The following is a 53042-nucleotide window of genomic DNA, read 5'->3' as shown; positions in this document are numbered from 1 at the left end:
TGGTGGCTCCTTGCGATTTGGGGGGCGGGTTCACAGCTGGCCCCACCTGCGGATCACGGGCGCGACGCGCTGCACGCCCTGGCGGTACGCGGCGCGCGCGGAGTTGCGCGCGATGTCGCGCACGGCCCGGCGCAGCGGGCTGGGCTCGGTGGGCTCGGTCGCGGCGCCGGGCAGCGGCTCGCCCTTGGGGTCGAGGCCGTGGCGGGCGAGCACGCCGGGCAGGTAACCGGGCGCGGTGGTGGTCGTGTAGTACGGCGCCAGCGGCGGGAGCACAGGGGCGGCGGTCAGTTCCGTGACGCGCTCGCGCACGGCACGGAAGGGGTCGCCGTCGGAGGCGATGCCCTGGCTGCGGGCCCACTCGGGGTGCACCCTCGGCACCTCGCCGGAGTCGATCTGGTCCCAGGAGGCGTAGGCGCCGGAACCGAGGAAGTGGTGGTTGCCGAGCGCCTCGCGGATCCCGAGGTCGGTGAGGACGGCCGTGGGGATGCCGCGGTGCATGGACTCCAGCGCCGCCGTCGAACTCACCGTGACCAGCAGGTCGGTGCGGTCCAGGACTTCGCCCATGTGCCCGTAGACGAGCTTGAGGTTCTTCGGCGGGTCCAGCTTGGCCACCAGCTTCTGGTACGGCTGTTCCTCGATGTGCGTGGTGTGCTCGCCGGGCTTGCTGCGCAGCTTGACCAGCACCTCGCGCTCCGGGTGGAAGCGCGCGTGGTCCACCGCGCGGCCCAGCAGGTACGTGCGGTCCCTGCGGCTGTCCGGCACGGAGGGCTGGACGGCGAAGACCACGGTGAACGGCCGGTCCGCGGAGGGCTCGTAGGGCTTGCCCTCCAGGAAGGGCAGGGCGGTCTCCACGACCGTCCCGGCGTCGGTGCCGACGCCCTCGTAGACGTCGCGGAAGCGCTGCGCGTCGTGGGCGCTGTTGGCGAGCACGGCGTCGGCGCCGGCCCGCAGCAGGAGCCCGTCGGCGAGCTTCTCGTAGACGACCCCGACGTAGCCGGTGACGACGACCGGACGGCGGGGGGTGCCCTGCCAGGCGCGGGCGAGTCCGTGCAGCATGGCCTGGACGGTGCCGCCGACGCAGGAGAGCACGACGACGTCCGCGGTGTCACGGGAGGTCCCGGCCAGGAACTGCGCCGCCGTGACCTCGCGCATCGAGTCCGCGGGGATGCCGACCTCGGCGAGCTGGCGCTCGGTCGGGGTCGCCCGGCCGCGGAGCAGGCGGGCGTCGAGCCGCGCCTCCGGGGCGATGCGGCGCGCCGTCAGCGCACCCCATTTCCATCGGGTGTCCGAGTCGGCGAGGACGGTGACCCTGATCGGGTCGGCGGTACTTGCTGGCACGCCGCAGACGCTAGGAATGCATTCCGAGCGGGTCTCCAACGCAACGCCAACGGACGGTTAACAACGCGCCGCCGAATGGGGAATCGGCCGCCCCCGACGGCGGATTCATGATTCCGCCATCTCCCGTTCACCTTGGGGTGGGGAAGGCGTCAGGGTGGGGGACGAGCCGCCCCATAGGGTGCGCGACGTGGTTAAGCTCTCCGTCATCGTCCCGTTCTACAACGTGCAGGATTTCGCTCCTGACATGTTGAGGAGCCTCCGCGCGAATACGCGCGCGGATTTCGAGTTCATTCTCGTGAACGACTGCGCAACGGATGACACCCCGGGAATCCTCGAGCGCGCGCTGCCCGACCTGCCCGGGGCGATACTCGTCTCCCATGAGAGGAACGGCGGGCTCGCCACCGCCCGCAACACGGGCATCGACGCCGCCCGGGGCGAGTACCTGACCTTCCTCGACGGCGACGACTGGCTGGCCGAGGGCTACCTGCCGCGGCTGCTGGAGGCCATCGAGACCCTCGGCACCGACTTCGTGCGCACCGACCACGTCGTCTCCCACGGGCGCAGGCGCACCCTCGCCCGGGTGCCGCACGGCCGCCGCGGGGTCGCCCTCGACCCGCGCGAGGCGATCCTCCCCGCCGACCGCACGACCTCGGTGGACTACCCGTACGCCTGGGCCGGGATCTACCACCGGCGGCTGGTCGACGCGGGCTTGCTGCACTTCCCCGACGGGCTGCGCACCGCCGAGGACCGGCCGTGGATCTGGCGGCTGCACCGCGAGGCGAAGTCCTTCGCGGTCGTCGGCCTGCTGGGCGTCTTCTACCGGCGCGGGGTGGCCACCTCGCTCACCCAGATCGGCGACATCCGCCAGCTGGACTTCATCCGCTCCTTCGACCAGGTCCTCGCCGAGACCGCGGCGGACCCCGACGCGGACCGCTTCCTGCCCAAGGCGGTGCGCACCTACTGCGCGGTGATCGCGCACCACCTGGGCGCCATGGGCCGCTACGAGCCCCGGGTCGCACGGAAGCTGAAGGCGATGAGCGCGGCCGCCCTGAAGCAGATGCCGCAGGAGATCCTGAACGAGGCGCTGGACTCGATGGACATGAAGCGCAGCCTGCTGCTGCGCCGGACACGCAGGCGCCGCGGCCTCGCCGGGGCGGTGGCCGCGTGATGCCCCGTACCCAGGTGTTCCTGGCGTCGACGCTGTTCGGCGCCGCCACGGTGGCCGCCGCGATGGACGCCGGGCTGTTCGCCCCGGCCGACCGCAGGCTGCTGCTGGTCAGCAACAACGCCGCCGTGCCCGAGATCGCGCCGGCGCTGGACACGGCACCGGGCTTCGGGGCGCTGCGCGGCCGCTTCGACCGGGTGCTCTCGTGGAACGACACGATCGCCCCGCTGCACCCCTCCGGGTGGTCCCCGCGCCCCGAGGACGTGCCCCTGTGGGAGCGCCACCTGCGGCGGCTGTGGGACCTCGGCGGGGACGAGGTCGAGCTGGTCGTCGAGTCCCTGCACGTCGACCCGGCCCTGGCGCTGGTGAACGTCTTCCCGGGCGCGCCCGTCGAGGTGTACGCCGACGGCCTCATGGTCTACGGCCCGACCCGGGACAAGCTGGACCCGCTCGTCACGACCCGGGTGGGCCGGCTGCTGCACCTGGACCTGGTCCCCGGGCTGCGGCCGCTGCTGCTGTCGGAGCACGACGTCCCGGCCCGGCTCGTCCCCGCGGAGGCCTTCACCGGCGTCCTGGCGGGGATCGCGGAGCACGCCGCGGCCCCGGCTCCCCTCCCCGAGGGCGGCGCGCTGCTGCTCGGGCAGTACCTGTCGGCGCTGGGCGTCCTCACCGCCGCCGAGGAGGAGGAGCTGCACGTCCGCATGGTGCGCGGCGCCGTCGCGGCGGGGCACCGCACGGTGGTCTTCAAGCCGCACCCGACGGCGCCCGCGCACTGGTCGCAGCGGCTGGAGCGGGAGGCGGAGGCCCTGGGGGCGGAACTGACCGTGGCCGGGGCGTCCGAGCTCGCCGAGGTGCTCTTCCTGCGGACCCGCCCCCGGCTCGTCGTCGGCTGCTTCTCCACCGCGCTGTTCACCGCGTCCGCCCTGCACGGGCTGCCGGTCGCCCGGGTCGGCACGGAGCTGGTGCTGGACCGGCTGACGCCGTACCAGAACAGCAACCGCGTGCCCGTCACGATCGCCGACCGCCTCCTGCCGGACCTGGAGGACCGGACGTACCGCGAGGCGGCGGAAGCCTGGCGGCCGCCGACGGCGGAGCGGGTCGAGCGGGACCTGACACCGCTGGTGCGCGCCGTGGGCTACTGCATGCAGCACCAGACGTACGCGCATCTGCGGGACGAGGCGGTCCGCTACCTGACGGACGGCCTGGACACCGGCACCTGGCGCTACTTCAAGCGGCGCCGGCTGGCGTCCCTGGCGCTCCCGGGGGCGGTGCCGTCCCAGCTGGCGTTCCTGCCGGCCAATCCGGCCGTGCGCAGGGTCGCACGGCGGATCAGGCATGTGACGTCCCGCGGCTGACCTCGGGACGTCAGGGCCACGGGGGCCGGCGCGGAGGTCGCGCCGGCCCTCCGCGCGCTGATGGCCGCGCGGTGACTACCGCGCGCCGTCCGGGGCGAGGGTCCGCTCGATCCCCGCGACGAGGACCCGCAGACCGGTCTCGAAGCGCGCGTCGTAGTGGTCGAACATCTCCCGGCCGGCCTCGCCCACCAGCGGGAACTCCCCGCCGAGACGGGCCTGCCGCTCGTCGGTGTCGTAGCGCGGGTCGCGTCGGCCGGGCAGCGGCTGCACGGCCTGCTCCTCGATCACGAAGCCGATGGTGAAGGTGTACGCGGTGAACCACGCGTTGAGGGCGTCCTCGACGCGGAACCCCTGCTCGACGAAGGCACCCAGGTAGCGCTCCAGGGCGCCCGCGTGGCTGTCGTCGGTGAGGTGCGTGCCGCTGAAGACCTTGGCGCCGTCCCGGTAGGCCAGCAGGGCCGCACGGGTGCCGCGGCAGGCGGTGGCGATCCAGTCCCGCCAGTCGGAGCCGGGGACCTCCTGGCCCATGCCGCGCTCCAGCATCTGCCGCAGCATGCGGGTGGCCATGGCGTCGAGCAGGGCCTGCTTGTTGGCGAAGTGCCAGTACAGGGCCGGTGCCTGCACCTGGAGCTCCTTGGCGAGCCGACGCAGGGTCAGCCCTTCCAGCCCCTCCTCGTTCAGCAGGCCGAGGGCGGTCTCCACCACCTTGTCGCGGTCCAGTCGCGTCGCTGCCACGTGCCCATCCTGTCCGTCCGTCGGTACCCCTTGACAATTTAACACCGTTAAGGGAACCCTCGGGACATGGAACTTAACAGTGTTAAGGAAACCGGCGTCCTGATCGTCGGGGCCGGCCCCACCGGACTCGCCCTCGGCGTCGACCTCGCCCGCCGCGGCGTGCCCGCGCTCGTCGTGGAGCGCTCCGACCGGCTGTTCCCCGGCTCACGGGGCAAGGGCCTGCAGCCCCGCTCGCTGGAGGTGCTCGACGACCTCGGTGTGGTCGGCTTCGTCCTCGCGTCGGGCGGCCCCTACCCGCAGGGCCGCGTCTGGCAGGACGGCCGTCCGGTCCACGAGTGGGAGATGTTCGAGCGGGTGCCCGCCACCTCCGCCGCCCCGTACGGCGCGACGTGGATGGTCCCCCAGTGGCGCACGCAGGAGATCCTGCACGCGCGGCTGCGCGAACTGGGCGGCTCGGTCCGCTTCGGCGCCGGGCTCACCGGTCTCACCCAGGACGCGGACGGCGTGACCGCGGAACTGGCCGACGGCACGACCGTACGGGCGGCGTACCTGGTCGCCTCCGACGGCGGGCGCAGCGCCGTGCGCAGGGCCCTGGGCATCGCCATGCACGGCGAGACCGTCGACCCCGCCCCGATGCTCGTCGCCGACGTGACGCTGACCGGCCTGGACCGCGAGCACACCCACGTGTGGCGGGGCCCGGACGGCACCGGCGCCGTCGCCTTCCCGATGGGCGGCACCGACCGGGACTTCCAGTTCGTCGCGACGTACCCGGCCGGCGCGGAACGCCCCGACACCTCACCGGACGGGGTGCGCAAGACCGTCGAACAGCGCACCCACCTGTCGGCCGACGACGTGCTCGAGGTCATGTGGAGCTCCGACTTCCGGCCGCGCGCCGCCCTGGCAGAACGCTTCCGGGAGGGCCGGGTCCTGCTCGCCGGGGACGCCGCCCACATCCACTCCCCCGCGGGCGGCCAGGGCCTCAACACCGGCATCCAGGACGCCTACAACCTCGGCTGGAAGCTCGGCCAGGTGCTGCGGCACGGCGCCGCGGCCGAGCTGCTGGACAGCTACGAGCAGGAGCGGCTGCCGGTCGCCGCCGACGTCCTCGGCATGAGCACGCACCTGCACCGCAGCACCATCAGCCGGGGCCGGCCGATGAACCAGCGGGGCGCCGAGGTCCACCAGCTCGGTCTCGGCTACCGCGACGGCCCGCTCACCGCCGAGACCCGCGAGGGCCTCGCCGAGGACGCCCTGCGGGCCGGGGACCGCGCGCCCGACGCACCCCTGTCCGGCGACGGGCGGCTCTTCGACGTCCTGCGCGGCCCCCACTTCACGGTGCTGGCCGTCGGCACCGAACCGCCCGCGGCGCTGCCCGGCTTCGCCCGCGCGCACCGCGCGGGGGCCGGCAGCGCGGTCCACCGCGGCTACGGCGAGGGCCTGTTCGTGGTCCGCCCGGACGGCTACGTCGGCCTCGCCACGCGCGACCCGGAGCGCGTCACCGCCTGGCTCGCCCGCTTCGCCGGGTGATTCAGAAGACGTCCGAGGGGACGTACGTCCCCCAGACCTCGCGGAGCGCCTCACAGACCTCGCCCACCGTGGCCCGGGCACGGAGCGCGTCCCTCATCGGGTACAGGACGTCCTCCGTGCCCTCGGCGGCCTTCCGCAGCGCGGACAAGGCCGAGTCCACGGCCCGCCTGTCGCGTCCGGCACGCAATGCGGCCAGCCGCGCCACCTGCGCCTCCTCGATCGCGGGGTCGACGCGCAACGGCTCGTAGGGCTCCTCCTCCCCCAGCTGGAAGCGGTTGACGCCGACGACCACCCGCTCCGCGGAGTCGGTCTCCAGGGCGATCCGGTAGGCATTGCGCTCGATCTCGGCCTTCTGGAATCCGCGTTCGATCGCGCTCACCGCCCCGCCGAGCTCCTCCACCTTGGCCATCAGCTCCAGCGCGGCCGCCTCCAGGTCGTCGGTCATCGACTCCACGACGTAGGACCCGGCGAAGGGGTCCACGGTCGCCGTCACGTCGGTCTCGTACGCCAGGACCTGCTGGGTGCGCAGCGCGAGCCGGGCGGACTTCTCGGTGGGGAGCGCGATCGCCTCGTCGAAGGAGTTGGTGTGCAGCGACTGCGTGCCGCCCAGCACCGCCGCCAGCCCCTGGACGGCCACCCGCACCAGGTTCACCTCCGGCTGCTGGGCGGTCAGCTGGACGCCCGCGGTCTGGGTGTGGAAGCGCAGCATCCACGACCTGGGGTTCCTCGCCCCGAACTCCTCGCGCATGACGCGGGCCCAGATGCGGCGGGCGGCACGGAACTTGGCGACCTCCTCCAGCAGCGTCGTGCGCGAGACGAAGAAGAAGGACAGCCGGGGCGCGAAGTCGTCCACGTCCATGCCCGCGGCGAGGGCGGTGCGGACGTACGCGATGCCGTCGGCGAGGGTGAAGGCGATCTCCTGCGCGGGCGAGGCGCCGGCCTCGGCCATGTGGTAGCCGGAGATGGAGATGGTGTTCCAGCGCGGGATCTCGGCGCGGCAGTAGCGGAAGAGGTCCGCGACCAGCCGCAGCGAGGGCTTGGGCGGGAAGATGTACGTGCCGCGGGCGATGTACTCCTTGAGCACGTCGTTCTGGATGGTTCCGGTGAGCCGGTCCGCGGGCACTCCCTGCTCCTCGCCGACCAGCTGGTACATCAGGAGCAGCAGGGCGGCGGGCGCGTTGATCGTCATCGAGGTGGAGACCCGGTCCAGCGGGATGCCGTCGAAGAGCACCCGCATGTCCTCGACCGAGTCGACGGCCACGCCGACCTTGCCGACCTCGCCGTGGGCGAGGGGGGCGTCGCTGTCGTGGCCCATCTGGGTCGGCAGGTCGAAGGCGACGGACAGGCCCGTGGTGCCGTGGGCGATCAGCTGCCGGTAGCGCGCGTTGGACTCGGCGGCGGTGCCGAAGCCCGCGTACTGGCGCATCGTCCAGGGCCGGGTGGTGTACATCGTCGGATGGACACCGCGGGTGTAGGGGTAGCCGCCCGGCTCACCGAGCCGTTCGCCCGGGTCCCAGCCGTCCAGGGCGTCGGGGCCGTAGACGGGCTCGATCGGCAGACCGGATTCGGACTCGCGTGCCATGCGTCATGCCTCCAGCGACTCGGCCCCCTTTCCTCAGTGTGCGGCGAACCGTGACCGGGCCGGTGCAACTACATGCCGGGGAAATCAGTCAAAGGGTGTACCGACTCATCTCCAGGGGGACGAAGTGGCACTCATATCCGTCACAAGAACACGCGCGGCGGCCGCGGCCGCCGCGCTGCTCACCGGGGCCCTCCTCGCCGGCTGTACGGCCCAGGCGAGCGAGCCCACCGCCAGGGCCTCCGTGGCACCGGACGCCGCGGGCCCCACGGCGAGCCCCTCCGGGAGCCCGAGCACTGCGCCGGGCAGCGGCTCCCCCTCGCCGACGGCATCGCCGTCCGCCACGAAGAAGCCGGAGGCCGACCGCACCCCCCGCCCGGTCGTCGTGATCGCGCGGGGCAGCAGCAGCGCGAAGGTGCGCGAACTGCAGGCGCGGCTGAAGCAGCTCGGCCTCTTCGGCCGCAACCCCACCGGCTACTACGGCGACGTCACCGCCTCCGCGGTGCGCACCTTCCAGTCCCGCCACAAGCTGCCCGCCTCGGGCACCGTCACGGACAGGACCTGGGCGAAGCTGCGCTCGGTCACCCGGCAGCCCACGCGCGGCGCCATGTACCCGCCGACCAGCAACCCGGTGGCGAAGCTCGACCCGCGCTGCATGACCGGCCGCGTGCTGTGCGTCAGCAAGACCAGCCGCACCCTGGCCTGGGTGGTGAACGGCAAGGTCGTCTCCGCGATGGACGTCCGCTTCGGTTCCCAGTACACGCCGACCCGCGAGGGCACCTTCAGCGTCTTCGCCAAGAGCCGGAACCACGTGTCGACGATCTACCACACGCCCATGCCGTACGCGATGTTCTTCAGCGGCGGCCAGGCGGTGCACTACTCGGCCGACTTCGCGGCCCGCGGCTACACGGGGGCCTCGCACGGCTGCGTCAACGTGCGCGACCGCGCGAAGATCTCGGCGCTCTTCGACCAGGTGCGGATCGGCGACAAGGTCGTCGTCTACTGGTGACCCCGGGCCAGGAGCCCGTCCAGCGCCCGCCCGAACAGCAGCCGGCCGGCCCACGCGGTGGGCCGGTCGAACGCCCCCGGCAGCGGGCGCACCCTCAGGTCCTCGCGCCACACCACGCGTGAGCCCCCCTCCTCCCGCGGCCACACCTCGATCTCGGCCCAGCCGAGCACGGTCCGGCCGCGCTTCTCCAGCCGGCACCGCCCGGGACGGCCCGCGTCCGGCGGCTCCCAGCGCACGATCTCCATGGGGTCGTCGACGGCCATCCGCCCGAGTCCGGTGCGTGCCGTGAACGACCGCTCCCCCGTGACGACGGCGGTGGTGAACGGCACCAGTTCCGCGTGGCGTTCCCAGTCGGTGACCCGGCGCCAGGCCTCGGCGGCGGGGAGCGGGCAGTGCCGCTCGATCCGGAAGATCACGTCGTCGAGCCTACGCCGCCGCCCCTGCGGCACCACGTGAGGACGCGGGCGGAGCGGGGGGAAAGCGCTCCGCCCGCGTCCCTCGTTGGGGGCCCGATACGGGGGGACCGGGCGACCCCTCGACCGATGACCAGTCGGTCTACTGGTTAAAGCGCCCGGCAGGCCGAAAGTGTCACACCCCGCACCCGCCGCGCCCGGGAGCGCGGCCGGGAGGGAGAGCTGCCCGGCCGCGCTCGGGTGCGGACCCATGGGCACGGGAAGTGCCCGGATCCGCGGGGCCGATGACCAGTCGGCCCGTCCATGGGAGCGCGCGGCGGCCGGAAAGTGTCACTCGCCGCCGTGGCCGCCGTGCGGTCCCGGCCGCCCGTCGGACGGTACGACCGGGGCGGACGGTGGCGACGGTGCGGCCTTGGAGGTCGGTACGGACGGTGCGACCGGGGCGGGCCGTGAGGTGCCGCGCGGGCCGTGGCCGCCCTGGCGGTGGTGTCCGCCGGAACGGTTCTTCCAACGGCCGGGGTCCTCCCGGGAGTCGTCGTCGCCCCGCTCGCCCCCCTTCTCGGCCTTGCCCCCGTTCCCCCCGTGCCCGGCGTTCCAGCCGAGCAGATCGGTGCAGTAGCGGCGGACCTCGCGCTGGCCGCCGCCCGCCGCCTTGCGCAGTTGCTTGTAGGCCTGCTCGTCCACGCCCTTGCGGTGCCGGCCGGCCGCGGCGTAGGCCCGGCACAACGCCCTGTGGTCCAGGGCCGGCGTGGAGGACGGCGAGGAGGACAGCGTCCCGGCCGGCCGGCCGGGGAGGACGGTGCCGTGGGTGCCGCCGGTGCCGCCCGCCGGGCGGCCGTGGCCGGGGCCGGGGCGGGAGGTCGGCGGGGCGGTGCGGCCGGGTGACGGCGAACCGCTGTCCGAGGCCGCCGTCGCCCCGCTCTGGGTGTGCACCGGGGCGGGGTCCGGGACGCCGCTGCCGAGCAGGGCCGGCAGCGCGCCGGCGGCGGCCGCCATGCCGACCCCGGCCATCGCGGCGGTCGCGATCAACGTGCCCGTCACCGATCTGGAGTGACGGGCCGTACGGCTCCGCCCGCTCCGGGACACCGCACCAGCGCCCGCGCCGGGCGACCAGTCGTCGGCCGTGCCGAGGCGGACGCCCGCGGTGGCCCCGGTGAGCGCGTCGTCGCCGCGCGCGGCACGGAACGCGGCGAGGGCGGCCTCCTCGCGTTCCGGGTCGAGGGGTGCGGGAGCCGCGGCGGCGGCCAGCAACCCGGCCAGGGCGGCGGCGCGCTCGTCGCGCCAGGCCCGCTCCGCGGGGTCGTCACCGTGAGCACCCCGCAGCAACCGCTCGGCGGTGGCGTCGTCCAGCCAGTCCTGTCCTCGGTTATCGCTCATCTCATGTCCTCAAGCGTTCGGGACGCCGAAAACGTCACACTTGACGACCCGCCGTCGGAATCCAGCAGCTCAGCCAGACGGCGCAGGCCGCGGCTGGTGGCCATGCGCATCGCACCGGGCCTCTTGCCGACGACCTCGGCCGCCGACCGGGAGTCCAGGCCCATCACGACGCGCAGCAGCACCGCCTCGGCCTGGTCCTGGGGAAGGGCGGCGATGGCCGCCAGCGCGGCGCCGGTGCCCACCGCGGCGACCGCCTCCTCGGCGGTGTCCGAGACGGCGGGCCGGTCGAGCAGTTCCTCCACCCCGGCGGCGGCCAGCGGCCGGCGGCCCACCGCCCGCAGGTGGTCCAGCGCCCGGTTGCGGGCGATCCGGGCCGCCCAGCCGCGTACCGCGTCCCCGTCGCCGTGGAAGCCCGGCAGGTCGCGCGCTATCTGCAACCACGCCTCCGACGCCACGTCCTCGGCGTCCCCCGCGCCGACCAGCGAGCGTACGTACTGCAGCAGTTGTGGCTGCACCGCTCGGTACACGAACCGGAAGCCGTCCTCGTCCCCCTCTTGCGCCGCGCGTACCGCGGTCGCCAAATCCACGTGCGGGCCTCCCCCTCGGAATCGCGCACCATACTGCCCCATGATGGGCGCCGGCAGGGCGTCCGGGGGCGGCTACCCGCCGGTCACCAGGGGTCAGGACAGCAGCCGGGAGAGCCGCTTCAGGCCGCGGTGCGCCGCCGTACGGACCGCTCCCGCCCGCTTGCCCAGCACCCGGGCCGCGGACACCCCGTCCAGCCCGACGACGACGCGCAGCAGCACCGCCTCCGCCTGGTCGGGCGGGAGCGAGGCGATCAGGGCGAGGGCGCGCTCGGTGGCCAGCGCCTCCAGTGCACGGTCCGCGGTGTCCTCGGCCGCGGGGAGGTCCAGCAGTCCGGCGTCGAGGGGACGGGCACGGGGCCTGGCGTCCTGGCGCCGCAGGTGGTCCAGGGCCCGGTGCCGGGCTATGGTCGCCGCCCAGCCCCGGAAGCCCGCCCCGTCCCCGCGGAACCGGCCGAGGTCGCGGGCGATTTCGAGCCAGGCCTCGGAGGTGACGTCCTCCGCGTCGTCGCCGACGAGGCCGCGCACGTAGCCGAGCAGCAGCGGCTGGACCAGCCGGTAGACCACCGCGAAGGCGTGCTCGTCCCCACCCTGGGCGCGCCCGACCGCGGCCCCGAGCTCCATGTCGCGGTCGGTCCGCGGATCGTGGCGCCCCCCGTTGCTGGCCACCCTGTCCTCTCGAATCGCCGACATCCTGTACAGCGTGGATTCGCACTGAATCGTCACACCTGTCGGGCCGCCCTGGCGATGGGTGTGACATTTTCGGCCGCGTTGACGCTTTAACAATCAGAAGCGGCCGAAGACGCTCCTGTGGGGGGAGGCGGACTTCGGCCGCTTCACCTGGGGCGGCCGGGTACGGCGGCTCAGCCGGCCCGGTCGGCGAGGGTGCTGAAGTCCTGCCAGCTCAGGACCGGCGGGCCCGGGTCCCAGAGCTTCTGGGTGAGCGCGCGCAGGGGCATCCGGATGCCGGCCGCGACCTCGTCCTCGGTCTGGGCGTCCGCCCGGTCGCACCAGACGGCCAGCCGCGCGCCGAGGATGCGGTCCGGTCCTGCGAGCGCCGCGGGCACGGCGCCGTCCCGGTAGACGACGGCCGGGGTCCACTCCTCGTAGATGCGTCGCCCGCTGGGGTAGGGGAAGTTCTCCGGCGCGCCGAGGACGTAGTACAGGTACCAGGAGTTGAGGTTGAGCAGCTGCCGGCCCTCGCGCAGGAGGTCCTCGGGCAGCCGTCCGCGCAGTTTGTTGCTTGACCAGTAGGCGACCACCCGGTCCGGGTCCGCGGCGACCCGGGCGCCGCCGGAGAAGCCGTCGTTCCAGGCCTCGACCCGTTTGCCGAGCGATCGCAGGGTGGCGGCGCGGTCGTTGAGCCAGCCGGCCGCCGCGTCGGCCACCCCGGCGTCCGGGCCGTAGCGCTCACGCGCGTACGCGGCGAGCTGCGGGAAGGACGTCTCCGGATGGTCGGCCACGAGCGGTCCGTACTCGTCGCCGCCGACGTGCCAGTGGGCACCGGGGAAGAGCGGTGCGTACTCCTTGAGCAGGTCGTCGACGACGTCGGCGGCACCGGGCCGGGAGATGTCCAGCGCCCCGCGCACGGGGGTGCCGTCCACGGAACGCAGCTGGAGGTCCGGGTGGGCGTCGAGCACGGCACCCATGTGACCGGGGCTGTCGATCTCCGGGACGACGGTGATGTGCCGCTGCGCGGCCAGGTCGACGACCGCGCGGATGTCCTCCTTCGACAGGTGCCGTGACGAGACGATCTCGGGGTGGCTGTCGCTCTGGAGGCGGAAGCCCTGGTCGTCGCTGAGGTGGAGGTGGAGCTGGTTGTACTTCAGGTCGCCCAGCTCGCGGACCCTGGCCTCCAGCCATGCACGGCTGAAGTACTTGCGCCCGATGTCGATCATCAGTCCGCGCTCCGGCCGGTCCGGGCGGTCCTCGACGGTGCCGGCCGGCACCCGTCCGGTGGAACGGACCGCCTGGAGGAGGGTCCGCGTGCCGTAGAAGACCCCGGCGTCGGTGCCGGCGCGTACTGTCACCCCGTCGGCCGAACTTGTCATCTCGTACGACTCCGGGCCCGCATTACTCCGTTCGAGTGAAAGCGCAATGTCCCCCGGCTTGGCGGGCCCACTGACGTACGGCCGGCGGAGCTCCTCCGCGAGCAGCCGCGCCTCGTCCTCCACGGCGCTCCCGGCGGGCGCCACCACGCGCGAGCCGGGGCCCGGTACGAAGGCGGCGGTACCGGCGGCAGGGGTGAAGGAACGGACGGCGGGGATCGAGGGGAACCCGGCGGACGTGCTCGCCCGCTCCGTCGGCGGGGCGCCGGGGGCCGCGGTCCCCGCGGGTGCGGCGAGCGCGGGACCGGCCCCGAGCACGGCGCTCAGCACGGCGGTCAGCACGGCCGTCGCCGCGTACGCCGACGCACGTTTCGCCCGCATCTGCCACATGATCCGAATTTATGCCCGCTGTGTGGATCTCGCCGTGCGGACCAGGGGAAGCCGTGCACTTTCGTTCCCGTACGAGTGAAATTCGTGCATCCGTCGTACAGGGCCGAACATAGGCCGATACGGTGGTCGTCACTCGTCGTCCCCCTGTGGTTCACGCCGCGCAGCCGCCTCGCGGTTCCCCCACCTTCGTCACCGTTCCCTCCCAGGAGCCCACCGCTGTCCAGCGACACCCCCGCCCTCCCGCCGCGGGCCCCGGCGCACCTCCCGGCGCAGTCCCGCGGCCGGGCGCCCCGACCGGCGCCGACGGGCCGCACCGGCCTCCCCCACGGCCTGCGGCGGCTCAACGAGGCCTCCCCCGGGGCGGCCGAGGCCGTCCTGCTGACCTGCTGCGGCAGCCTGCACTGGGCCCGCAGGGTCGCCGCGCACCGCCCCTACCCCGACCTGGACGCCCTGCTGGCCGCCGCCGACGAGGCCGCCTACGACCTCACGCCCGCCGACCTCGCCGAGGCCCTCGCCGCCGAGGCGGCCGGCGCCCCGCCGGACGCCGCCCCCACCCGCGGCAGCCTCGCCGCGCACACGGCGCTGCGGGCCGCGCAGGCCGCGTACGAGGCTCGCTTCGGCCACGTCTTCGTGCTCTCCCTCGACGGGGTGCACCCCGGTGAGTCCCTCGACCGGATGCTGGCGTCACTCCGTCAGCGTCTCGGCAACGAACCGGACGAGGAGCGGGTCACGGCCGCCGAGGAACTGCGCCGCGTCACCCGTTCCCGCCTGGGACGACTGGCCCTCGCAGACGCACGGGGCGGGCCGGGGGTTCCCGGCCGATACACCCACCCGTGCGGGATCGATCACACCTGAAGGACCCGGCAGGACGTAGCCGACAAGCCGTCGCTACGATGGCCAGGGCCGGAGGACCGTACCCGGCCGGGCCGACCGACCAACGAAGCCGGCAGGCCCCACACCGCTCCCGGAGGGTTTTTTCCGTGCCGGCTGGAACGTTGTACCGCGGCCGGGAAGGCATGTGGTCATGGGTGGCTCATCGAGTCACCGGTGTCCTCATCTTCTTCTTCCTGTTCGTCCACGTCCTCGACACCGCACTGGTGCGTGTCTCCCCCGAGGACTACGACAAGGTCGTCAACACCTACAAGCAGCCCATCGTCAGCCTGCTCGAGTACGGGCTGGTCGCGGCTGTCCTCTTCCACGCTCTGAACGGCCTGCGCGTCATCGCCGTGGACTTCTGGTCCAAGGGCCCGAAGTACCAGAAGCAGATGCTGTGGACGGTCGTCGGAATCTGGGTCGTGCTGATGATCGGGGCCATCTACCCCGTCCTCGGTCACGCCGCACGAGTGCTGTTCGGGAGCTGAGCGAAGTCATGTCCGCAACGGACCACGTGGAGCTCAGCTCCTCCAGCGCCGCCTACGGCCCCGACAACCCGGCCCCGGTCATCGAGCCGCCGCGCGCCCGGACCAAGCGCACCCCGCGCAGCACCCGGACCAACTTCGAGATGTACGGCTGGCTCTTCATGCGCCTGTCCGGCATCGTCCTGGTCGTCCTGGTCATCGGTCACCTGCTGATCCAGCTCGTCCTCGACGGCGGCGTCACCAAGGTCGGCTTCGCCTTCGTCGCCGGCCGCTGGGCCTCGCCGTTCTGGCAGACCTGGGACCTGATCATGCTGTGGCTGGCGATGCTGCACGGCGGCAACGGCCTGCGCACCGTGATCAACGACTACGCGGAGCGGGACAACACCCGGTTCTGGCTGAAGATGCTGGTCTACACCGCGACCGCGTTCACCATCATCCTCGGCACGCTGGTGATCTTCACCTTCGACCCGAACATCCGCTAGCCAGGGCTGGACAGGGAAGCGACCCCTCATGCAGATCCACAAGTACGACACCGTCATCGTCGGCGCGGGCGGCGCCGGCATGCGCGCCGCCATCGAGGCGACGAAGCGCAGCCGCACCGCCGTTCTGACGAAGCTCTACCCCACCCGCTCCCACACCGGCGCCGCCCAGGGCGGCATGGCCGCCGCCCTCGCGAACGTCGAGGACGACAACTGGGAGTGGCACACCTTCGACACGATCAAGGGCGGTGACTACCTGGTCGACCAGGACGCCGCCGAGATCCTGGCGAAGGAGGCCATCGACGCGGTCCTCGACCTCGAGAAGATGGGCCTGCCCTTCAACCGCACCCCCGAGGGCCGGATCGACCAGCGCCGCTTCGGCGGCCACTCCCGCAACCACGGCGAGGCCCCGGTCCGCCGTGCCTGCTACGCGGCCGACCGCACCGGCCACATGATCCTCCAGACGCTGTACCAGAACTGCGTCAAGGAGGGCGTGGAGTTCTTCAACGAGTTCTACGTCCTCGACCAGCTCATCGTCGAGGAGGACGGCGTCAAGCGGTCCGCCGGCGTCATCGCGTACGAGCTGGCCACCGGCGAGATCCACGTCTTCCAGGCGAAGGCCGTGGTGTACGCCTCCGGCGGCACCGGCAAGTTCTTCAAGGTCACCTCCAACGCGCACACCCTCACCGGTGACGGCCAGGCCGCCGTCTACCGCCGCGGTCTGCCGCTGGAGGACATGGAGTTCTTCCAGTTCCACCCGACCGGCATCTGGCGCATGGGCATCCTGCTGACGGAGGGCGCCCGCGGTGAGGGCGGCATCCTCCGCAACAAGGACGGCGAGCGCTTCATGGAGAAGTACGCGCCGGTCATGAAGGACCTCGCCTCGCGTGACGTCGTCTCCCGCGCGATCTACACCGAGATCCGCGAGGGCCGCGGCTGCGGTCCCGAGGGCGACCACGTCTACCTCGACCTGACCCACCTGCCGCCGGAGCAGCTGGACGCCAAGCTCCCGGACATCACGGAGTTCGCGCGGACCTACCTCGGCATCGAGCCCTACACGGACCCGATCCCGATCCAGCCGACCGCGCACTACGCCATGGGCGGCATCCCCACCAACGTCCAGGGTGAGGTCCTGTCGGACAACACCACCGTCGTCCCGGGCCTGTACGCCGCCGGCGAGGTCGCCTGCGTCTCCGTGCACGGCGCCAACCGCCTCGGCACCAACTCGCTGCTGGACATCAACGTCTTCGGCCGCCGGGCCGGCATCGCTGCCGCCGAGTACTCCGCGGACCACGACTACGTCGAGCTCCCCGAGGCCCCGGCGCAGTTCGTGGTCGACCTGGTGGAGCGGCTGCGTTCCTCCACCGGCAACGAGCGGGTCGCGCAGCTGCGCAAGGAGCTGCAGGAGACCATGGACGCGAACGTCATGGTGTTCCGCACCGAGCAGACCATCAAGACCGCCGTCGAGAAGATCGGCGAGCTGCGCGCGCGGTACCGGAACGTGTCGATCCAGGACAAGGGCAAGCGGTTCAACACCGACCTGCTCGAGGCCATCGAGCTCGGCAACCTGCTCGACCTCGCCGAGGTCATGGCGGTCTCGGCCCTGGCCCGCAAGGAGTCCCGCGGCGGCCACTACCGCGAGGACTACCCGAACCGCGACGACGTCAACTTCATGCGGCACACGATGGCGTACCGCGAGGTGGGTGCCGACGGCACCGAGGCGATCCGTCTCGACTACAAGCCGGTCGTGCAGACCCGCTACCAGCCGATGGAGCGTAAGTACTGATGAGCACCGCGACCCTCGACAAGGTCGAGGCCGAGGCCCAGGCCTCGCCCTACATCACGGTCACCTTCCGGATCCGCCGGTTCAACCCGGAGATCTCGGAGGAGGCCACCTGGCAGGACTTCCAACTGGAGATCGACCCCAAGGAGCGGGTCCTCGACGGCCTCCACAAGATCAAGTGGGACATGGACGGAACGCTGACGTTCCGTCGCTCCTGCGCCCACGGCATCTGCGGCTCCGACGCCATGCGCATCAACGGCCGCAACCGGCTGGCCTGCAAGACCCTGATCAAGGACATCAACCCGGACAAGCCCATCACCGTCGAGCCCATCAAGGGCCTGACGGTGCTGAAGGACCTGGTCGTCGACATGGACCCGTTCTTCCAGGCCTACCGGGACGTGATGCCCTTCCTCATCACCAAGGGCAACGAGCCGACGCGCGAGCGCCTGCAGTCCGCCGAGGACCGCGCGCGCTTCGACGACACCACCAAGTGCATCCTGTGCGCCGCGTGCACGTCGTCCTGCCCGGTCTTCTGGAACGACGGCCAGTACTTCGGCCCGGCGGCCATCGTCAACGCCCACCGCTTCATCTTCGACTCGCGTGACGAGGGCGGCGAGCAGCGGCTCGAGGTGCTGAACGACAAGGACGGCGTGTGGCGCTGCCGCACCACGTTCAACTGCACCGACGCCTGCCCCCGTGGCATCGAGGTCACCAAGGCGATCCAGGAGGTCAAGCGCGCGCTCATCACGCGTCGCTTCTGATCCCCTCCGCCGAGGCTCCCCCGAGGGCCCCGCAGCCGGTCAGCCGGCTGCGGGGCCCTCGGGCGTTCACGGGGCCAGCGCGCGGCCGATCTGCCTGCGGGTCACCGTGTGGCCGACGCACCCTGCGAGCCTGCGCAGCTCGTCCCGGCCGGCGTCACCGCCCAGGCGGGCCAGGGCGCGTATGCCGGCGCCGGCGACGACGGTCTTGACCGGGGGACGTTCGACGAGGGCGCCCAGGACGCGGACGGTCTCCGGGTGGGAAGGCACGGACGGCGACGACAGCAGCCAGGCCATACCGCGGACGGCGGTGACGTTCCAGGGGTCGTGGGAGCCGTGGGTGGCCAGCGCGAGCCAGGGGGTGGCGGTACGGCGTACCGTCTCGGCGTCGACGCCGTCGAGGAGCGCGGCGGCCGCCCGGTCCCAGCGCGCGCTGGGCGCCGGCTTGGCGGCACGCAGATGCGGGATCAGGTGACGCCAGCGGGCGCCGAGTTCCGGCAGCTGCGCCAGGACGCGGTCGGACCAGAGCTCACCGGGGTTGAGGGGCGGCTCAGGGAGGCGGTCGAGCAGCAGCTGCGCCCAGCCGAGGCCCGCGTACGCGGATCTGCGGAGCAGGCCAACCGCCTCGCCGGACAGCGGACGCCCGGCGTCCAGCAGAGCCTCGGCGAGGATGGGCACGTCGTCGCTGATCTGCGTCCACCAGCAGGTCGCCGCCACGCGTTCCAGCATGCTGTTCCACCGCATGCACCAGGAGTCCTCGGCGAAGCCGCGGGAGACCGCGGCGAGCACGAGCCAGGGTCTTTCGGACTCGTCCGGCACCTTGTGCGGTGCCTCGCCGTGCTCGACGAGGAGACCGGCCAGGGCCATGCGCCGCTCCTGAGGCATCGCCCTCAGCCGGGACACGGCTCCGTGGCCCTCGCAGTCGGCCGCCGACAGCAGGTGCCCGGCCAGCTCGGTCACCTCCCCCTCCGCGGCGAGCCGGGCGATGAACTCGATCCGGCCCTCGTCCTCCCAGGGCGAGCATTCCGGGGTCGTCACACGTTTCACAGCCGGCTCACGATCGTCGGGTCGGTGATCTCCGTGTCGCGGGCGAGGAGCAGCGCCTTGCCGAGGACCACCGACAGCATGGCGTCGCCCTCGAAGGGCAGGGGGCCCGGGACCACGCAGGCGTGGGCGGGCGGGACGACGCACAGGTGGCGGTCGCCCGGGGACATCAGGACGTTGCCGGACCCTATGTGGATCCGGTACGTGTGACGGTCGCCGCGGACGTGCAGGAAACGGCCCTCGACGCCGCAGCGTCCGGCGATGGCCAGGCGCGGCACGAGGCGGCACAGCACCTCGCGGCGCGTCTTCGCGCACGGGGTCAGCTCGCCGAAGCCGTAGGACGCCCAGTAGGCCCGGAAGCGGCCGTCGGGGCCGCCGTCCTGCCAGGTGGGGTCGTTGCCGATGCCCGCGGTGCCCACGAAGAGGTCCACGTCGCGCAGGACTTCGCTGAGGACGAGCGGCGGAACGTCGGCGAGCGGGAGCGGATCGGCGGCCCGGTCCCCGGGGGCGTGCAGCGGGAGGAAGCGCACCTGGTCCGTGCCGACGTACAAATGGCTGCCGAAGTGGCCGAAGGCGTCCCCGTCGACGCCCTGGACCCGCAGCTCCGCCCGCAGCCCCCACCGCGGGAGCTCGCGCGTGGCGGGCGGGAAGGCCTCGTCGACCGGCAGGCGCAGGCGGTACCGCCAGCCGCGGGCGGCGGCCAGCGAGGCGAACGGGTGCTGTCTCAGGACGTGGTGCGTGGCGGTGACGCGTGCGGCGTCCGCGAGGCCGTACACCTCGCGGTGGGCCTGCCGGAAGGGCTGCGTGACGCCGTGCCGCTCCAGCCACTCCCGCCAGGCGGTGATCTCCGCGCGGTCGCGCCCCCAGGGATGCCACAGTCCGACGACGTCCTCCCCGCCACCCAGGACCCGCTCTCCCGCGAGGGTGCGCAGGCCGCCGTCGGCCCATCCGCAGGCGACCCCGTCGACCGTCCACAGCAGGCGCCGGACGAGGGTGCCGAGCAGTGGATGGCCCAGCATCCGCTCCCGCCACACGGAGTACGCCCACGTGCGCCGTTCCGGGAACTGCCGTTCCAGCCATGCGGCCTGCGCCGCCAGCGTCCGGTCGATGTCCCCGACGGTCGCCCTGAGCCGCGTCAGCTCCCCCGCGTGCTCGCGCCGCACGACGGCCGGGGCCCCCTTCAGGGCCTTTCCCGCCGCGTTACGCCACCCCAGCACGGCCCGCCCGTCCCGGATCCCCAGTTCCGCGGTGACGCCACCCAGCCGCTGCACCACCCCGATCCCGTACCCGGGCACGGCCGACTCCCCCACGTCCCCCCACGCGATCACACTCACCGTCCACCCCCTGTGCGGCGACCCCCGCAGTCCCCATGCCCGCCGAGCGTAGGACCGCCCTCTGACAACGCCCCGTTCGTCCCCCTTTCGGCGCAAGCACCCCCCATGCGCTGGGCCGACCGGTGTCCACAGCGGTGTCCCCGGTTCGGTTGTGGGGGGTCGCAGCTTGTACCGTCCCCCCATGGCCGCGACACCCCCCACACCGCCGCGACGTGCCGTCCTCGGACTCGGCGTGGCTGCCGCGCTGCTTCCCGCCGGGAAGGCGGTGGCGGCCGGCAGATCCGTGGTCGGGGGCGAGCGGCTGGGGCGGCACGGGGTGCAGGTGGCGGTGGGGGCGCCGAGGCTGCCCGAGACGAACTCGCTGTCGTGGATCGTCGCGGACGCCGACTCCGGTGCCGTGCTGGCGTCGTACAACGCGCACCGGAGGCTGCCGCCGGCGAGCACGCTGAAGATGCTGTTCGCGGACACGCTGCTGCCCCGCTTCGGCCGGCGGACCCGGCACGAGGTGACGCACGCGGACCTGGCGGACATAGGAGCCGGGAGCAGTCTGGTCGGGATCGAGGCGGGGATCACCTACACGGTCGAGCAGCTGTGGCTCGGGGTGTTCCTGCGGTCGGGGAACGACGCGGTGCACGTGCTGTGCTCGATGAACGGCGGGGTGGAGAAGACCGTCCGGGAGATGCGGGCGCAGGCCCGGGAGCTGCAGGCGAACGACACGTACGTGGTGAGTCCGGACGGCTACGACACGCCCGACCAGCTGTCGTCGGCGTACGATCTGACGCTCTTCGCGCGGGCGGGGCTGCGGAACCCGGACTTCAGGTACTACTGCCGGACGCAGGTCGCGCGGTTCCCCGCGGAGAAGGGCGCGACCTTCGAGATCCAGAACACCAACCGCCTGCTGGGCGACTACGACGGCATGATCGGGGTGAAGAACGGCTACACCACCAACGCCGGGAACACCTTCACGGGCGCGGCGGAGCGCGACGGACGGACGCTGTTGGTGACCGTGATGCACCCGGAGTCGGGGTACGACGAGGTGTACCGGGAGGCGGCCGACCTGCTGGACTGGGGGTTCGACGCGGTGGGCCGCGTGGAGCCGGTCGGGGAGCTGGTGCCGACGCTGAGCCAGGTGCGCGCGATGGCCGGGGGGCCTCCCGGTGAGAGCCGCGGCCCGCGGCCCGCGGCGGCGGGGGACGCGTCGAAGGGTTCCTCGTGGTTCGGACCGGCCGTGGAGACCGTCCTGGTGGCGGCGGTCGCGGCCTTCGTCCTGGCCATCAGGCGCCGCCCCCTGCCGCAGCGGGCGGCGGCCGGGGGGGACGCCGGGCGGCGCGGGCGCGGCTCGAGCCGCGCCCGCTGAGGTCGCCGTCCCGCGGCCGGGGTACGCCGCTCACCCGGCGAAGGTCCCGTAGGCGGCGACGACCAGCGCCATCAACCCGGTGAGCGCCGCCACGGCGGGCAGCGGCCAGCGGGAACGCTCCAGCGCCTCAATGCGCTCCTCGTGCTCGCCCAGCACCTTGTCGGTCTGGTCGGCGCGCTGCAGGAGCAGGGCGAGATCGCCCCGCGTGGTGGCGAAGCCGACGTCGACGGAGCGGCGCAGGCGTTCGAGTTCGAGGGCGACCCCGAGGGTGCCTTCCTGATGCGTGGTCATCTGCCTCACCGCCTCAGCCAGGAGGGCAGCAGCCGCTCCACGGCGTCGAGGGACATCACGCGGGTGACGGCGGCCGCGACGGCGAGCACGGTGCAGGCGCCCGGCCAGGCCGCGTCGACCAGCAGCGGCGCGGCGGCGGCGAGGGCGACGCCGGTCTGGACGAGGGTGCGGACGGTACGGCGGTCGGCGTCGGTCATGTGGTCTCCTTCCTCTTCGGGACGTGCAGTCCGTCCCAACTGATGCGGCCGGGGATGCCGTCGGCGTCCGCGCCGCCGTAGCCGAGCTTGCGCTGCCAGGCGGCGTAGGAGCGGCGGTCGGCTTCGGTCCACTCCGGCCCGGGCCCTTGCCGGTAGCGGCCGCAGCCGACGGCGACGAGGCGCCGGCCCATCGCCGTGACGACGTCGCTGCGACGGCCGGGCCGGAAGAAGGCGGCGCCCGGGAAGGGCTCGTACGTCCGCGTGGGCGGGGTTCCGAGCCGCTTGGCGACGCGCTCCCGCATGGCCGGCATCGGGAAGCTCGGATCGATCTTCCGTCTCGTCCATTCCTTGTGCCCGATGACGTGGCCGGCGCTCCAGCCGTGCACCCGGCACAGGGCGACGGCGGTCCTCTCCACGGCCGTCAACTGGGCGGCGGGGTAGGGGTCGCGGCCATCGCCCAGGTTCTCGATCTCGAACCCGTAGAAGTGGGCGTTGCCGTCGACGGCGTCGGCACCTGGCTTCGCGGGCAGCGGGCGGCCGGCGCGGACGGCGTCGTACACGGCGCTCGAACCGCTGCCGGCGTGGTTGGTGCGCCCGTACCCGACCAGGTGCACGGTGCCGTCCTTGGCGATGACGCCGATGCACAGCGGTCCTGGCAGGTCGGCGCGGCCGGTCCGGCACAGCGCCACGCTGTCCCGGCCGGCGGTGTGATGCAGCATCACCCCGTGCACCTGGCCCCAGGCGGCGACGGCGTTGCGGTTGTGGGTGCGCCAGTCGCCGTGTCCGGCGACGGTGACGCCTTCGGCATCGAGAGCGGCCAGGAATGCCGTCGCGGAGACGGGTGTGGCCATGGTTCCTCCTCTGTCGGTGGGACGGTGGGACGGTGGGACTGGCGACGGGAACGGGGAAGCCCCGGGCCGCCGTGTGACGGCGGCCCGGGGCTCGGGGGCGGACGGTCCTACAGCAGCGGGTCGATCCGGATGAAGCGGGTGTCGAAGCTGGCCGTGCTGGACGCGTTGCCGGAGCGGTAGGCGGGTGTGGCGGTGTAGCCGGTGCCCGCCGTGAGGCCGGTCACGAGGAACTGGCTGGACGACGAACCCCGGCCGGTGTTGGTGACCAGTGCCGCCCGGTCGTCGCTGGTGGCGAGGATCACCGCGTTGTCCGAGGCTCTGCGGACCGTGGCGGACATGTAGGAGCTGTACGCCCCCGAGCTCCACATGTAGGCGCCCACCGTCACGATGACCTGGCCGGAGGCGGGCGCCGTGAAGGCGGCCGCCATGGGGTCGCCGACCGCGTCGGTCAGGGTCTCCGCGTAGGTCGTCGAGTTCGTGGTGCCGCCGTCCACGTTCACCCGGAACACCGGGACGGCTCCCACCGGCGCCCAGACGGTACCGGTGTACTGCACCAGCCGGCCGGGGGTCGTCAGCCAGGCGACCATGCCGGCCACGGGTGCCGTGACCTTGGCGTCGCGCGACGCCGCGTCGGCGAAGCGCATCACGGTACGGCCGTCCACGCCCTCCGCGAGCGCCCTGAGGTTCGCGGGCAGGTCGGCGGCGTCGGTGGCCTGGGGGTAGGGGAGATTGCTGATCGGGGTGTACTGCGTGCTCACGCGGTGGCCTCCGCTGCGGGCTCGGGTACGCCGCCGCCTTCGGCGGTGTACGGGGACGGGGTGGCTTCCTCCTCCTCGCCGGGGCCGTGCGGGGACGGCGGGTCCGGCGGCTCCGGTTCCCCCTCCGGCGGCAGGCCGTCGCTGACCGTGACGGCGACCGGAAGGTCCGGTCCGAGGTCCGCGGCCGCGCCGACGCCGAGGTATCCGGCGAGTTCCGTCGTCACCGTGTCGGCCAGCTGCCGGAACTGAACGTCCGTCAGGGTGACGGGGCCGGATCCGGGGGTGTTCTCAGGCATGGGTGCCCTCCTTGATGTCGCGCCAGGTCCGGCCGCCGGCCTTCACCTCGGCGAGGGTCGGGTACGCGGCCGCCACCTGGGCGTACGTCTGCCACACCTCCGCCACCGGCGCTGCCGGGACGTCGGGGGTCAGCCCGGAGTCCGCGGGGACCCCGTTGGGCACGGTCCCGCGCAGGGTCAGGGTCTGCCGCACCCCGCCGGCCGCCGTCGCCGCGGTCTTGATCCCGGTGACCCAGGCCAGGGTGTCCAGTCGGGCGCCGCTGGTGTCGACCAGCCGCACGACGTCGCCGAGCTGGATCCGCGGGTCGGGGAGCACCTCGACGTCGCCGATGACGGGGACGGGGTACTCGCCGGCCCTGCGCATGGCGTCGGCGAGCGACTGCGCGCCCCGCAGGTCCTGCACCCAGTCCGTGGCCTCGGCGGAGTACTCCTGGCGGCCGTAGAACCGTTCGCCGGCACTGCCCGCCACCCAGGAGGTGGCGAAGCGTTCGGCCGGGTCGTCGGCCGGCTTGAGGGTCTCGAGGTGGACGGACGGCTCGCCGGTCTTCGTGACGGTGTACAGCGTCTGCGCACTGCGGTTGCTGAAGCGCACCACGAGGTAGCCGTCCTCGCGGCGGGTCAGGACGTCGACCGCGCCCTTGACCGCCGTCGCCCCGGCCGCGGGCGATGTCGCGAAGCGCACCGAGGACCCGGAGGTGCTGACGGAGTCGTCGTCGGTGAGCGGCGGTCCGATGTCGAACTCCTCCTCGGCCATCACGTAGCTGACCGTGACGGACCGGTTCGCGGGGATCTCCCGGATGGTGCTGTCGTCGTAGACGGTCCCGGTCGCCGCGCCGGTCTTGGACCAGTCCTTGGCGGGCTGGACGCAGTAGTTCCGGCAGGCGTCGATCTCCTCCGTGACGGTCAGCGCGGCGATGTCCCGCACGGTGGTCAGCGTGAGGTCGGCCGCCGTCGGGGGCTGGGCGAACCGGGTGTGGTTGCGCCAGCGGAAGACTCCGTGCTCGTCGAACTCGGCGGTCGCCATGGTCGCCCTGGCGATCTGCGTCAGCACGTCCCACTGCGAGCCCGAGACCCGGGGGACGCAGACCAGCGGGAAGACCGCGTCGTCGAGGACCGCGCCCTTGGTCCAGGTGCCGGACTGGCCGAAGACGCCCGCGGCCGGCATGGCGGCCAGCCCGGAGGTCACCTGCAGCGACTCCACGGCCACGGTGGTGACCAGCCGCACCTGGTCCAGCTCGGCGGACTTCTGGATGCCGGACGGCTGGACGTACGTGGCCGCCGTCCCCAGCAGTTGCGTTCCGTCGGGTGCGGTCAGCCTCGGCTGCACGGTGGGGTACACCGCGGTCCCGGTGCCCGCCGTGTCGAAGAACGCGCCGATGTGCCAGACGCCCCGCTGTGCCCTGATGGCCGGCCATGACCACTCGAAGTACCAGTAGCCCTGGTCCGAGCCCTCGGAGTGGAGGCGGACGGTGCCGGCGACGAAGTCGACGACCAGGCGCAGGGTGCCCGTCGCCGATCCCGTGCGGTTGAGCTGGAGGTGGATCTCCACCGTGTCGCCGATGCCGACGGCGTTGTTGACCCACGCCTCGGCGAACAGCCGGCTGCCCGGCACGGTGACGCGGCTGCGCGGGAACCAGGAGGCCGTCAGGCCCGTGGTCCCCGGCTCCAGCCCGGTGGGCACGAGCGCCATCTCGTGGGGCGCGTCCTGCCTGGTCCAGGTGTAGTTCCGCGGATCGGGCAGCACCTCCGGCTGGCCGTAGGGCGTGGTGAACCCGCCGTGCAGCGTGGCGTGGACGAGGGTGAGCGGCTGCCCCTCGACGAACTCGGGGTAGCGCGCGGGCGGGGAGCTGTGGAGTCCCGCCTGCCGGAGGAGCTCGTCCACGCACCAGGTCGCCGAGGACACCGGGCGCTTCCGGAAGAACCCGATGTACGGCTTCGGCAGGACGGCGGGGCCGCGCAGCCGCTCGGCCCCGTCCAGCGCGGTGACCTTGACGGTGTCGCTGCCGGAGGCCGCGCTGCGGGCCCGGACCGTGCCGCGGAAGGCGGCCAGGTCGTTCCCGCCGAGCCCCGCGGCGTGCACCACGGACTGGCCGGGACGGACGAGGTCTCCCGTGCTCCTGGGCGCCCACGGCGAGTACAGCTGGGGGCCGGACCGGTCGGCTCCGCCCTGCAGGTGTTCGTCCGGGGGGACGGCCGCACCCGAGATCTCGAACTCGGCCTGGGCCGAGGCGCTGCCGGAGAACGCCCGCATCGCCTCCGGCAGGTCGGTCGCGTACGACCGGTCCACGCTCCACGACTGCACCTGGGCGCCGAGGTCCTTGCCGCCGAAGCGGGTGGAGTGGGACGTGGTCCGCTCGCCCTGCGCGAGGGCCGCGCCGAGCGCGTCGTCAGCCCGCTGCACCTGCCACCTCCACCAGGTCGATGCTCACGCCGCGGTACGGCAGCGGCTGGGACGGCACGTCGCTGTACCCGGTGACCGCCATCGCGGGGCAGCCGTCGCCGGGGACGCCGTCGGCGGCGCCGTCGTCGTACGACAGGCAGGCCCCGGCGAGGGCGTACGTCCCGGCGGCCCCGGGCTTCGCGCAGGGCGTCACGAAGGCCGCGCCCGCCGGCACGGTCCCCGCCACGTAGGCGCCGTTCGCCGACACCGACGACAGGTAGGCACCGGCGGCGTTCTTGAAGTCGAGGTTCACCGCGCACGTCGGCAGGGCGGCGATCGCCGTGGAGGCCCGGAAGGAGATCCGGGTGCCGGGCGCGACGGGGTGGCTGCCCCAGTAGCGGTGGCGCCAGGCGACCTTCGCGGCGGTGTCCGCGGCGGTGAAGGCGAAGACCCCGGGGGAGGCCGGTTCCGTGACGCTCCCCGTTCCGGTGCCCACCACCGGGAGCCACTGGCCGAGCCCTGTGCTCCCCGGCTCCCCCCGGCCGGCCGCCTGCAGCGCGTCCAGCATGTTGGCCGCCGCCGGGTCGAGCAGTGCGACCGGCCCGGCGCCGTCGGTGCGGCGGGCCAGCCGGTCCAGCACCCTGGCCTGCGCGGGCTCCAGCGTGTCCCAGCTCAGCTTGGTCCGGCGGTTGGCGCGCGCGTTGCGCACGACGGTCACCCGGCCGCCGAGCGACGTGAACTCCGACACGCCGAGGTCGGCGCTCCGGTCGAAGCTCCGCGCCGCGCGGTCGATCTCGTACAGCGAACCGGGCGGTCCGATCCACAGGTTCCTGCCCATGTGTCACCTCGTCTCTTGCCGTGAGGGCATGAAAAAGGCCGGCGACACGGTCGCCGGCGTCGAATCCGTACGAAGGGCGGGAGGGGCGCGGCTCAGCGCCGCGCGAGTTGCCGGTTGCCCAGGGCCACGGCCCGCGCGATGGTCTGCGCGTCCACCTGGACGACGACGGGCCGGTCCGCGAGCTTCTCGACGGCCGCCGCCAGCCGCGCCAAGTGCGCCGGCGACCCGCCGCCCGTGCCGAGCATCCGCTCCAGCCTGCTGAGCGGGATGACCGCCTCGGCCTCGCCGCCCTCACCGACCACCGCCAGCGTGCCGCCGCTCCGGGCGGGGACGACACCGCCCTGGGCGAGGGCGGGGATGTTGGGGATCTGCGGGATGTGGATCGAGAAGGACTTGCCACCGATCACCGGCACCCAGCCCGGGATCGACACGTGGACCCGGTTCAGCGCGGAGATCATGTGGTTGATGCCGCTGACGTACGCGCGGGGCAGCGCGGTGAAGGCGTTGATGATGCCCTTCAGCACGGACTTGATCGGGCCCGCGTGGGACCTGATGGCGCCGAGGATGGCGTTCCAGGCCCACTTCACGCCCTTGGCCAGGGCGGCGGACACCTTGTCCATGTTGATGAACTGGGAAATGATCGGCGCGAGCAGTGCCATGACGAGCCCGAACGGGTTCGCCGCCATCGCGAGGTTGAGCCCCCGCTGCGCGAGCGAGGCCCCTTTGACCCCCTTGCCGAGGCTCCCCATGGACTTCCCGCCGCGGTCGGCGTTCTTGCCGGCCTTCCCGACGGACTTCTCGACGGCGTCGGACTGCCGCTTGACCTCACGCAAGGCCCCCTCGGCCTTGCCGGAGGCGCCCTTGAGCCTGTCGAGGGAGGCCCTGAACTTGTCGGTGCTCCCGCGGGACTTGCCGAGTGAGCTGTCGGCTCCCACCGCAGACGCTTTCACCTTGTCGAGGCCGGAGCCGCCGCCGGCCGCCGCCGACTTCATCCTGCCGAGCGAGGTGTTCAGCCGGTCCGAGCCGCCGCGGATCCTGTCCAGCGAGGGGCCGGCCCCGGCTGTCGAGGACTGGATCTGCCGTGCGGCCGTGGCCGCTTGGGAAGCCGCGCCCCGAAATCGGGCCAGCGATCCCGCGGCCGTGTTCGCGCTTCGCGAAAGAGACATGGGGACTCCAGGTTGTTTCAGGCCATCTGGCGTGCGGCGCCGTTCAATTCCTTGGTGAGATCACTGAGAGATCTGGACAGGGCGATCGACGCACTCCGCATGGAGTTCACCCGCTCCACATCGATGCTTTCCACCGGGGCTCGCACCGCCGGCTCCGCGTCCTTCTTCCGGCGCGGAATTCCGTTCTCGTCGTGCTCGATCCGGGCCTTCCCCAAAAGGGAAGCCTTCACTTTGTCCGCGTCGAAGAGTGTGCTGACGGCGAAGCCGCCCACGATCGCCGCGAGTGCCGACCAGGCCGCCACCGAGTCGGCCTTGAAGTCCTGGAGGCCCTTGACCACTTCATCCAATCCGAAGCCGATCGCCTTGGCCCAGTTCTCCGCCTGGGTAGGCTCTTCCTTCGCGTCCTTGAACTTCTGGTCGAGATATTCCTTGGTAAGCCCCCCGCCCTTCTGCTCCTTGAACTTTCCGTCGATGTAAGCCTGGGTGGCAACACCACCCCCCGTCTCGAGTTTGCCCTTTATGTCGGCTACTCGGCTGTACACCTCGTCGATCGAGTGATTCGCCATGACGGCACCTTCCTCGCGGTAATGATGGGCACCCAGGGGGCACTTGACACACGCAACCGGCAACCCCAGACTGGAGCGTCTTTCATTCGGCAAGCCTTTGAGATTCCCACAAGGGGGGAAATGTACGGCCCGGCGATTCCGGTGTCCGTTCTGTCAGCCTTTGCTCTCTGGCTGTCATTGCGGATCTTCCGAGGGGGGCGCGCGCTGAGGAAGCGCGGGATCCGGACCACGGCAACGTGCGTGAACACGGGAGGCGGCCCGAACGGCAGTGTTCAGCTCATGGTGCAGTTCACCACGGACACCGGTGAAGCCGTTCGGACCAGCATCGGCCCCTTCAATTTCCCACCCGTCCGCACAGGCGGACTTCTTGAAGTGGTCTACGACCCGCAGGAGCCGGTCAACGTCGAGACCCCGGACCGGCTGACGAACGGCAGGGTGGCACTGGCTTTCGTCGTCGGCTCCGCGACCGCGCTCCTCCTCTCGCTGGCGCTGATCGTCTTGGGCTAGTGCTCCGGAGCCCTACGCCGTCTCGTACGTGTCGGTGGACTGCGGACACGGGAGCGCGCCGAGCGCCGTGTGACGGGTCACGGATGGACCGGCCCCTCAGGCGAAGAAACGGATCAACTGCGCGGGCGTGGGGTTCCCGGGAACCGGCGACGGGCCCTGGTCCACGCCGGGGGCGGCCCCTGCGCCCGGGCGTGGGACGGGCTGGGGGTACTCCAGCGCCTCCGCGTCCTCGTCGCGGTTCACGGTGGCGAACATCCAGTTGGCCTCGGCGAGGTGGTCGACCACGTTGGCGAGCAGGTGGTCGCCCACCGACCAGTCGGCGGCCTCCCCGTGGACGCCGCGCAGGGTCGCGCTGTCGCGTGGCAGGTGCCGGACCAGCACCGCGAGCCGGCGGGAGGACAGCCGGCCGCGGTGCCAGTCCAGCAGGTCCACGCCGTAGTGGCGGAGCAGGTCCGCCTCGAGCGCCTCGGCGTGTTCGTCGACGAACCCGCCGAGGCTCAGCCTTCCCCCAGGCCGAGCCCCGTCTCCTTGCCGTAGGCCTCCAGGATGGCCGCGATGTCCTGCATCGTGACCTCGTGTCGGTCGAAGCGGCCGAACTGCCGCTCGCCCAGCAGCAGCTGGAGCAGCCCGTCCACGTCGTTGTCGTCCAGGGCCCGCAGCTCGCGGGCCGTGGAGCGGGTGAGCTCGGTGGGGAGCTCGAAGGTGTCACCGTCGACGGTGAAGGTCCAGGAACGGCCGAGCGCCTCCAGGCGCTGGGCGCGGGCGGCGCTGACGTCGAAACCGGCCATGCTGCATCCCCTCTGAGATGGGTGGGTGGTGTACCGGGACTGTGCGAAAGGGCCCGGGGCCGGTGGCGCGGCGCCACCGGCCCCGGCGGTCGGACGGGGCGTCTACGCGTAGGAGGCGTCCTTCATGAGGATGGTGGCCAGCGGCTTGACGTCGTCCACGGCGAGCGCGGTGAAGGTGACGCCGAGCTTGACCGACGAGGTGCGGTTGAGCGTGATCTCCTCGGTCTCGGTCACCTGGCCGCGCGGGATCACGAAGCGGTACGTGACGTTGGCGCCGTCGCTGAACTCGATGCCCATCGCCTTCTCGTTGAACTTCGGCGCGCCCGCCAGGTCGTACTTCCACTCCGTGCCGGAGGCGGCCACGGCGTCGCCGCCCATGAAGAAGGGCAGGGTGTCCTCGTTGAGCTGCAGCAGCTGGAACTTCACGCTCAGGTCGCGGTCGGAGTAGATGAACCGCGCCGGGCTGACGGACTGCCAGGTCTCGACCGGGTCGAGCTTGTCCTTCTTGTTGAACTTGATGCCGTCGGGCGAGGTGTAGCCGAGGTCCTTCCAGGCGGCCGCCCAGGCGACGACGGTGTCGGCCGGGGCGGCGGTGCCGACGGGGGCGACGAGGATGCGGCCGGTGCCGGCGACGCGGATCTCGGAAGAGTTGTTGCCTGCCATGCTGGACTCCTTGTCGGGGATGCGGACATGACGAAGGCCCCGCCGGACGGCAGGGCCTGATCAGGGGTGGGCGCCGGGGACGCTCAGGCGGGCCGGATGTACAGCCGCGTCGTGGAGTAGTAGCGGTTCGCGGCGGCCCGGTTCCAGTCGGGCAGCCAGCGCGGGCCGTCGGCCTCGACGACGTCGGTGACGACGGCCGTCCCGTAGGTCGTGGCCCGCAGAGCCTGCACGGCGGACCGGGCGGACAGGGCCAGGGTGTGGGCGGCCGTCTTGGTCGGGCCGTAGACCTCCAGGTCGACCAGCGGCTGGTCCAGGTGCGCGTCGTCGATCCAGGCCCCTCCCGCGCGGGAGACCAGCACGACCGGCTGGGTGCCGTCGAAGCCGGCGGGCGCGGCGTTGTCGACGGTCGCTCCGGTCAGTTCGGGGCGGGCCTTCAGGAAGTCGACGACCAGCTTCTCCACATCGGGGAAGACGGGCGGACTGGGCAAGGGTTTCTGCTCCCTTCGGACGGTGGCGGCGGCTTCGCGGTGCGAGCGGTGGGCCGCCGTCCAGCACGAAGCGGCGGTCCGTCACCCGGTCCCGGGCACAGCTCCGCCGCTGCATCCATCGTGACTGATTGCGCTCGCGCTCGCAACTTGAATCCTCTCCGCAATGGCTGGATCCGTGGCCCGAAGCGTGCCGCCCGAGGATTGGCGGCACCCGAAAGTGGTGAACACGTGTTTGAAGGACGTCTGGGTCCGGCGACGCTCGACTGCCGCTCGGCACCAGGGGGCAACGGGGAGGGAGTGCCGTGCCAGGCACGGAGGACATGCACGAACCGGTGGAGCACCGGGCGCGGGAGCGCACGCAGGAACACGCACAGGAACAGACCCGGCCGGCCGCTCCGCCAGCCGCCCGGACGCTGACGGAGGAGGAGGCCCGAGGGCTCATCGAGGAGATCGTCCAGGCCTGCCTGCCCGAGGGTCTCGTGGCGGTCACCCACTCCCACCTGGAGGAAATCACTCTGCGCGCCTACGCCCACGGCTGGCAGGACGCGATGGGCCAGTACGAGGAGGAAGCGGAGACGGAGCGGGAGAACGGCGTCGCCCGTCCCCGGCCCGGGGACTTTCCACGGCTCGTGAGCCCGGCGCCCGACACGGCGTCCGCCCCGCCGGGACCGGCGCCGGCTCCCCGGCCGCGGCGCCCGCGCCGTCCGCCCCGGGGTCTGCCGGGGGCGGGCATGACCTGAGGCCGGCCGGTCCCCGGACATGACGCCGCCCCGCGCACCTCCTCGGGTACGCGGGGCCATGCAGGGAGTTGTCGTGACGTCAGGCGCGCCGCGTGGGCGCTTTCCGGCCACGCGCCACCCGCTCGGCGGCGAACACGTCCTCCAGCCGGTACAGGCTCGCCCGGCCGCTGCGGCCGGCCGCGGCCAGGTGCCCGAGCTGCACCCACTTGCGGACCGTGGCCGGGACGACCCCCGTCTCCCGTGCGGCGGACTCGCCGTTGATCAGCGTCGGGCCGGGGTACCGCGCGCCGTTCACATGGCCTCCCGGTCCACCAGGCCGGCGATCGCCGCGGGATCCAGGGGAAGTTGCCCCCATGCGGTCTCGGCCCAGGTGTGACGGTGCGCGGAGTCGTCCGCGCAGCCGCAGTCCTCGTCGGTGCAGCGGCACCCGGGGTTCACGCAGAGCACGGCCCTGCGGGCGGGAAGGGCCCGCAACGAGACCGAGTCGCACCAGGGGCAGCGTCCGTCCACCCGGACCAGGACCTCGGTCTCCCCCAGCACCGCACCGCAGCGGCGGGCCATGCGCCGGCATTCGTCGAGGACGTGCGCGGCCAGGACGGGATGCTCGGCGACCCGGTCGAGCAGGCCCGCGATCCGGCCCAGCCGCTCGGGGACGGGGGCGCGGCGGGCACGGCCGAGGCCGAGCTTGTCCCGGACGGCCTCCTCCAGTTCGACGACGCCGTCGGTGATGTCCCGCAGGGCGTCGGACACATGGAGCCGCAGCGGTGCGGCGCCCCCGCCGAGCACCCACTCGCGGTCGGTCCGCTCCTCCCGGTCGCGTTCCGCGAGCGACCGCAGCGCCTGCGGTGTGAGGGGGTCCCTGGACGCGGCCGAGGAGCCGGGACTTCCGGGAACGAGTTCGCGGACGAGCTCGGGGAACTGGCGCCGGAGGATGTCGAGCCACCGGACGGCCCGGGCGGTGTGCTCGGTGGCGAGGTTGCAGGTCACTTGACGATTCCTTTCGTTGCGGACGGCGGTCCCGGGACTCACGCGGACAGGCCGGGCGCCGGCGCCGGCGCGATCACCCGGCCGTTGCGCCACAGGCGGCCCGCGCAGACGCCGTCGAACCAGTTGCGCTCGGGGTCGACGACCTCCTCGCACACCGCGCGGATCGGGCACCGGCCGCAGGCGAGCAGCGCCGGCAGCGCCTCCCGGGCGTGCCGGGCGAAGACCACGGAGGGCGGCAGACCGGCACAGGCGGGGGCTTGCGGGGGCTGAGGTTCACAGGGGGAACGTAAGGACACGACGGTCGGACCCTCCGACGGTTGACGTTGTAAATTCGAACATACTTTCGCATGTTGCGAACGCGCACGCAACAAATTTGTTCCCGGCGCAGGCCTGTGACACATACCTCCGGAATATGCCCGGCACCCCGTGGACCTGGGCGTCCTGAACACGGGATCTTCACCGATGCGATCGCGCAACGGTACATTTCGTGCGCGCACGCTGGTTATCGTGAAGAAGCGAGAGGGAGGAGCCCCACAGGTGCCGAGCGATGCCGACCACATCGAAGACTTCGCCGACTGGATCGAAGGCCTCATGCGCGGCCGGGGGTACGACATCGACAGCCCGCGCGGGGGCGGCAAGTCGAAGCTCGCGGACGACGCCGGGGTGCACCGCGCCGCCATCACACGGCTCCTGCAGCGGCAGAGCATGCCGGATCTGGAGACGATGCGCGGGCTCGCCCGTGCGCTCGGCATCCCCGTGCGCGACGTGCTCGTCCGGTCGGGCAAGCTGAGCGAGGACGACCTTCCCCGGCTGGACGTCCACGCTTCGGGCGCCGGCCCCGCGGGACCTCGGATGACCGCCGCGCAGGCGGCGGACGCCCTGGGCATCCCCGACCACCTGAAGGCGGCGTTCATCCAGGTGACGGAGCAGTTCACGCGCCCCGACCGCGCCGCGGACCTGGGAGCGGGGGACCGCGCGACGGGCTGAGCGTCAGTTGCGGGCGACCCAGACCTGGTTGAGCTGCTCCTGGTAGTAGAAGGACGTCAGCCCGAACGCGGGGGCCAGCAGCAGCCCCTTGAGGCCGGAGACCGTGTCGTGGAGGCCCGCGCGGCGCTGGGCGCGGGCGATGCGGCAGCCGGTGTTGTAGAGCGAGACGACGGCGGGCACGAGCAGCAGCGCGCCCAGGCTGATGGCGAGCACCGCGAGGGCGGGCCGGACCTTGATGCCGGGGTCGAACTCCCGCAGTTCCTTGTTGGCCCGGTAGTACCACACGAGCCAGTACACGCCGAAGGTGAGGGGCCCCAGGAGCCAGACGGCCCCGGGGCGGCGCATGTCGCCGGACGGCGTGGCGAGTCCCACGCCCCCGGAGACGGGGAAGCCCGGGAAGGGTCCCCGCGGGTAGGAGAGGGTCCGGTAGCGGTCCTCGTCGAACATGCTGCCCCCAGGTCGGGCCTTCGGCCGTGGACGGAGCGGTTGCGTGCCGAAGAGAAGGTAAAGCTACTCGGCGGTTCGGCGGCCTGTCAGCGGGGAACGCTCACAAATTTCGCACAGGATGTCGGATCTTCCCGGATCCTGTGTTCAGCCGTCCTCCGCCACCACCATGACGCGTCGCAGCAGGTCGGAGAGGTACCGGCGTTCGTCGGCGTCGAGGGTCCCCAGCAGCCGGTACTCCTCGTGGCCGAGGACGTCCATGGCGCCGAGCCAGGTGGCGCGGCCGTCGTCGGTGAGCTCGACGTCGACGCGCCGGCGGTCGGCGGTGGAGTGGGTGCGCCGGACGTGGCCGCGGGCCTCCAGCGCGTCGAGGCGGCCGGTGACGGACGCGGGGGCCAGGTCGAGGTCCGCGGCGAGTTCGGACGGGGCGGCGCGGCCGCCGCGCCCGGCGAGGGCGTGCAGGGTGTCGAACTCGTGCCGCTGCAGGCCGAAGTCGACCAGCGACTGTTCGCGGACCTTGCGCAGGTGGCTGGTGACGAGCTTCATGCGGGTGACGGCGCCCTCGATGTCGGGGTCGAGGTCCGGCAGGAGGGGCAGCCAGCGCTCCACGTGCCCGTCGGTCCAGTCCCGTTCCACCGGGGCTCCCACGGTGCCGGCGTCGGCGTCTGCGTCCATGGGCCGAATCCTACGGCGCAGTATATTTCGGTGGCGAATGATTCGGCACCGAAATACATTGCGGTGCCATGACACCCACGCATCCCCTCCGGCTCCGCGGCTTCCGGCTGCTGTTCGCCGGACGCACGCTGTCCCTGCTCGGCGACGGGGTCGTGCCCGCCGCACTGGTCATCGCCGTGACCAGGGCGACCGGCGACGTCTCGGCCCTCGCCCTCGTCCTGGCCTGCGCAATGGTGCCCAAGCTGCTGCTCCTGCCGCTCGGAGGGGTGGTCGCGGACCGCTTCGACGCCCGGCGCGTGGCGCTCCTCACCGACCTCGTACGCTGCGCCGCCCAGCTCTTCGTCGGGCTGGAACTGCTCGGCGGCGACCCGTCGCTGGCGCCCATCGCGCTCGCCGAGGCGGTGGGCGGCACCGCCTCGGCGTTCGCGATGCCGACCCAGTCGCCGCTGGTCGCCGGCACGGTGACCGACGGGGCGGCACGGCAGCGGGCCAACGCCCTGATGGGCGTGGCGAACAGTGCGACCCGGCTGTGCGGACCGGCCCTGGCCGCGGCGCTGATCTGGGCCGCCGGGCCCGGCCTGGCCTTCGTGCTGGACGCGGCCTCCTTCGCGGTGAGCGCCGCGCTCCTGGCGGTGCTGCGGATCGAGCGGACGCCGCTGCCGCGCGCGTCGATGCTCGCGGACCTCAAGGAGGGCTGGAGCGAGGTCCGTTCCCGCGACTGGTACTGGACGAGCCTGGTCGCGCACGCCATGTGGAACGGGGCCGCCGCGGTCCTGACCACCCTCGGTCCGGCCGTCGCGATCCACCGGCTCGGCGGCGAGGGCGTGTGGTTCTGGGTCCTGGAGGCCGGGGCGGTCGGCCTCGTCCTCGGCTCCCTGCTGGCCGCGCGGGCCCGTCCCCGCCGTCCCGTGCTCGTGGCCAACCTGGGCCTGGCGACGTACGCGCTGCCGCTGGTCCTGCTGGCCGTCGCCGCACCGGCCCCGCTGCTCGTCGCGGCCTACGGCCTGGCGCTGGCCGCGCTCGGCTACCTCAACCCGGTCTGGGAGACGGTCGTCCAACAGCAGGTGCCGCCGCAGGCACTGGCCCGGGTGACCTCGTACGACTGGCTGCTGTCGCTCGCCGCGATGCCCGTGGGCTACGCACTGGCCCCGCTCGCCGCGAACCTGTGGGGCTCGGCGGTCCCGCTGGCGGTGTCGGCGGCGCTGGTGGCGGCCGCCTGCCTGGCGACCGCGGCGGTGCCGGCGGTGCGGGCGATCGGGACCCAGGTCCGCGCGGAGCCGGCCGCGCCCGCTCCATCCGCCGACCGGACGGCGAAGGGCTGACGGCGGAGGGCCGGCGGCGGAGGGCTGCGGCGCACTGCCCCACGCCCCCTGCGGGCCACCGCACTTGTCGCTTGAACATGTTCAAAAACAGGTCTACAGTCATCGGCAACGGGTTTTGAACACGTTCGAAAAGGGTGGGACCCATGGACCTCACGGTCGTCGCATACGTCATCTACCTGCTCGTCAGCGTTGCGCTGACGGTGTGGGTGGCCCGGACCCTCAGCCGGGCCGGCAAGGTCTTCCTCGAAGACGTGCTCCACGGCAACGAGAAGCTGGCCGACGCCGTCAACCACCTTCTGGTGGTCGGCTTCTACCTCGTGAACCTCGGCTTCGTGGCGCTGTACCTGAAGAACGCCGACCGGGTCGGGAACGCCCGCGAACTCTTCGAGGCGCTGTCGGTCAAGCTCGGTGTCGTCCTGCTCGTCCTCGGGGTGCTGCACCTGTGCAACGTGTACGTGCTCAACAAGATCCGCCGCCGGGGCGTCATGGACCGCGAGCAGATCCCGCCCGTCCGCCCGCAGGGCTGGACCGCCCCCGCGCAGCCGGGCGCGTGACGGCGATGGACCGCACCCCAGCGACCGGGGCCGCTCCGGCGGCCCCGGTGCCGGTCCGCCTGCTGACCGTCCTGTACGACCCGGACTGCTCGCTCTGCTCATTCGTCCGCCGCTGGCTGGAGCGCCAGCGGCAGATCGTGCCGCTGGACCTCGTCCCGGTCGGCTCCGAAGAGGCCCGCCGCCGCTTCCCGGAGCTGGACCACGCCGCGACCCTGCGCGAGATCACCGTCGTCGGGGACTCCGGACAGGTCTACCGCGACGACGCCGCCTGGCTGGTCTGCCTGTGGGCCCTGGCCGAGTACCGGCCGATGGCGCACCGCCTCAGCACCCGCGCCGGAGCGCCCGTCGCCCGGGCCGCCGTGCTCGCCGCCGCCCGCTACCGCGAGGCGCAGTGGGGCGGCGGGGCCGCCGCGACGGGCTGGGGCGGCCGGGTCTACCCCAGCGGCGAGGGCTGGTCCTACGACCCCAAGGACGGCTGGACGCACCGTGCCCCGGGCGCCGTCCCGGACGCCTGCGCGGACGGCTGCGCCCCGCCCGGTTAGGCTCACGGACGTGGAAGAAGCACCCCCCGGCACGACCCCCGGGGCACCCCGGCCCCCCAAGAGCGAGCAGACGCGCGCCCTGATCCTCGAGACGGCCATGCGGCTGTTCGAGGAACGGGGCTACGACAAGACGACGATGCGCGCCATCGCCAAGGAGGCCGGGGTCTCGGTCGGCAACGCCTACTACTACTTCGCGGGGAAGGAACACCTCGTCCAGGGCTTCTACGACCGCCTCGCCGCCGAGCACGCGGCCGCCGTCCAGGGCCTCCTGGACGGCGGCGGGGACAGGGACCTGGCGGTGCGGCTGCTCACCGTCATGACCTCCTGGATCGACGTGGCACGCCCCTACCACCAGTTCGCCGCGCAGTTCTTCAAGAACGCCGCCGACCCGGCGAGCCCGCTCAGCCCCTTCTCCCCCGAGTCGCACCCGGCCCGCGACGCCGCCATCTCCATCCACGAACGGGTGCTCTCCGGCTCCGACATCAAGGTCGACGCCGAACTGGCCGAGGTGCTGCCCGAGCTGATGTGGATGTACCAGATGGGCATCGTCGTCTACTGGGTCTTCGACCACTCCCCCGACACCGAGCGCACCCGCCGGCTGGTCGCGCGGACCGCTCCGCTGGGCGCGCGGATCCTCAGGCTCTCCCGCTACCGGCTGCTGCGGCCGATCGTGCGTGAGATCCGCGAGCTGCTCTCGGAGTTCCTCTTCCGGCGCTGAGCCGGCCCGCCGCTCCACCTCCCCCACCGGTCGTACGGAGCACCCCCGTCAGCCCGCGGCGGGCTCGGCCAGCACCGCCCAGACCGTCTTGCCGTACCGGCCGCGCTCCCGGACGCCCCAGGTGTCCGAGAGCGCCTGCACCAGCCGCAGACCGCGCCCCGACTCGTCACCGTCCCCCGCGTCGCGCGGCACGGGGCGGGACTGCGCATCGCCGTCGGAGACCTCGACGACGCACGAACCGTCGCTGTGGACGGTCACCGCCACCTCGAACTCCCGCTCCAGGAGGGGACTGTGCCGTACGGCGTTGGTCGCCAGCTCCGACACGACCAGGACGACCGACTCGACGGTCCCGCCTTCCTGCTCCCAGCCCTCCAGGTGATCACGTACCCGGTGCCGGGCCAGCCCGACCGACGTCGGGTGCCGGGGCAGCCGGAACGCACTGCGCCTCATCAGGTCACTCTCCCCATGAGCGAACGCCCCCCTTCCGTTGCGCCATCCCTTACCAGTTTCGGCGCGGGGAATGCGCTCCGTGTCGGATTGTTCCCACTCGGTGAGAACTTTCCGGCCACATTCAGGCGCGCGGTGAGGCGAGGGTCACGATCGTGATGTCCGAGGGCGCGCCCACGCGGACCGGCGGGCCCCAGGCCCCCGCGCCACGGGTCACGTACAGCTGGGTGTCGCCGTAGCTCTCCAGGCCGGCCACCGTGGGATTGGCCAGTTCCGCGATGTAGTTGCCGGGCCACAGCTGCCCGCCGTGGGTGTGTCCGGACAACTGCAGGTCGACGTGGTGCCGGACCGCCTCGTGGATCATCACCGGCTGGTGGGCGAGGAGCACGACCGCCCGCGCGGTGTCCCGGTCGCCGAGCGCCTTGGTGTAGTCGGGGGCGTGGTCGTGGTCCGCGCCGCTGATGTCGTTGACCCCGGCCAGGTCGAAGCCGGCGAGTTCGGTGCGGGCGTTCTCCAGCGGGTGGACGCCCAGGTCGCGCACGAAGTCGATCCAGGGTGCGGCCCCGGAGAAGTACTCGTGGTTGCCGGTGACGAAAAAGCTCCCGTCCCGCGCCCGGAGCCGGGCCAGCGGCTCCGCCGCGGCGCCCAGTTCCGGCACCGAGCCGTCGACCAGGTCGCCGACGATGGTGACGAGGTCCGGGCGGGCCCCGTTGATCGTGTCCACGATCCGCTGGGTGTGCGCCTTGCCGAGGATCGGGCCCAGGTGGATGTCGCTCACCACGGCGATCCGGTAGCCGTCCGCGCTCGCGGGGAGCTTGGCGAGCGGCACGGTGACGTACTTCAGGCGCGGGCCGCGCAGCACTCCGTACGTGCCCTGGCCGACCGTCACCCCCGCGGCCACGGCCGCCGCGGCACCGACCGTACGGGCGACGAACAGCCGCCTCGTCTGCCCGGCGGGTGCGGGCTCCGGCCGCGGCCCGGGATCCGCGGTGTCCTGCCCGGCCGGCTCGGCGGCCCCGGCCTCCCGCGCGTCCCGGGACCGGTCCCTGCGTTCGAGCGCGCCCCGCAGCAGCGGCCGTACGGCCTCACCTGCCAGTACCGCCAGCGTCAGGTACAGCAGCACCGCCAGCCACAGGTAGCCCGGCCAGGCCAGCCAACGCTCGGCCGCCAGCGGCAGCGCCCGCCCGCCGACCAGCGCGCCCAGGCTCAGCAGCGGCAGGACGACCGCCAGGACCGTCCCCGTCCGCCGCCACCAGCCCCCGGGGACGGACACGTCGCGGACCAGCCGTCGCCACAGGTAGTAGTGCACCCCCCCGAGGAGGGCCAGGACGGCCGCGACGACGGCGACCACCACGAGGATCACCGGGCGGCCCGCAGCGCTCTCAGACCGCGGACGCCGAGGACGCCGATCGCGGTGCCCAGCACGAGGGAGGTCACCGCCAGCGTCAGGTGCACCCAGAAGTACGTGGTGGGCGAGCCGTGGTCACCGCCCTCGAAGGCGAGCCCACTGGCGTCCTTCCACAGGTTCTTGACGAACGTCGTCCATACGATCCAGCTCCACACCCCGAAGGCGGTCAGGAACCAGGACACGGGGCGGCTGAGCTTCATGCGACCAGTATGCGGGCCGCCGTGCGGCCCCCTCCCCCGGGGTCGTTCCGCCGCCCGTACCGCGAGCCGCCGACCAAGACGCCCGTGGGCACCGCCCGGTTGCACATCCGGGACGTGGGATCGGTCACGGCCCGATCGGCCCCCCACGCCTGCCGCAGGTCCCGGACGGCCTGTAACTTCTCATCGTGCCGAACTCCTCCCCCCGCGCCGCGCGCCGTTCCGCCCTGGTGCTGTCCGCCCTCGCACTCGCCGGTGGTACGGCCCTGACCGCCGCGCCCGTCGCGCACGCGAAGACCCCGTCCCCCTCCGCGACCCCGACGCCGCCCGCGCAGATGTCGACGGTCGGCGGGGAACGGCTGGGACAGCCCGGCACCCAGGTCAGCCCGCTGACCGGCGCTCCCGCCCTGCCCGAGAAGCTCACCTCGCGGTCGTGGATCGTCTCCGACGCCGAGACCGGGCAGGTGCTGGCCGCCCACAACGCGCATTGGGAGCTGCCGCCCGCCAGCACGCTCAAGATGCTGTTCGCGGACACGGTCCTGCCGAAGCTGGACAAGTCGCAGACCTACCAGGTGCAGCCCTCCGACCTCGACGGCGTGGGCGCGGGCAGCAGCCTCGTGGGCATCAAGGAGAACCTCACCTACACCGTCCACGACCTGTGGCTCGGTGTCTTCCTGCAGTCGGGGAACGACGCCGTCCACGTCCTGTCCTCCATGAACGGCGGCGTGGACGCGACCGTCCTGGAGATGCAGCGCAAGGCCGAGGACCTCCAGGCGGACGACACCACCGTGATCTCCCCCGACGGCTACGACATGCCCGGCCAGGTCTCCTCGGCGTACGACCTGACCCTCTTCGCCCGCGCCGGACTGCAGAACGCGGACTTCCGCGAGTACTGCTCGACCGTGCGCGCCAAGTTCCCCGGCGAGTGGAAGACCGTCAAGGGGAAGAAGGGCAAGAAGGGCACGAAGAAGCGCGGCTCCTTCGAGATACGGAACACCAACCGGCTGCTCTCCGGCGACTACGACCTCGCGACCTACGACGGCATCGCAGGCGTGAAGAACGGCTACACCACCAAGGCGGGCAACACCTTCACCGGTGTCGCGCAGCGCGGCGACCGCACGCTGCTGGTGACCGTCATGCACCCCGGCGAGGGTCACAACATGGCCTACAAGGAGGCCGCGAAGCTGCTCGACTGGGGGTTCCAGGCGGACGGCATGGTGACCCCCGTCGGCACCCTGGTGCCCCCGAAGTCCGCCATCGCGTCGGCCTCGCCCTCACCCTCCGCCTCCCCCGGCAAGCAGGCGCGGGCCCAGGCCGCCCCGCACGCCTCCTCCGGTGGCGGCGGGGCGTGGACCGCCCTCGCGCTCGCCGGCGGCTCCGTCCTGGTCGTCGCCGCCCTGGCCTTCCTCGTACGGCGCCGCTGGCCGCTGCCGCAGCGGACGTCGACGGCAGCCATCCCCGCCCCGACCAAGCCCGGCGACGACGCACCCGCGAAGACCGCCGAGGCGGACACGGAGACGGACGCCGGAAAGGCGGACGCCGCGAAGGCCGACGCCGCGAAGGCCGACGCCGCGAAGGCGGAGGAAGGGCCGAAGGAGGCCACCGAGAAGGCGGACGAGGCGAAGGAGGCGGCCGCGGCGGAGGAAACCGAGCGGGAGACGCCCGCGCCGCAGGACGAAGCCACGGCGGACCGTCCGGCCTGACCGCCGGCCGTCGTGGCCTGATCCGTCACGTCCCGCTTCGCCGGCCGGCGGCGCCCCACGAAGGTCCGCCCGAGCCGGAAGATCGTTCCCGTCGGTCCTGCGGCCGGACTGCGGCCGGTGGCTCCCACCTCCGGCCGCAGTCGTGTCGTGCCACGCGCACATGCCCCCGGCCCGGGGGGCGCTCGACGGCGCACGTGCGGCTCGTGCGCCCACCCCGCTGCGACCGCCCCCTGCCACGCGGGCCGCCCTGCCGGTACCCAGGAACCAGGCAAAGCCGGTACGGGAGGGGAGCACGCCATGGGCATGTTGTCGGTCTTCGGGCTCGTCCTGGGTCTCGTCGCGGTCGCCTACTGTCTCCGCTCGGCACTCCGGGCCAAGACCCCCGCCGGACGCGCCGGATGGTTCATGGCCGCCCCGGCGGCCGTGCTCGCCGGGGTCTACCTCGTGGGCTACATCCTCGTCACCGTGCTGGTGCTGGCCGCCGCGTGGTTCACCGTCGCCCACTTCCTGCGCTGAACCGATGAGTTCCCGGCGGCCGGCCGGTCCACCTCCGCGTACACCCGACACCGGAGGAGACCACGATGACCGCCACCACCACGACCGCCCCGCCCCGCGACCGCAGCCGGGCGAACACCGCCGTGTGGGCGCTGCAGATCCTGCTCGCCCTGTTCTTCGCGCTCGCCAGCGCCACGCCGAAGCTCATCGCGCACTCCTCGGCCGCCGAGAGCTTCGACACCATCGGCTACGGCAACTGGTTCATGTACCTCATCGGCGCCCTCGAACTCGCCGGTGCCATCGGCCTCGTCGTCCCGCGCGTGGCCGGGATCGCCGCGGTGGCCTTCATCGGACTGATGGCCGGCGCGTTCACCTTCCAGGTCGTCTACTTCGACGGCAAGAACGCGGCCACGCCCATCGTCATCGCAGCCCTGATGGGGGTCATCGCCTGGCGTCGTCTGCGCCGCGCGTGACCGCGTACGCCACGAAGTCCGCCCACGCGCCGGGCGTGAACGTCAGCCGGGCCCCGACCCGGTCCTTGGAGTCCCGCACCAGGACCGCGCCGCGGCCGAACGCGACCTCGACGCAGGCGCCGCCCTCGGAATTGCTGTAGCTGGACGTGAACCACACGAGCCCGTCGGTCATGGCCTCTCCGCCAAGTCTTCGATGAACCGCGCGGACTCCTCGGGGCCGAGGGCCTGGCGGGTGATCATGTCGTGGCGCCGCATGACGATACTGACCCGCGCCGGGTCCGCATAGAGGACTCCTGTGGTCTGCCCCTCCTCGTAGACGAGGTGCTGGTGCTCGGCGGTCTCCAGCAACACGAACGGGCCGTGCAAGCCGGGATGAAGGCCCCGCTCCGCGGGCATGACCTGAATGGTGACGTTCCGGGTCCGCCCCCGCACCAGCAACGTCCGCAGCTGCTCCCGGTGTGCGCCGGGATCCGCGAAGGAGCGCAGCGCAGACTCCTCGATCACGAAGCTGAACGAGCGGGTTCGGTTGTCCAGCATCAACTGGCGTTCCAGCCGCGCCGTCACCCGTTCTTCGAGCGTCTCCTCGTCAAGCGGTGGCCAATGGGACGAGAGCAACGTGCGCACGTACGCCTCGCATTGGAGGAGCCCCGGGATGTACTGGCTCTCGTACCAGTTGACGGCGATCGCCTCGGCCTCGTACCGCATGTAGTCCCGGGCGTAGGTCGGGTACTTCTCCGGGGCGAGGAACGCCTCCGCCGCCGTGAGTTTGCCCTGTGCCCCGCACAGCCCGTCGGCGATCTGGAGCAGCCGCTGCGTCGGGCGGCGGCGCCCCTGCTCCATCGACTTGACGGTCTCGTAGCCGTACCCCGCCTCGTCGGCCAGTTGCTCGCGCGTGACGCCGGCGTGTTCGCGCCAGAGCTTGACCCTGGTTGCCGCAGTACCGCCACGCCATCGGGGGCGGGGACACCTCACTGGCCACTCGGGTACAACCACCCTCCGTACTCGCGCCGCTACTCCCGACGGTACGCCACGACCTGCACTTTTGAGCCATGGACGAGACAACTCCCCCTGCCGAGTGGTGGCTTTCGCGCCACTCGCGCAGCGTCGGGCGGGCGCGGGCCAGGCTGCGGGAACAGGCCCTCGTGTGGGGCCTCGACGCCGAGGCGACGGACACCGCGGTCCTGCTGCTGAGCGAGTTGATGGGCAACGCCGTCCGCCACGCGCGGGTCCCACCGGACCGGCGGATCGCCGCTCGCGCCGCCCTGGCCTCGGGGACCCTGCGGGTGGAGGTCTGCGACGCCGGCGACGACCCGCCCGTAGCGCGGCAGGCGTCGGCGACGGACGAGTCGGGACGCGGGCTGGCGCTCGTGGAGTTGCTCGCCGACGCCTGGAACGTTCAACCTCGGCCGTACGGCATCGGTAAAACGGTCTGGTTCGAACTCAGAGTGACAAAACCATCCGTAAACAGTAGTGACCAGTGGCCTGATCTCGACGTAGGGTTCGCGCCATGGACAGTGACCTGGGACTCCTGAACGTCATCGACGTCGAGGCGACGTGCTGGGACGGCGAGCCGCCGCAAGGCTCGGTGAGCGAGATCATCGAGATCGGGCTGACCGTCGTGGACCTCGTCGCGGGCGAGCGCGTCGCCCGCCACCGCGTCCTCGTACGGCCCGCGCGCTCCGCCGTGAGCCCCTTCTGCACGCAACTGACCGGCCTGACGCAGGCCGAGGTGGACTCGGGCCTGGACTTCGCGGACGCGTGCAAGCTGCTCGCCGTCGAGCACCGGGCGGGGTCGCGGGCGTGGGCGAGCTGGGGCGATTACGACCGTCACCAGTTCAACCGGCAGTGCCGGGCGACCGGTACGACGTACCCCTTCGGCGGCCGGCACATCAACGTCAAGACGCTCTTCACCCAGGCCCACCGCCTCACCAAGCGCCCCGGCATGGCGGAGGCGCTCCGGCTCGTCGGGCTGCCCCTCGAAGGCCGCCACCACCGCGGCGAGGACGACGCGTGGAACATCGCCGCCCTCGTCGTGGACCTGGCGCGCCGGGGCGCCTGGCCTGCGACACCGGCCTACTGACGGCCGGGCCCTTCCGCGTCGTCAGGCAGTCTCGGGCCGCTCGGGCCGCGCGTGCTCCGGCCCGCCCGGCCCACCCGGCTCGTCCTTGCGGGCGGCGGCCGCTTCGGCGCTGTGCGGGGTGGCCGTCCAGGCCGCGCAGTACAGCAGCAGCTTCGCCGTGAAGTTGATCCACAGCAGCAGCGCGATGGGCACCCCGAAAGCGCCGTACATGCTCTTGGTGGCCACGCTCTGCAGGTAGCCGCTGATGAGCAGCTTCAGCGCCTCGAAGCCGATCGCCCCGATGAGGCTCGCCACGACGACGTCGCGGCGGTTCGGGGTGACCCCGGGCAGCAGGGTGAGCAGGTAGGCGAGGATCAACAGGTCTACGAGGACGGCGATGCAGAAGCCCGCCACCGACAACAGGGCCCGCCCCGGACCGTGTTCGTCGAGGCCGATGGCGTCGCCGAGACGGCCGACGGCCGTCCCGGCGAGGGCCGAGCAGGCGACGGAGAGCAGGGCGACGACACCCAGGCCGACCAGGACGCCGAAGTCCTTGAGCTTCTGGACGAAGGGGTTCTCGGGCTCGTCGTCCTTGTGCCAGACCGCCCTGAGGCAGTCGCGCAGGGCGCCGACCCAGCTGACGCCGGTGACGACCAGCAGGACGGCGGCGATGGTGCCCACCGTGCCCGCGTTGTCGACGAGCCCGCCGATGTTGAGCTGGTCGGCGATGCCGGGGACCTGCTCGGCCAGCTTGTCCTCGAGTTCCTTCAGCCGGCCGGGGGACAGCAGGGCCGCGCCGACGGCGGCGCCGACCGTCAGCAGCGGGAAGAGCGCGACGAAGCTGACGAAGGTGATGGCGGCGGCGAGCCTCGTCCAGTGCACGTCCTCCAGATGTTCGTACGTGCGCCAGGCGTGGGTGCGCATGAGCCGCGCGATCCACGGTCCGATCACTGGGAGCCGAGTCAGCCATTCCATACCGCGCGCCTACCCTCCGTCACGACGTGCACTCTAGGTGGCGGTCGTCGTCGCGGTGGTGATCGCGTCCAGGACACGGTCCGTGTCGGCCTCGGATGTACGCCAGTTGCTGAAGGCCGCCCGCACGGCGGGCACGCCGTGGAGGACCGTCGGGGTGAGGAAGGCTTCCCCGGAGACGGCGACGGCGCGGACGAGCGCGTCGACGCGCCCGGGTGTCGGGTCGTCGGCCAGGGTGAAGCAGACGACGTTGAGCCGGACGGGGGCCAGCAGCCGCAGACGGGGGTCGGCCTCGATGCGCTCGCCGAGGCGCCGGGCGCAGGCGGCGTTGCGTTCGACGACCTCGCGGTGGCCCTCGCTGCCGTAGGCGGTGAGGGAGAACCAGGCGGCGAGGGCCCGCAGCCGGCGGGAGTTCTCGGGGGTGAGGTGGAGGAAGTCCGGGTCGGGGAGGGACGGCAGGCCCAGGTAGGGCGAGTCGTTGTGGAAGACCCGGACCTGGAGGTCCTGGCGGCGGGTGAACTGGACGGCGGCGTCGTAGGGCACGTTCAGCCATTTGTGGAGGTCGACGCAGACGGAGTCCGCGGCGTCGATCCCCTCGGCGAGGTGCGCGTACGCGGGTGACAGCGCGGCGAAGCCGCCGAACGCGGCGTCGACGTGGAGCCAGAAGTCGTGGCGCTCCTTCAGGGCGGCGATCGCGCGCAGGTCGTCGAAGTCGACGGTGTTGACGGTGCCCGCGTTGGCGACCACGACGGCGGGGCGGCCCTCCAGCGACTCCAGCGCCGCGGCGAGGCGGCCGACGTCCACCGCCTCGCGGCCACCGGGCAGCACCGGTACGCGGGTCAGGGACGACCGGCCGAGGCCGAGCACGGACAGGGCCTTGCCGATGCTGGAGTGCGGGGTTCCGGACAGCACCGTCACCGGGCCGAGCGCGGTCAGCCCGTCGCGGGACACGGACAGCCCCCGCCGTTCGCCGAGCCACTCGCGCGCCACGGCGAGGCCCACGGTGTTGGAGACGGTCGCACCGGTGACGAAGGCACCGCTGTGCTCCGCGCCGAGGCCGAGCAGCGCGCGGAGCCAGCCGACGGTCTCGCGTTCCAGGGCGGCGGCGGAGGAGTCGCCGCCCGCCGAGACGTTCTGGTCGTAGGTACTGGTGAGCCAGTCCCCCGCGACGGCGGCGGGGGTCGCTCCCCCGGTCACGAAGCCCAGGTAGCGCGGTCCGGCGCTGCCCGAGAAACCGGGTGCCCAGCGCTGCTCGAAGAGCGCGAGCGCGCCGTCGGCGCCGGTCCCGGTGACGGGGAGGGGCTGCGGCTCGGGTGCGGGCCCGGGGCGGGCGGCCGGCCGGTCGTCGACGGCCGCCAGCTCACGGGCGGCCAGGTCCCTTACCGCCTGGAGGAGTTCGGGGAGGTGTGCGCGGTCCGCGGCGAGTGTGGGGTGCATGGCGGCAGCGTAGGCGGGCGGTCGTGCGCGGCTCCGCCCGGCGGCCTCACGCGTGCGGTGGTCCTCCCGCGGGAGCCGGGCTGAGCGGCTCGCACGCACCGGGCTGGTGCGGCACGAGGGGATGCCCGGCGCCGCCGAAGGGGTAGTCCCGCACACTGCGCCAGACGCCCTCGTCGTCCTGCTCGTACAGCGAGAAGCAGCTGACGGTCCAGGTGGCGACGAAGTCGGACAGCTCCGTCTCGGCGCGGTCCAGCGCCTCGTCGGGGATGCCGTGGCCGATGGTGACGTGCGGGTGATACGGGAACTGGAGCTCGCGCCGGACCGGGCCGGAGCGGACCCGCTCCTGCAGGTCGGCGCAGTCGAGGCCGCCCTGGACGAGCTCGACGTAGACGACCGGGGTGACCGGCCGGAAGCTGGCCGTGCCCTCCAGCCGCATGGGGAAGGCACGGCCGGTGGCGGCGACCTCGGCGAGGTGCTCCCGGAAGGCCGGGAGCAGCGCCGTGTCCACCTCGGTGGGCGGGAGCAGCGTGACGTGGGTCGGGATGCAGTACGCCAGCGGGTCTCCGTAGCCGGCGCGGCGCTGCTGCAGCAGGCTGCCGTAAGGCTCGGGGACCGCGATCGACACGCCGATCATGCGGTTTCCCACGTGTTCACCCCTTCCCCGGGTCGGTTCGCGGCATCGTACGCACGCCGTACGACACCACTGCGTCAGCTGCCAGTGTGACGCGCGCGCGGCCTCCCGCGCGAGCGTCGTCCGTCACACCTGCGCGGGACCTAAGGCCCCTCTTTCCGGGCGTCCACGGGCGCGGAAGGAGCCGTCAGTGCTTCGCGGGCAGGAAGCCGATCCTCTCGTACGCCTTCGCCAGGGTCTCCGCGGCGACGGACCGGGCCTTCTCGGCGCCCTTCGCGAGGACCGAGTCCAGCGTCTCCGGGTCGCCCAGGTACTCCTGGGTGCGCTCGCGGAAGGGCGTGACCCATTCCACGAAGACCTCCGCGAGGTCGGTCTTGAGCGCACCGTAGCCCTTGCCCTCGTACTTCTGCTCGAGTTCCGGGATACCGGTGCCGGTGAGGGTGGAGTAGATGGTCAGCAGGTTGCTGACGCCCGGCTTCTCCTGCTCGTCGTAGCGGATCACGGTGTCGGTGTCGGTGACCGCGCTCTTGATCTTCTTCGCCGAGGTCCTGGGCTCGTCGAGGAGGTTGATCAGGCCCTTCGGGGACGCCGCCGACTTGCTCATCTTCGACAGCGGTTCCTGCAGGTCGTAGATCTTCGCCGTCTCCTTGACGATGTAGGCGCCGGGGATGGTGAAGGTCTCGCCGAACCGGCCGTTGAAGCGCTCCGCGAGGTCGCGGGTGAGTTCGATGTGCTGGCGCTGGTCCTCGCCGACCGGGACGGCGTTCGCCTGGTACAGCAGGATGTCCGCGACCTGCAGGATCGGGTACGTGAACAGGCCGACGGTGGCCCGGTCCGCGCCCTGCTTGGCGGACTTGTCCTTGAACTGCGTCATGCGGGACGCCTCGCCGAAGCCGGTGAGGCAGTTGAACACCCAGCCGAGCTGCGCGTGTTCGGGGACGTGGCTCTGGACGAACAGGGTGCAGCGCTCGGGGTCGAGCCCGGCGGCCAGCAGCTGGGCGGCGGCGAGCCGGGTGTTGGCGCGCAGCTCGGCCGGGTCCTGCGGCACGGTGATCGCGTGGAGGTCGACGACCATGTAGAAGGCGTCGTGGGACTCCTGCAGGGCCACCCACTGGCGGACCGCGCCCAGGTAGTTGCCCAGGTGGAACGAACCTGCGGTGGGCTGGATGCCGGAGAGCACACGGGGACGATCGAGAGCCATGGCACTCATTCTCTCAGGTCCGCGCGGATTCCACGGCCGCGGTGGGAACCCGGGGGCGGGCAGCGGTGTAGTAGGGGTGACGGGAGCCGCACGGGGGCGGCGCCGGCGAGGGGAGGGGGTCCGCCACGGAGGGGGAGGCGGCGGTGATCGCGCGCGTACGCGCCGGTGAGCGGGAGGCGTACGCGGAGCTGGTGCGCCCGCACGCGGACGTCGCGCACCGCACCGCCGTGCTGCTCGGCGCGGGCGCCGACGCGGAGGACGTGGTGCAGGTCTCGTTCGTCAAGGCGTACCGCGCGCTCGCGACCTTCCAGGAGGGGGCTGCCTTCCGGCCGTGGCTGCTGCGGATCGTCGCCAACGAGGCGAGGAACGCCGGGCGGGCTGCGCGCCGTCTGAGGTCGGCGGTGGAGCGCAACGCCGTGCTGGAGGCCCTGCCCCTCGCGGAGGACGACCCGGAGTCGCTGGCGGTGTCGCGGGAACGCCGGGCGGAGCTGCTGTCCGCCGTGCGGGCGCTGAGCGAGCCGCACCGGATGGTGGTCACCTGCCGCTATCTGCTGGACCTGGACGAGGAGGAGACGGCGACGGTGCTCGGCTGGCCGCGTGGCACGGTGAAGTCCCGGCTGCACCGGGCCCTGGCCCGGCTGCGGGCGGGGCTCGGCGAGCCGGTGCTGTCCAGCCCGCGCGACGACGGGGGGCGGCGCCCATGACCGACCGTCTCCCGGAGGAGCTGCGCGAGGTGGGCCGGCGGCTGCGGATCCCGGCGCCGTCACCCGACTCCGTCGCCGAGCAGGTGCTGGCCCGGCTGCTGGCCGAGGCGGTGCCGGCCCCCGTCGTGCCCGCCCGCGCCCCCGCCCCCGCCCCCGGCCGCGGCCGCGGCGCCCGGGCGCGCGCGTGGGCCGCGGCGCGCTGGCGTGCCCTGACGGCGGCGCTGTGCGGGCTGCTGGTGGTGCTCGTGCTCACCCCGCCGGTGCGGGCCGCGGTCGCGGACTGGTTCGGCTTCGGCGGCGTCGTCGTGCACCGGGACCCCTCCGCCCGCCCGAGCACGGGCGCCCCGCCACCGGTGCGGGGGGACGCGCCGCTGGACGGGGCGTACGTGCCGGCCGAGCTGGGCGAGCCGGACGGGGTGTCGGTGGTCGACGGGGGGCGGGTGCTGTCGATGAGCTGGCGGGTGGACGGACGCACGGTACGGCTCGACCAGTTCCGGGCCACGATCGACGTGGTCTTCCTCAAGACGGTCGGCGACGCGGTCGAATGGGTCGATCTGGGCCCCGGGAACGACTACGGGGTGTGGTTCGCCGAGCCCCACTACGTCCGGCTCGTCGACCCCGACGGCGGTGCCCGCCGCGAGCCTCCCCGGACGGCCGGACCCACCCTCGTCTGGCAGCGCGGGCAGACGACGCTGCGCCTGGAGGGCGTCCCGGACCTGGCACGCGCGGTCACCGTCGCGAAGTCCGCCCGGCCGCGTTAGGGCCTCCTCCGCGTGCCTCGTCCCGGTCCCCTTCCCCGGACGGGAACCTGGCGGGCCCGGGCGGTGTAACAGGGGGAGGAACGAGCGAGAGGGGGACCGGATGCGGATCAGAAGGATCGTCAGCTGGGCCGGAGTCACCGTCACGGCGCTCGCCGCCGTGGTCGGCGGTTCGGGCCCGGCGGCCGCGGGCGGGCCGACCAGCGTGATGCTGGTCGCTCCGGGCAGCGGCAAGGCCGCGGGCATCTACGCCAGTTCACCCGACTACCAGGAACTGGACCAGTCCATCGGGGACGGCCCGAAGGAGGACCCGCCGGACTCGCTGTCGGACGTGATGAACGACCACCACCGCCAGGTCACCGTGACGTGGCTGATCCACGACGTGTCGGTCTGGAAGGTGGACTACGTGTACCCGGACGGCCCCGGCGGTGCCTGGGTCCACACCCGCACGGTGACCGACACGGGTCTGCCGGAGCAGGGTGTGTGGCGCAAGGCGGCTCAGCCGGAGGAGCTCGACCGCCTGCTCGGCCGGCTGGGCCTCATGGGGTCCGACAAGGGTCTCGGCGTCAGCGCCCCGGACTACCCGCTCGGCCCGGACGGCGCCACGACCGTCCAGGAGACCGCGGCGGCCGCGCCGGATGACCCCGCCACCGCCGCGCAGGCCACGGCGGCCGGGGACGGCGGCGGACCGGACGGCTGGTGGCTGTCCCTGCCCGGGCTCGGCGTCGGCCTGCTCGTCGGTGGCGCCGGCACCTTCCTCGTCCTGCGCCGGATATCCCGGCACACACCCGAGGAGGGGCCCCGCCAGGAGCTCGTCGACGCCTGACGCGACGGGGGTGCGGGCCACGCCGGCACGCACCCCGCGCGGGCGGCGGGTCAGCTCAGGTCGATCCCGGGGTAGAGCGGGAAGCCGGCCAGCAGGTCCGCCGCGCGCTGCGCGATCTCGTCGGAGACCTTCGCGTCCAGCACGTGCTGCGCCTTGGAGGGCTTCCCGGCCGAGGTGACGCCCGCCGTCGTGGCCGTGAGCACCCGGTCGATCAGCCCGGCGATCTCGTCCATCTCCCCCGTGCCGAGGCCGCGCGTGGTGAGCGCGGGGGTGCCGATGCGGATGCCGGAGGTGTACCAGGCCCCGTTGGGGTCCTGGGGGATGGAGTTGCGGTTGGTGACGATGCCCGAGTCCAGCAGTGCGGCCTCGGCCTGCCGGCCGGTGATCCCGTAGGAGGACTCGACGTCGATCAGGACGAGGTGGTTGTCCGTGCCACCGGTCACCAGCGTGGCACCGCGCCGCAGCAGCCCCTCGGCCAGGGCCCGGGAGTTGTCCACGATGCGCTGCGCGTAGCTGTGGAATTCGGGGCGGCGGGCCTCCGCCAGGGCCACCGCCTTGGCGGCCATCACGTGCGGCAGCGGGCCGCCGAGCACCATGGGGCAACCGCGGTCTACCTGCTCGGCGAGCGAGGAGTCGCACAGCACCATGCCGCCGCGCGGGCCGCGCAACGACTTGTGCGTGGTGGTGGTGACGATCTGCGCGTGCGGCACGGGGTCGAAGTCACCGGTGAGGACCTTGCCGGCGACCAGGCCCGCGAAGTGCGCCATGTCGACCATCAGCGTGGCGCCCACCTCGTCGGCGATCTCCCGCATGATCCGGAAGTTCACCAGCCGCGGGTAGGCCGAATAGCCCGCCACGATGATCAGCGGCCGGAACTCGCGGGCGGTCTTGCGCAGGGCCTCGTAGTCCAGCAGCCCCGTGGCGGGGTCGGTGCCGTAGCTGCGCTGGTCGAACATCTTTCCCGAGATGTTGGGCCGGAAGCCGTGCGTGAGGTGTCCGCCCGCGTCCAGGGACATGCCGAGCATGCGCTGGTCGCCGAGCTCGTGGCGCAGCCGCGCCCAGTCCTCCTCGCCCAGGTCGTTGACCTGGCGGGCCCCGGCCCGCTCCAGCGCGGGCGCCTCGACCCGGGCGGCGAGCACGGCCCAGAAGGCGACGAGGTTGGCGTCGATGCCGGAGTGCGGCTGGGCGTAGGCGTGCTGGGCGCCGAACACCTCGCGCGCGTGCTCGGCGGCGAGCGCCTCGACGGTGTCGACGTTGCGGCAGCCGGCGTAGAAGCGGCGGCCGACCGTGCCCTCGGCGTACTTGTCGCTGAACCAGTTGCCCATGGTCAGCAGCACGGC

Annotated in this window: 63 protein-coding genes and 1 pseudogene (2 of these 64 running past the window's edge); 25 read left to right on the top strand and 39 right to left on the bottom strand. The window is 72.8% G+C overall.

The window, feature by feature from the left end:
- Both ABZ312_RS05580 and ABZ312_RS05575 read right to left on the bottom strand, forming a co-directional pair.
- Window position 1: a 1-nt sliver of a cytidylyltransferase domain-containing protein gene (locus tag ABZ312_RS05580; RefSeq protein ID WP_500326631.1), read on the bottom strand. 1286 nt of this gene lie to the left of the window's left edge; only 1 of the gene's 1287 nt is visible here; only part of the start codon is in view: it crosses the left edge, with 1 base visible at window position 1; its stop codon lies off the left edge, out of view.
- Between the two features lie 29 nt (window positions 2-30).
- Window positions 31-1338, bottom strand: a complete 1308-nt coding sequence (locus tag ABZ312_RS05575; RefSeq protein ID WP_500326629.1) for a DUF6716 putative glycosyltransferase — start codon at window positions 1336-1338, stop codon at window positions 31-33.
- A gap of 187 nt (window positions 1339-1525) precedes the next feature.
- Between ABZ312_RS05575 and ABZ312_RS05570 the strand changes: the two genes are divergently transcribed.
- Both ABZ312_RS05570 and ABZ312_RS05565 read left to right on the top strand, forming a co-directional pair.
- Window positions 1526-2506 (top strand): glycosyltransferase family 2 protein, encoded by a 981-nt coding sequence (locus ABZ312_RS05570; RefSeq protein WP_500356833.1) that lies wholly within the window; start codon window positions 1526-1528, stop codon window positions 2504-2506.
- Window positions 2506-3858: a polysialyltransferase family glycosyltransferase gene (locus ABZ312_RS05565; RefSeq protein ID WP_500436557.1), complete on the top strand. Its 1353-nt coding sequence runs from the start codon at window positions 2506-2508 to the stop codon at window positions 3856-3858. The genes ABZ312_RS05570 and ABZ312_RS05565 overlap by 1 nt, the downstream gene beginning before the upstream one ends.
- 75 nt (window positions 3859-3933) lie before the next feature.
- Here the strand turns inward: ABZ312_RS05565 and ABZ312_RS05560 are convergent, their stop codons facing one another.
- Window positions 3934-4593, bottom strand: coding sequence for a TetR/AcrR family transcriptional regulator C-terminal domain-containing protein (locus ABZ312_RS05560; protein WP_500436555.1), 660 nt, complete (start codon window positions 4591-4593; stop codon window positions 3934-3936).
- Window positions 4594-4659: 66 nt separating this feature from the next.
- Here ABZ312_RS05560 and ABZ312_RS05555 point away from each other — a divergent pair, with 66 nt between their 5' ends.
- Window positions 4660-6120: an FAD-dependent monooxygenase gene (locus ABZ312_RS05555; RefSeq protein WP_500436553.1), complete on the top strand. Its 1461-nt coding sequence runs from the start codon at window positions 4660-4662 to the stop codon at window positions 6118-6120.
- Window position 6121: 1 nt separating this feature from the next.
- On the opposite strand, the gene ABZ312_RS05550 is transcribed toward ABZ312_RS05555, so the two are convergent.
- The gene (locus ABZ312_RS05550) at window positions 6122-7702 is read right to left on the bottom strand and encodes an acyl-CoA mutase large subunit family protein (protein WP_500436551.1); all 1581 of its coding nucleotides are present in this window, start codon (window positions 7700-7702) and stop codon (window positions 6122-6124) included.
- Window positions 7703-7826: 124 nt separating this feature from the next.
- On the opposite strand from ABZ312_RS05550, the gene ABZ312_RS05545 reads away from it, so the two are divergent.
- Window positions 7827-8708, top strand: a complete 882-nt coding sequence (locus tag ABZ312_RS05545) for a L,D-transpeptidase family protein (RefSeq protein WP_500356831.1) — start codon at window positions 7827-7829, stop codon at window positions 8706-8708.
- On the opposite strand, the gene ABZ312_RS05540 is transcribed toward ABZ312_RS05545, so the two are convergent.
- From ABZ312_RS05540 to ABZ312_RS05520, 5 genes are all read right to left on the bottom strand, one after another.
- Entirely contained in the window at window positions 8699-9124 is a 426-nt protein-coding gene (locus ABZ312_RS05540) for an SRPBCC family protein (protein ID WP_500326615.1), read from the bottom strand. The two genes, ABZ312_RS05545 and ABZ312_RS05540, sit on opposite strands and share 10 nt — an antisense overlap.
- A gap of 327 nt (window positions 9125-9451) precedes the next feature.
- A complete protein-coding gene (locus ABZ312_RS05535) occupies window positions 9452-10498 on the bottom strand; it encodes a hypothetical protein (protein WP_500436549.1) in 1047 nt (348 codons plus the stop codon).
- Window positions 10495-11127 carry an RNA polymerase sigma factor gene (locus tag ABZ312_RS05530; RefSeq protein WP_500436547.1) on the bottom strand — a complete coding sequence of 211 codons (633 nt, stop codon included), beginning with the start codon at window positions 11125-11127 and terminating at the stop codon, window positions 10495-10497. The genes ABZ312_RS05535 and ABZ312_RS05530 overlap by 4 nt, the downstream gene beginning before the upstream one ends.
- 51 nt (window positions 11128-11178) lie before the next feature.
- Window positions 11179-11706, bottom strand: a complete 528-nt coding sequence (locus ABZ312_RS05525) for an RNA polymerase sigma factor (protein ID WP_500326828.1) — start codon at window positions 11704-11706, stop codon at window positions 11179-11181.
- 239 nt (window positions 11707-11945) lie between these two features.
- Window positions 11946-13511, bottom strand: coding sequence for a beta-N-acetylhexosaminidase (locus ABZ312_RS05520; protein ID WP_500356827.1), 1566 nt, complete (start codon window positions 13509-13511; stop codon window positions 11946-11948).
- 339 nt (window positions 13512-13850) lie between these two features.
- Between ABZ312_RS05520 and ABZ312_RS05515 the strand changes: the two genes are divergently transcribed.
- From ABZ312_RS05515 to ABZ312_RS05495, 5 genes are all read left to right on the top strand, one after another.
- The gene (locus ABZ312_RS05515) at window positions 13851-14375 is read left to right on the top strand and encodes a 2-oxo-4-hydroxy-4-carboxy-5-ureidoimidazoline decarboxylase (protein ID WP_500326827.1); all 525 of its coding nucleotides are present in this window, start codon (window positions 13851-13853) and stop codon (window positions 14373-14375) included.
- 125 nt (window positions 14376-14500) lie between these two features.
- Complete coding sequence (gene sdhC / locus ABZ312_RS05510) at window positions 14501-14881, top strand: succinate dehydrogenase, cytochrome b556 subunit (protein ID WP_078620037.1); 381 nt, start codon at window positions 14501-14503, stop codon at window positions 14879-14881.
- A gap of 8 nt (window positions 14882-14889) precedes the next feature.
- Window positions 14890-15360: a succinate dehydrogenase hydrophobic membrane anchor subunit gene (locus ABZ312_RS05505; RefSeq protein ID WP_018561263.1), complete on the top strand. Its 471-nt coding sequence runs from the start codon at window positions 14890-14892 to the stop codon at window positions 15358-15360.
- A 28-nt stretch (window positions 15361-15388) separates the two neighbouring features.
- A complete protein-coding gene (sdhA, locus tag ABZ312_RS05500; RefSeq protein WP_499513582.1) occupies window positions 15389-17143 on the top strand; it encodes a succinate dehydrogenase flavoprotein subunit in 1755 nt (584 codons plus the stop codon).
- Window positions 17143-17901 (top strand): succinate dehydrogenase iron-sulfur subunit, encoded by a 759-nt coding sequence (locus ABZ312_RS05495; RefSeq protein ID WP_500326606.1) that lies wholly within the window; start codon window positions 17143-17145, stop codon window positions 17899-17901. Before sdhA ends, ABZ312_RS05495 begins: the two co-directional genes overlap by 1 nt.
- A 66-nt stretch (window positions 17902-17967) precedes the next feature.
- On the opposite strand, the gene ABZ312_RS05490 is transcribed toward ABZ312_RS05495, so the two are convergent.
- Complete coding sequence (locus ABZ312_RS05490; protein WP_500436545.1) at window positions 17968-18936, bottom strand: hypothetical protein; 969 nt, start codon at window positions 18934-18936, stop codon at window positions 17968-17970.
- A gap of 5 nt (window positions 18937-18941) precedes the next feature.
- Entirely contained in the window at window positions 18942-20276 is a 1335-nt protein-coding gene (locus ABZ312_RS05485) for a DUF4132 domain-containing protein (protein ID WP_500436543.1), read from the bottom strand.
- A 181-nt stretch (window positions 20277-20457) separates the two neighbouring features.
- On the opposite strand from ABZ312_RS05485, the gene ABZ312_RS05480 reads away from it, so the two are divergent.
- A complete protein-coding gene (locus tag ABZ312_RS05480) occupies window positions 20458-21633 on the top strand; it encodes a D-alanyl-D-alanine carboxypeptidase family protein (RefSeq protein WP_500326601.1) in 1176 nt (391 codons plus the stop codon).
- Between the two features lie 30 nt (window positions 21634-21663).
- Here the strand turns inward: ABZ312_RS05480 and ABZ312_RS05475 are convergent, their stop codons facing one another.
- The 9 genes from ABZ312_RS05475 to ABZ312_RS05435 form a co-directional block, all read right to left on the bottom strand.
- Window positions 21664-21924, bottom strand: a complete 261-nt coding sequence (locus ABZ312_RS05475; RefSeq protein ID WP_500326599.1) for a hypothetical protein — start codon at window positions 21922-21924, stop codon at window positions 21664-21666.
- A gap of 5 nt (window positions 21925-21929) precedes the next feature.
- Complete coding sequence (locus ABZ312_RS05470) at window positions 21930-22121, bottom strand: hypothetical protein (protein WP_499513575.1); 192 nt, start codon at window positions 22119-22121, stop codon at window positions 21930-21932.
- A complete protein-coding gene (locus ABZ312_RS05465) occupies window positions 22118-22972 on the bottom strand; it encodes a peptidoglycan-binding protein (protein ID WP_500436542.1) in 855 nt (284 codons plus the stop codon). Before ABZ312_RS05465 ends, ABZ312_RS05470 begins: the two co-directional genes overlap by 4 nt.
- A gap of 107 nt (window positions 22973-23079) precedes the next feature.
- Window positions 23080-23730 carry a hypothetical protein gene (locus ABZ312_RS05460; protein ID WP_500326595.1) on the bottom strand — a complete coding sequence of 217 codons (651 nt, stop codon included), beginning with the start codon at window positions 23728-23730 and terminating at the stop codon, window positions 23080-23082.
- On the bottom strand, window positions 23727-24026 hold the full coding sequence (locus ABZ312_RS05455) for a hypothetical protein (protein WP_500326594.1): 300 nt from the start codon (window positions 24024-24026) through the stop codon (window positions 23727-23729). Before ABZ312_RS05455 ends, ABZ312_RS05460 begins: the two co-directional genes overlap by 4 nt.
- Window positions 24019-26427, bottom strand: a complete 2409-nt coding sequence (locus tag ABZ312_RS05450; protein ID WP_500326592.1) for a hypothetical protein — start codon at window positions 26425-26427, stop codon at window positions 24019-24021. Before ABZ312_RS05450 ends, ABZ312_RS05455 begins: the two co-directional genes overlap by 8 nt.
- A complete protein-coding gene (locus ABZ312_RS05445; protein WP_500326590.1) occupies window positions 26414-27244 on the bottom strand; it encodes a hypothetical protein in 831 nt (276 codons plus the stop codon). Before ABZ312_RS05445 ends, ABZ312_RS05450 begins: the two co-directional genes overlap by 14 nt.
- 92 nt (window positions 27245-27336) lie before the next feature.
- Window positions 27337-28410 (bottom strand): hypothetical protein, encoded by a 1074-nt coding sequence (locus tag ABZ312_RS05440; RefSeq protein ID WP_500359935.1) that lies wholly within the window; start codon window positions 28408-28410, stop codon window positions 27337-27339.
- A gap of 17 nt (window positions 28411-28427) precedes the next feature.
- Entirely contained in the window at window positions 28428-28976 is a 549-nt protein-coding gene (locus ABZ312_RS05435) for a hypothetical protein (RefSeq protein ID WP_500436540.1), read from the bottom strand.
- A gap of 279 nt (window positions 28977-29255) precedes the next feature.
- Between ABZ312_RS05435 and ABZ312_RS05430 the strand changes: the two genes are divergently transcribed.
- Window positions 29256-29483 (top strand): hypothetical protein, encoded by a 228-nt coding sequence (locus ABZ312_RS05430; protein ID WP_500326584.1) that lies wholly within the window; start codon window positions 29256-29258, stop codon window positions 29481-29483.
- A gap of 96 nt (window positions 29484-29579) precedes the next feature.
- Here ABZ312_RS05430 and ABZ312_RS05425 read toward each other — a convergent pair whose 3' ends face one another.
- The 4 genes from ABZ312_RS05425 to ABZ312_RS05410 form a co-directional block, all read right to left on the bottom strand.
- Window positions 29580-29915, bottom strand: a complete 336-nt coding sequence (locus tag ABZ312_RS05425) for a hypothetical protein (protein WP_500359936.1) — start codon at window positions 29913-29915, stop codon at window positions 29580-29582.
- Window positions 29916-29980: 65 nt separating this feature from the next.
- Window positions 29981-30271, bottom strand: a complete 291-nt coding sequence (locus ABZ312_RS05420; protein ID WP_500326580.1) for a hypothetical protein — start codon at window positions 30269-30271, stop codon at window positions 29981-29983.
- A gap of 102 nt (window positions 30272-30373) precedes the next feature.
- On the bottom strand, window positions 30374-30934 hold the full coding sequence (locus ABZ312_RS05415; RefSeq protein ID WP_500326578.1) for a phage tail tube protein: 561 nt from the start codon (window positions 30932-30934) through the stop codon (window positions 30374-30376).
- An 83-nt stretch (window positions 30935-31017) separates the two neighbouring features.
- A complete protein-coding gene (locus ABZ312_RS05410; RefSeq protein WP_499513562.1) occupies window positions 31018-31422 on the bottom strand; it encodes a phage tail termination protein in 405 nt (134 codons plus the stop codon).
- A gap of 302 nt (window positions 31423-31724) precedes the next feature.
- Between ABZ312_RS05410 and ABZ312_RS05405 the strand changes: the two genes are divergently transcribed.
- Window positions 31725-32162, top strand: a complete 438-nt coding sequence (locus ABZ312_RS05405) for a hypothetical protein (RefSeq protein ID WP_500326576.1) — start codon at window positions 31725-31727, stop codon at window positions 32160-32162.
- A 79-nt stretch (window positions 32163-32241) separates the two neighbouring features.
- Here ABZ312_RS05405 and ABZ312_RS05400 read toward each other — a convergent pair whose 3' ends face one another.
- Genes ABZ312_RS05400 through ABZ312_RS05390 form a run of 3 tightly spaced genes read right to left on the bottom strand, consistent with a single transcriptional unit; the run spans window position 32242 to window position 33376 of the window.
- Entirely contained in the window at window positions 32242-32457 is a 216-nt protein-coding gene (locus ABZ312_RS05400; RefSeq protein ID WP_500326574.1) for a hypothetical protein, read from the bottom strand.
- Window positions 32454-33149 carry a hypothetical protein gene (locus ABZ312_RS05395; protein WP_500436538.1) on the bottom strand — a complete coding sequence of 232 codons (696 nt, stop codon included), beginning with the start codon at window positions 33147-33149 and terminating at the stop codon, window positions 32454-32456. The genes ABZ312_RS05400 and ABZ312_RS05395 overlap by 4 nt, the downstream gene beginning before the upstream one ends.
- Before the next feature lie 38 nt (window positions 33150-33187).
- Window positions 33188-33376 (bottom strand): hypothetical protein, encoded by a 189-nt coding sequence (locus tag ABZ312_RS05390; RefSeq protein WP_500326571.1) that lies wholly within the window; start codon window positions 33374-33376, stop codon window positions 33188-33190.
- 310 nt (window positions 33377-33686) lie between these two features.
- Here ABZ312_RS05390 and ABZ312_RS05385 point away from each other — a divergent pair, with 310 nt between their 5' ends.
- Complete coding sequence (locus tag ABZ312_RS05385) at window positions 33687-34136, top strand: helix-turn-helix domain-containing protein (RefSeq protein ID WP_500436536.1); 450 nt, start codon at window positions 33687-33689, stop codon at window positions 34134-34136.
- A 3-nt stretch (window positions 34137-34139) separates the two neighbouring features.
- On the opposite strand, the gene ABZ312_RS05380 is transcribed toward ABZ312_RS05385, so the two are convergent.
- Both ABZ312_RS05380 and ABZ312_RS05375 read right to left on the bottom strand, forming a co-directional pair.
- Window positions 34140-34583, bottom strand: a complete 444-nt coding sequence (locus ABZ312_RS05380; protein WP_500326569.1) for a DUF4234 domain-containing protein — start codon at window positions 34581-34583, stop codon at window positions 34140-34142.
- Between the two features lie 144 nt (window positions 34584-34727).
- Complete coding sequence (locus tag ABZ312_RS05375) at window positions 34728-35255, bottom strand: MarR family winged helix-turn-helix transcriptional regulator (RefSeq protein WP_500326567.1); 528 nt, start codon at window positions 35253-35255, stop codon at window positions 34728-34730.
- Between the two features lie 68 nt (window positions 35256-35323).
- Between ABZ312_RS05375 and ABZ312_RS05370 the strand changes: the two genes are divergently transcribed.
- The 4 genes from ABZ312_RS05370 to ABZ312_RS05355 all read left to right on the top strand — a co-directional run bounded on the left by ABZ312_RS05370 (window position 35324) and on the right by ABZ312_RS05355 (window position 38391).
- Window positions 35324-36577, top strand: a complete 1254-nt coding sequence (locus tag ABZ312_RS05370) for an MFS transporter (RefSeq protein ID WP_500326565.1) — start codon at window positions 35324-35326, stop codon at window positions 36575-36577.
- Between the two features lie 143 nt (window positions 36578-36720).
- Complete coding sequence (locus ABZ312_RS05365) at window positions 36721-37131, top strand: hypothetical protein (protein WP_500326563.1); 411 nt, start codon at window positions 36721-36723, stop codon at window positions 37129-37131.
- A 5-nt stretch (window positions 37132-37136) separates the two neighbouring features.
- Window positions 37137-37673, top strand: coding sequence for a thiol-disulfide oxidoreductase DCC family protein (locus tag ABZ312_RS05360; RefSeq protein WP_500436534.1), 537 nt, complete (start codon window positions 37137-37139; stop codon window positions 37671-37673).
- A 10-nt stretch (window positions 37674-37683) separates the two neighbouring features.
- Window positions 37684-38391 carry a TetR/AcrR family transcriptional regulator gene (locus ABZ312_RS05355; RefSeq protein WP_500436532.1) on the top strand — a complete coding sequence of 236 codons (708 nt, stop codon included), beginning with the start codon at window positions 37684-37686 and terminating at the stop codon, window positions 38389-38391.
- A 48-nt stretch (window positions 38392-38439) separates the two neighbouring features.
- Here ABZ312_RS05355 and ABZ312_RS05350 read toward each other — a convergent pair whose 3' ends face one another.
- The 3 genes from ABZ312_RS05350 to ABZ312_RS05340 form a co-directional block, all read right to left on the bottom strand.
- Window positions 38440-38844, bottom strand: a complete 405-nt coding sequence (locus ABZ312_RS05350) for an ATP-binding protein (protein WP_500326825.1) — start codon at window positions 38842-38844, stop codon at window positions 38440-38442.
- Window positions 38845-38962: 118 nt separating this feature from the next.
- A complete protein-coding gene (locus tag ABZ312_RS05345; RefSeq protein WP_500436530.1) occupies window positions 38963-40201 on the bottom strand; it encodes a metallophosphoesterase in 1239 nt (412 codons plus the stop codon).
- A complete protein-coding gene (locus ABZ312_RS05340; protein WP_018561248.1) occupies window positions 40198-40446 on the bottom strand; it encodes an SCO4848 family membrane protein in 249 nt (82 codons plus the stop codon). The genes ABZ312_RS05345 and ABZ312_RS05340 overlap by 4 nt, the downstream gene beginning before the upstream one ends.
- A 185-nt stretch (window positions 40447-40631) precedes the next feature.
- On the opposite strand from ABZ312_RS05340, the gene ABZ312_RS05335 reads away from it, so the two are divergent.
- From ABZ312_RS05335 to ABZ312_RS05325, 3 genes are all read left to right on the top strand, one after another.
- Window positions 40632-42146 (top strand): D-alanyl-D-alanine carboxypeptidase family protein, encoded by a 1515-nt coding sequence (locus ABZ312_RS05335; RefSeq protein WP_500436528.1) that lies wholly within the window; start codon window positions 40632-40634, stop codon window positions 42144-42146.
- 297 nt (window positions 42147-42443) lie between these two features.
- Complete coding sequence (locus ABZ312_RS05330; RefSeq protein WP_500326555.1) at window positions 42444-42662, top strand: hypothetical protein; 219 nt, start codon at window positions 42444-42446, stop codon at window positions 42660-42662.
- Window positions 42663-42727: 65 nt separating this feature from the next.
- Window positions 42728-43114, top strand: a complete 387-nt coding sequence (locus ABZ312_RS05325; protein ID WP_500326553.1) for a DoxX family protein — start codon at window positions 42728-42730, stop codon at window positions 43112-43114.
- Here ABZ312_RS05325 and ABZ312_RS05320 read toward each other — a convergent pair.
- A complete protein-coding gene (locus ABZ312_RS05320; protein ID WP_500326551.1) occupies window positions 43083-43286 on the bottom strand; it encodes a DUF397 domain-containing protein in 204 nt (67 codons plus the stop codon). The genes ABZ312_RS05325 and ABZ312_RS05320 overlap by 32 nt on opposite strands.
- A pseudogene (locus ABZ312_RS05315) lies at window positions 43283-44066 on the bottom strand (helix-turn-helix domain-containing protein). Before ABZ312_RS05315 ends, ABZ312_RS05320 begins: the two are co-directional and overlap by 4 nt.
- Before the next feature lie 97 nt (window positions 44067-44163).
- On the opposite strand from ABZ312_RS05315, the gene ABZ312_RS05310 reads away from it, so the two are divergent.
- Together ABZ312_RS05310 and ABZ312_RS05305 are read left to right on the top strand one after the other, a co-directional pair.
- Entirely contained in the window at window positions 44164-44646 is a 483-nt protein-coding gene (locus ABZ312_RS05310) for an ATP-binding protein (protein WP_500436526.1), read from the top strand.
- Complete coding sequence (locus ABZ312_RS05305) at window positions 44622-45194, top strand: 3'-5' exonuclease (RefSeq protein ID WP_500326545.1); 573 nt, start codon at window positions 44622-44624, stop codon at window positions 45192-45194. The genes ABZ312_RS05310 and ABZ312_RS05305 overlap by 25 nt, the downstream gene beginning before the upstream one ends.
- Window positions 45195-45215: 21 nt before the next feature.
- On the opposite strand, the gene ABZ312_RS05300 is transcribed toward ABZ312_RS05305, so the two are convergent.
- The 4 genes from ABZ312_RS05300 to trpS form a co-directional block, all read right to left on the bottom strand.
- A complete protein-coding gene (locus ABZ312_RS05300) occupies window positions 45216-46148 on the bottom strand; it encodes a YihY/virulence factor BrkB family protein (protein ID WP_500436524.1) in 933 nt (310 codons plus the stop codon).
- A gap of 33 nt (window positions 46149-46181) precedes the next feature.
- A complete protein-coding gene (locus ABZ312_RS05295) occupies window positions 46182-47582 on the bottom strand; it encodes a pyridoxal phosphate-dependent decarboxylase family protein (protein ID WP_500326542.1) in 1401 nt (466 codons plus the stop codon).
- A 46-nt stretch (window positions 47583-47628) separates the two neighbouring features.
- Window positions 47629-48228 carry a 2'-5' RNA ligase family protein gene (locus ABZ312_RS05290; protein WP_500326540.1) on the bottom strand — a complete coding sequence of 200 codons (600 nt, stop codon included), beginning with the start codon at window positions 48226-48228 and terminating at the stop codon, window positions 47629-47631.
- Window positions 48229-48400: 172 nt separating this feature from the next.
- Window positions 48401-49414: a tryptophan--tRNA ligase gene (gene trpS / locus ABZ312_RS05285; protein ID WP_500326538.1), complete on the bottom strand. Its 1014-nt coding sequence runs from the start codon at window positions 49412-49414 to the stop codon at window positions 48401-48403.
- Window positions 49415-49557: 143 nt separating this feature from the next.
- Here trpS and ABZ312_RS05280 point away from each other — a divergent pair, with 143 nt between their 5' ends.
- The 3 genes from ABZ312_RS05280 (at window position 49558) to ABZ312_RS05270 (ending at window position 51702) form a co-directional block, all read left to right on the top strand.
- Complete coding sequence (locus ABZ312_RS05280) at window positions 49558-50118, top strand: RNA polymerase sigma factor (RefSeq protein ID WP_500359442.1); 561 nt, start codon at window positions 49558-49560, stop codon at window positions 50116-50118.
- Window positions 50115-50879 carry a hypothetical protein gene (locus tag ABZ312_RS05275; protein WP_500436522.1) on the top strand — a complete coding sequence of 255 codons (765 nt, stop codon included), beginning with the start codon at window positions 50115-50117 and terminating at the stop codon, window positions 50877-50879. The genes ABZ312_RS05280 and ABZ312_RS05275 overlap by 4 nt, the downstream gene beginning before the upstream one ends.
- Window positions 50880-50979: 100 nt before the next feature.
- Window positions 50980-51702 (top strand): hypothetical protein, encoded by a 723-nt coding sequence (locus ABZ312_RS05270; protein ID WP_500332146.1) that lies wholly within the window; start codon window positions 50980-50982, stop codon window positions 51700-51702.
- Between the two features lie 50 nt (window positions 51703-51752).
- Here ABZ312_RS05270 and ABZ312_RS05265 read toward each other — a convergent pair whose 3' ends face one another.
- Window positions 51753-53042, bottom strand: partial view of a glycine hydroxymethyltransferase gene (locus ABZ312_RS05265; protein WP_500359439.1) — the 3' portion only. 153 nt of this gene lie beyond the right edge of the window; only the last 1290 of its 1443 coding nucleotides appear in the window; the start codon falls outside the window, past its right edge — the gene reads right to left on this strand; its stop codon occupies window positions 51753-51755.

The organism is Streptomyces sp. NPDC006207, assembly GCF_040613835.1.
Taxonomy (GTDB): domain Bacteria; phylum Actinomycetota; class Actinomycetes; order Streptomycetales; family Streptomycetaceae; genus Actinacidiphila.
The sequence above is the reverse complement of the archived record's forward strand: the minus strand, read 5'-3'. Positions and strand labels throughout refer to the sequence as shown.

Bases quoted from the DNA above. Each gene is read 5' to 3' on its own strand.
- ABZ312_RS05465 (WP_500436542.1), bottom strand. From the start codon at position 22,972: ATGGCCACACCCGTCTCCGCGACGGCATTCCTGGCCGCTCTCGATGCC.
- ABZ312_RS05430 (WP_500326584.1), top strand. From the start codon at position 29,256: ATGGTGCAGTTCACCACGGACACCGGTGAAGCCGTTCGGACCAGCATC.
- ABZ312_RS05550 (WP_500436551.1), bottom strand. From the start codon at position 7,702: ATGGCACGCGAGTCCGAATCCGGTCTGCCGATCGAGCCCGTCTACGGC.
- ABZ312_RS05375 (WP_500326567.1), bottom strand. From the start codon at position 35,255: ATGGACGCAGACGCCGACGCCGGCACCGTGGGAGCCCCGGTGGAACGG.
- ABZ312_RS05360 (WP_500436534.1), top strand. From the start codon at position 37,137: ATGGACCGCACCCCAGCGACCGGGGCCGCTCCGGCGGCCCCGGTGCCG.
- ABZ312_RS05365 (WP_500326563.1), top strand. From the start codon at position 36,721: ATGGACCTCACGGTCGTCGCATACGTCATCTACCTGCTCGTCAGCGTT.
- ABZ312_RS05310 (WP_500436526.1), top strand. From the start codon at position 44,164: ATGGACGAGACAACTCCCCCTGCCGAGTGGTGGCTTTCGCGCCACTCG.
- ABZ312_RS05420 (WP_500326580.1), bottom strand. From the start codon at position 30,271: ATGGCCGGTTTCGACGTCAGCGCCGCCCGCGCCCAGCGCCTGGAGGCG.
- ABZ312_RS05415 (WP_500326578.1), bottom strand. From the start codon at position 30,934: ATGGCAGGCAACAACTCTTCCGAGATCCGCGTCGCCGGCACCGGCCGC.
- ABZ312_RS05435 (WP_500436540.1), bottom strand. From the start codon at position 28,976: ATGGCGAATCACTCGATCGACGAGGTGTACAGCCGAGTAGCCGACATA.
- ABZ312_RS05475 (WP_500326599.1), bottom strand. From the start codon at position 21,924: ATGACCACGCATCAGGAAGGCACCCTCGGGGTCGCCCTCGAACTCGAA.
- ABZ312_RS05380 (WP_500326569.1), bottom strand. From the start codon at position 34,583: ATGTTCGACGAGGACCGCTACCGGACCCTCTCCTACCCGCGGGGACCC.
- ABZ312_RS05505 (WP_018561263.1), top strand. From the start codon at position 14,890: ATGTCCGCAACGGACCACGTGGAGCTCAGCTCCTCCAGCGCCGCCTAC.
- ABZ312_RS05300 (WP_500436524.1), bottom strand. From the start codon at position 46,148: ATGGAATGGCTGACTCGGCTCCCAGTGATCGGACCGTGGATCGCGCGG.
- ABZ312_RS05340 (WP_018561248.1), bottom strand. From the start codon at position 40,446: ATGAAGCTCAGCCGCCCCGTGTCCTGGTTCCTGACCGCCTTCGGGGTG.
- ABZ312_RS05455 (WP_500326594.1), bottom strand. From the start codon at position 24,026: ATGCCTGAGAACACCCCCGGATCCGGCCCCGTCACCCTGACGGACGTT.
- ABZ312_RS05555 (WP_500436553.1), top strand. From the start codon at position 4,660: ATGGAACTTAACAGTGTTAAGGAAACCGGCGTCCTGATCGTCGGGGCC.
- ABZ312_RS05295 (WP_500326542.1), bottom strand. From the start codon at position 47,582: ATGCACCCCACACTCGCCGCGGACCGCGCACACCTCCCCGAACTCCTC.
- ABZ312_RS05480 (WP_500326601.1), top strand. From the start codon at position 20,458: ATGGCCGCGACACCCCCCACACCGCCGCGACGTGCCGTCCTCGGACTC.
- ABZ312_RS05275 (WP_500436522.1), top strand. From the start codon at position 50,115: ATGACCGACCGTCTCCCGGAGGAGCTGCGCGAGGTGGGCCGGCGGCTG.
- ABZ312_RS05440 (WP_500359935.1), bottom strand. From the start codon at position 28,410: ATGTCTCTTTCGCGAAGCGCGAACACGGCCGCGGGATCGCTGGCCCGA.
- sdhA (WP_499513582.1), top strand. From the start codon at position 15,389: ATGCAGATCCACAAGTACGACACCGTCATCGTCGGCGCGGGCGGCGCC.
- ABZ312_RS05320 (WP_500326551.1), bottom strand. From the start codon at position 43,286: ATGACCGACGGGCTCGTGTGGTTCACGTCCAGCTACAGCAATTCCGAG.
- ABZ312_RS05325 (WP_500326553.1), top strand. From the start codon at position 42,728: ATGACCGCCACCACCACGACCGCCCCGCCCCGCGACCGCAGCCGGGCG.
- ABZ312_RS05370 (WP_500326565.1), top strand. From the start codon at position 35,324: ATGACACCCACGCATCCCCTCCGGCTCCGCGGCTTCCGGCTGCTGTTC.
- ABZ312_RS05330 (WP_500326555.1), top strand. From the start codon at position 42,444: ATGGGCATGTTGTCGGTCTTCGGGCTCGTCCTGGGTCTCGTCGCGGTC.
- ABZ312_RS05445 (WP_500326590.1), bottom strand. From the start codon at position 27,244: ATGGGCAGGAACCTGTGGATCGGACCGCCCGGTTCGCTGTACGAGATC.
- ABZ312_RS05565 (WP_500436557.1), top strand. From the start codon at position 2,506: ATGCCCCGTACCCAGGTGTTCCTGGCGTCGACGCTGTTCGGCGCCGCC.
- trpS (WP_500326538.1), bottom strand. From the start codon at position 49,414: ATGGCTCTCGATCGTCCCCGTGTGCTCTCCGGCATCCAGCCCACCGCA.
- ABZ312_RS05495 (WP_500326606.1), top strand. From the start codon at position 17,143: ATGAGCACCGCGACCCTCGACAAGGTCGAGGCCGAGGCCCAGGCCTCG.
- ABZ312_RS05270 (WP_500332146.1), top strand. From the start codon at position 50,980: ATGCGGATCAGAAGGATCGTCAGCTGGGCCGGAGTCACCGTCACGGCG.
- ABZ312_RS05520 (WP_500356827.1), bottom strand. From the start codon at position 13,511: ATGCGGGCGAAACGTGCGTCGGCGTACGCGGCGACGGCCGTGCTGACC.
- ABZ312_RS05470 (WP_499513575.1), bottom strand. From the start codon at position 22,121: ATGACCGACGCCGACCGCCGTACCGTCCGCACCCTCGTCCAGACCGGC.
- ABZ312_RS05530 (WP_500436547.1), bottom strand. From the start codon at position 11,127: ATGGGGCAGTATGGTGCGCGATTCCGAGGGGGAGGCCCGCACGTGGAT.
- ABZ312_RS05305 (WP_500326545.1), top strand. From the start codon at position 44,622: ATGGACAGTGACCTGGGACTCCTGAACGTCATCGACGTCGAGGCGACG.
- ABZ312_RS05535 (WP_500436549.1), bottom strand. From the start codon at position 10,498: ATGAGCGATAACCGAGGACAGGACTGGCTGGACGACGCCACCGCCGAG.
- ABZ312_RS05525 (WP_500326828.1), bottom strand. From the start codon at position 11,706: ATGGAGCTCGGGGCCGCGGTCGGGCGCGCCCAGGGTGGGGACGAGCAC.